Annotated in this window: 53 protein-coding genes (1 of these 53 running past the window's edge); 12 read left to right on the forward strand and 41 right to left on the reverse strand. The window is 43.5% G+C overall.

The features are described from left to right. Positions 1-116: 116 nt before the first annotated feature. Together ACED53_RS06215 and syd are read right to left on the reverse strand one after the other, a co-directional pair. Positions 117-893 (reverse strand): Zn-ribbon-containing protein, encoded by a 777-nt coding sequence (locus ACED53_RS06215; protein WP_017099508.1) that lies wholly within the window; start codon positions 891-893, stop codon positions 117-119. A 4-nt stretch (positions 894-897) separates the two neighbouring features. After that, a complete protein-coding gene (syd, locus tag ACED53_RS06220; RefSeq protein ID WP_009847453.1) occupies positions 898-1,443 on the reverse strand; it encodes a SecY-interacting protein in 546 nt (181 codons plus the stop codon). Between the two features lie 131 nt (positions 1,444-1,574). Here syd and queF point away from each other — a divergent pair, with 131 nt between their 5' ends. The 5 genes from queF to xni all read left to right on the forward strand — a co-directional run bounded on the left by queF (position 1,575) and on the right by xni (position 8,965). Then, positions 1,575-2,420, forward strand: a complete 846-nt coding sequence (gene queF / locus ACED53_RS06225) for an NADPH-dependent 7-cyano-7-deazaguanine reductase QueF (RefSeq protein WP_017099509.1) — start codon at positions 1,575-1,577, stop codon at positions 2,418-2,420. Positions 2,421-2,477: 57 nt separating this feature from the next. Further along, a complete protein-coding gene (locus ACED53_RS06230; RefSeq protein WP_017099510.1) occupies positions 2,478-4,736 on the forward strand; it encodes a lipopolysaccharide assembly protein LapB in 2,259 nt (752 codons plus the stop codon). Between the two features lie 118 nt (positions 4,737-4,854). Next, positions 4,855-6,420, forward strand: coding sequence for a GGDEF domain-containing protein (locus ACED53_RS06235; RefSeq protein ID WP_012604633.1), 1,566 nt, complete (start codon positions 4,855-4,857; stop codon positions 6,418-6,420). A 262-nt stretch (positions 6,421-6,682) separates the two neighbouring features. Continuing rightward, entirely contained in the window at positions 6,683-8,050 is a 1,368-nt protein-coding gene (gene ppnN / locus ACED53_RS06240; protein WP_017099511.1) for a nucleotide 5'-monophosphate nucleosidase PpnN, read from the forward strand. A 141-nt stretch (positions 8,051-8,191) separates the two neighbouring features. Then, positions 8,192-8,965 carry a flap endonuclease Xni gene (gene xni / locus ACED53_RS06245; RefSeq protein WP_017099512.1) on the forward strand — a complete coding sequence of 258 codons (774 nt, stop codon included), beginning with the start codon at positions 8,192-8,194 and terminating at the stop codon, positions 8,963-8,965. A 200-nt stretch (positions 8,966-9,165) separates the two neighbouring features. Here the strand turns inward: xni and ACED53_RS06250 are convergent, their stop codons facing one another. The 8 genes from ACED53_RS06250 to pomA all read right to left on the reverse strand — a co-directional run bounded on the left by ACED53_RS06250 (position 9,166) and on the right by pomA (position 18,829). Then, positions 9,166-11,196: a TonB-dependent receptor gene (locus ACED53_RS06250; protein WP_009847459.1), complete on the reverse strand. Its 2,031-nt coding sequence runs from the start codon at positions 11,194-11,196 to the stop codon at positions 9,166-9,168. 450 nt (positions 11,197-11,646) lie between these two features. Further along, positions 11,647-12,738, reverse strand: a complete 1,092-nt coding sequence (rlmM, locus tag ACED53_RS06255) for a 23S rRNA (cytidine(2498)-2'-O)-methyltransferase RlmM (RefSeq protein WP_029223102.1) — start codon at positions 12,736-12,738, stop codon at positions 11,647-11,649. After that, positions 12,735-13,133 (reverse strand): DUF423 domain-containing protein, encoded by a 399-nt coding sequence (locus ACED53_RS06260; protein ID WP_017069500.1) that lies wholly within the window; start codon positions 13,131-13,133, stop codon positions 12,735-12,737. The genes rlmM and ACED53_RS06260 overlap by 4 nt, the downstream gene beginning before the upstream one ends. Further along, complete coding sequence (locus ACED53_RS06265) at positions 13,123-13,746, reverse strand: alpha/beta fold hydrolase (RefSeq protein WP_029223795.1); 624 nt, start codon at positions 13,744-13,746, stop codon at positions 13,123-13,125. The genes ACED53_RS06260 and ACED53_RS06265 overlap by 11 nt, the downstream gene beginning before the upstream one ends. Next, positions 13,739-14,647, reverse strand: a complete 909-nt coding sequence (locus ACED53_RS06270; protein WP_017063339.1) for a transcriptional regulator GcvA — start codon at positions 14,645-14,647, stop codon at positions 13,739-13,741. Before ACED53_RS06270 ends, ACED53_RS06265 begins: the two co-directional genes overlap by 8 nt. Before the next feature lie 668 nt (positions 14,648-15,315). Next, positions 15,316-16,764 (reverse strand): tRNA uracil 4-sulfurtransferase ThiI, encoded by a 1,449-nt coding sequence (thiI, locus tag ACED53_RS06275; RefSeq protein ID WP_009847462.1) that lies wholly within the window; start codon positions 16,762-16,764, stop codon positions 15,316-15,318. Positions 16,765-17,105: 341 nt separating this feature from the next. Further along, the gene (locus ACED53_RS06280; RefSeq protein WP_009847463.1) at positions 17,106-18,053 is read right to left on the reverse strand and encodes a flagellar motor protein MotB; all 948 of its coding nucleotides are present in this window, start codon (positions 18,051-18,053) and stop codon (positions 17,106-17,108) included. A gap of 11 nt (positions 18,054-18,064) precedes the next feature. Further along, positions 18,065-18,829: a flagellar motor protein PomA gene (gene pomA, locus ACED53_RS06285; RefSeq protein WP_009847464.1), complete on the reverse strand. Its 765-nt coding sequence runs from the start codon at positions 18,827-18,829 to the stop codon at positions 18,065-18,067. 298 nt (positions 18,830-19,127) lie between these two features. Between pomA and xseB the strand changes: the two genes are divergently transcribed. From xseB to dxs, 3 genes are read left to right on the forward strand one after another with little or no spacing between them, the layout of a single operon-like run. Next, a complete protein-coding gene (gene xseB, locus ACED53_RS06290; RefSeq protein ID WP_004734405.1) occupies positions 19,128-19,370 on the forward strand; it encodes an exodeoxyribonuclease VII small subunit in 243 nt (80 codons plus the stop codon). A gap of 20 nt (positions 19,371-19,390) precedes the next feature. Then, positions 19,391-20,275 carry a (2E,6E)-farnesyl diphosphate synthase gene (ispA, locus tag ACED53_RS06295; RefSeq protein WP_017099514.1) on the forward strand — a complete coding sequence of 295 codons (885 nt, stop codon included), beginning with the start codon at positions 19,391-19,393 and terminating at the stop codon, positions 20,273-20,275. Between the two features lie 21 nt (positions 20,276-20,296). Beyond that, entirely contained in the window at positions 20,297-22,180 is a 1,884-nt protein-coding gene (gene dxs / locus ACED53_RS06300) for a 1-deoxy-D-xylulose-5-phosphate synthase (protein WP_017099515.1), read from the forward strand. Between the two features lie 126 nt (positions 22,181-22,306). Here dxs and pgpA read toward each other — a convergent pair whose 3' ends face one another. The 14 genes from pgpA to ACED53_RS06370 all read right to left on the reverse strand — a co-directional run bounded on the left by pgpA (position 22,307) and on the right by ACED53_RS06370 (position 35,084). Further along, positions 22,307-22,813, reverse strand: coding sequence for a phosphatidylglycerophosphatase A (gene pgpA, locus ACED53_RS06305; protein ID WP_009847467.1), 507 nt, complete (start codon positions 22,811-22,813; stop codon positions 22,307-22,309). Next, entirely contained in the window at positions 22,813-23,787 is a 975-nt protein-coding gene (thiL, locus tag ACED53_RS06310; protein WP_029223100.1) for a thiamine-phosphate kinase, read from the reverse strand. The genes pgpA and thiL overlap by 1 nt, the downstream gene beginning before the upstream one ends. Before the next feature lie 115 nt (positions 23,788-23,902). Beyond that, positions 23,903-24,370, reverse strand: a complete 468-nt coding sequence (gene nusB, locus ACED53_RS06315; RefSeq protein ID WP_004734399.1) for a transcription antitermination factor NusB — start codon at positions 24,368-24,370, stop codon at positions 23,903-23,905. Beyond that, positions 24,370-24,840, reverse strand: a complete 471-nt coding sequence (ribE, locus tag ACED53_RS06320; RefSeq protein ID WP_004734398.1) for a 6,7-dimethyl-8-ribityllumazine synthase — start codon at positions 24,838-24,840, stop codon at positions 24,370-24,372. The genes nusB and ribE overlap by 1 nt, the downstream gene beginning before the upstream one ends. A gap of 280 nt (positions 24,841-25,120) precedes the next feature. Continuing rightward, positions 25,121-26,230, reverse strand: coding sequence for a bifunctional 3,4-dihydroxy-2-butanone-4-phosphate synthase/GTP cyclohydrolase II (ribBA, locus tag ACED53_RS06325; RefSeq protein ID WP_017099517.1), 1,110 nt, complete (start codon positions 26,228-26,230; stop codon positions 25,121-25,123). Positions 26,231-26,338: 108 nt separating this feature from the next. After that, complete coding sequence (locus tag ACED53_RS06330; protein ID WP_004734396.1) at positions 26,339-26,995, reverse strand: riboflavin synthase; 657 nt, start codon at positions 26,993-26,995, stop codon at positions 26,339-26,341. A 55-nt stretch (positions 26,996-27,050) separates the two neighbouring features. After that, entirely contained in the window at positions 27,051-28,145 is a 1,095-nt protein-coding gene (gene ribD / locus ACED53_RS06335; RefSeq protein ID WP_029223099.1) for a bifunctional diaminohydroxyphosphoribosylaminopyrimidine deaminase/5-amino-6-(5-phosphoribosylamino)uracil reductase RibD, read from the reverse strand. Positions 28,146-28,185: 40 nt separating this feature from the next. Beyond that, entirely contained in the window at positions 28,186-28,635 is a 450-nt protein-coding gene (gene nrdR / locus ACED53_RS06340; protein WP_004734394.1) for a transcriptional regulator NrdR, read from the reverse strand. A 156-nt stretch (positions 28,636-28,791) separates the two neighbouring features. Beyond that, positions 28,792-30,042 carry a glutamate-5-semialdehyde dehydrogenase gene (locus tag ACED53_RS06345; RefSeq protein WP_017099519.1) on the reverse strand — a complete coding sequence of 417 codons (1,251 nt, stop codon included), beginning with the start codon at positions 30,040-30,042 and terminating at the stop codon, positions 28,792-28,794. 66 nt (positions 30,043-30,108) lie between these two features. After that, a complete protein-coding gene (gene proB, locus ACED53_RS06350; RefSeq protein ID WP_017099520.1) occupies positions 30,109-31,293 on the reverse strand; it encodes a glutamate 5-kinase in 1,185 nt (394 codons plus the stop codon). 76 nt (positions 31,294-31,369) lie between these two features. Further along, positions 31,370-31,759, reverse strand: a complete 390-nt coding sequence (gene crl, locus ACED53_RS06355) for a sigma factor-binding protein Crl (RefSeq protein WP_009847473.1) — start codon at positions 31,757-31,759, stop codon at positions 31,370-31,372. 143 nt (positions 31,760-31,902) lie between these two features. Continuing rightward, complete coding sequence (gene frsA, locus ACED53_RS06360) at positions 31,903-33,156, reverse strand: esterase FrsA (RefSeq protein ID WP_009847474.1); 1,254 nt, start codon at positions 33,154-33,156, stop codon at positions 31,903-31,905. 89 nt (positions 33,157-33,245) lie between these two features. Then, positions 33,246-33,710: an oxytetracycline resistance phosphoribosyltransferase domain-containing protein Tet(34) gene (tet(34), locus tag ACED53_RS06365; protein ID WP_009847475.1), complete on the reverse strand. Its 465-nt coding sequence runs from the start codon at positions 33,708-33,710 to the stop codon at positions 33,246-33,248. A gap of 84 nt (positions 33,711-33,794) precedes the next feature. Next, a complete protein-coding gene (locus ACED53_RS06370; protein ID WP_009847476.1) occupies positions 33,795-35,084 on the reverse strand; it encodes an NCS2 family permease in 1,290 nt (429 codons plus the stop codon). 1,064 nt (positions 35,085-36,148) lie between these two features. Here ACED53_RS06370 and ACED53_RS06375 point away from each other — a divergent pair. After that, the gene (locus ACED53_RS06375; RefSeq protein WP_017099522.1) at positions 36,149-37,621 is read left to right on the forward strand and encodes an aminoacyl-histidine dipeptidase; all 1,473 of its coding nucleotides are present in this window, start codon (positions 36,149-36,151) and stop codon (positions 37,619-37,621) included. 171 nt (positions 37,622-37,792) lie between these two features. On the opposite strand, the gene ACED53_RS06380 is transcribed toward ACED53_RS06375, so the two are convergent. After that, positions 37,793-38,332 (reverse strand): DUF3332 domain-containing protein, encoded by a 540-nt coding sequence (locus ACED53_RS06380; protein WP_029223097.1) that lies wholly within the window; start codon positions 38,330-38,332, stop codon positions 37,793-37,795. 260 nt (positions 38,333-38,592) lie between these two features. On the opposite strand from ACED53_RS06380, the gene ACED53_RS06385 reads away from it, so the two are divergent. Then, complete coding sequence (locus tag ACED53_RS06385; RefSeq protein WP_017099524.1) at positions 38,593-39,639, forward strand: succinylglutamate desuccinylase/aspartoacylase family protein; 1,047 nt, start codon at positions 38,593-38,595, stop codon at positions 39,637-39,639. Between the two features lie 170 nt (positions 39,640-39,809). Here the strand turns inward: ACED53_RS06385 and ACED53_RS06390 are convergent, their stop codons facing one another. Together ACED53_RS06390 and ACED53_RS06395 are read right to left on the reverse strand one after the other, a co-directional pair. Next, positions 39,810-40,127 carry a DUF3622 domain-containing protein gene (locus ACED53_RS06390; protein WP_009847480.1) on the reverse strand — a complete coding sequence of 106 codons (318 nt, stop codon included), beginning with the start codon at positions 40,125-40,127 and terminating at the stop codon, positions 39,810-39,812. Positions 40,128-40,475: 348 nt separating this feature from the next. After that, complete coding sequence (locus tag ACED53_RS06395; RefSeq protein WP_029223096.1) at positions 40,476-41,660, reverse strand: NnrS family protein; 1,185 nt, start codon at positions 41,658-41,660, stop codon at positions 40,476-40,478. A gap of 306 nt (positions 41,661-41,966) precedes the next feature. Here ACED53_RS06395 and ACED53_RS06400 point away from each other — a divergent pair, with 306 nt between their 5' ends. Continuing rightward, positions 41,967-42,521 carry a gamma-glutamylcyclotransferase family protein gene (locus ACED53_RS06400; protein ID WP_017099525.1) on the forward strand — a complete coding sequence of 185 codons (555 nt, stop codon included), beginning with the start codon at positions 41,967-41,969 and terminating at the stop codon, positions 42,519-42,521. 367 nt (positions 42,522-42,888) lie between these two features. Here the strand turns inward: ACED53_RS06400 and ACED53_RS06405 are convergent, their stop codons facing one another. Next, a complete protein-coding gene (locus ACED53_RS06405; protein WP_017099526.1) occupies positions 42,889-43,815 on the reverse strand; it encodes a LysR family transcriptional regulator in 927 nt (308 codons plus the stop codon). A gap of 100 nt (positions 43,816-43,915) precedes the next feature. Here ACED53_RS06405 and chrA point away from each other — a divergent pair, with 100 nt between their 5' ends. After that, positions 43,916-45,064, forward strand: a complete 1,149-nt coding sequence (gene chrA / locus ACED53_RS06410) for a chromate efflux transporter (RefSeq protein ID WP_017096778.1) — start codon at positions 43,916-43,918, stop codon at positions 45,062-45,064. Positions 45,065-45,164: 100 nt separating this feature from the next. On the opposite strand, the gene ACED53_RS06415 is transcribed toward chrA, so the two are convergent. The 13 genes in view from ACED53_RS06415 to ACED53_RS06475 are tightly spaced (at most 33 nt apart) and all read right to left on the reverse strand, a layout consistent with a single transcriptional unit that may run on beyond the window. Beyond that, positions 45,165-45,875, reverse strand: a complete 711-nt coding sequence (locus ACED53_RS06415) for a class I SAM-dependent methyltransferase (protein ID WP_017099527.1) — start codon at positions 45,873-45,875, stop codon at positions 45,165-45,167. Between the two features lie 9 nt (positions 45,876-45,884). Then, a complete protein-coding gene (locus ACED53_RS06420) occupies positions 45,885-46,814 on the reverse strand; it encodes a glycosyltransferase family 2 protein (RefSeq protein ID WP_017099528.1) in 930 nt (309 codons plus the stop codon). Continuing rightward, positions 46,811-48,583, reverse strand: a complete 1,773-nt coding sequence (locus ACED53_RS06425; RefSeq protein ID WP_102579749.1) for a hypothetical protein — start codon at positions 48,581-48,583, stop codon at positions 46,811-46,813. The genes ACED53_RS06420 and ACED53_RS06425 overlap by 4 nt, the downstream gene beginning before the upstream one ends. 26 nt (positions 48,584-48,609) lie before the next feature. Then, entirely contained in the window at positions 48,610-49,614 is a 1,005-nt protein-coding gene (locus ACED53_RS06430) for a lipopolysaccharide assembly protein LapB (RefSeq protein ID WP_017099530.1), read from the reverse strand. Then, positions 49,611-50,582, reverse strand: a complete 972-nt coding sequence (locus ACED53_RS06435; protein WP_012604666.1) for a type II secretion system F family protein — start codon at positions 50,580-50,582, stop codon at positions 49,611-49,613. The genes ACED53_RS06430 and ACED53_RS06435 overlap by 4 nt, the downstream gene beginning before the upstream one ends. Positions 50,583-50,585: 3 nt before the next feature. After that, positions 50,586-51,551 (reverse strand): type II secretion system F family protein, encoded by a 966-nt coding sequence (locus ACED53_RS06440; RefSeq protein ID WP_012604667.1) that lies wholly within the window; start codon positions 51,549-51,551, stop codon positions 50,586-50,588. 9 nt (positions 51,552-51,560) lie between these two features. Next, a complete protein-coding gene (locus ACED53_RS06445; protein ID WP_029223095.1) occupies positions 51,561-53,012 on the reverse strand; it encodes a CpaF family protein in 1,452 nt (483 codons plus the stop codon). Positions 53,013-53,045: 33 nt separating this feature from the next. Next, entirely contained in the window at positions 53,046-54,260 is a 1,215-nt protein-coding gene (locus ACED53_RS06450) for an AAA family ATPase (RefSeq protein ID WP_012604669.1), read from the reverse strand. 24 nt (positions 54,261-54,284) lie between these two features. Continuing rightward, a complete protein-coding gene (locus tag ACED53_RS06455; RefSeq protein ID WP_029223094.1) occupies positions 54,285-54,776 on the reverse strand; it encodes a TadE/TadG family type IV pilus assembly protein in 492 nt (163 codons plus the stop codon). Further along, complete coding sequence (locus ACED53_RS06460; RefSeq protein ID WP_029223093.1) at positions 54,776-55,204, reverse strand: TadE/TadG family type IV pilus assembly protein; 429 nt, start codon at positions 55,202-55,204, stop codon at positions 54,776-54,778. Before ACED53_RS06460 ends, ACED53_RS06455 begins: the two co-directional genes overlap by 1 nt. 2 nt (positions 55,205-55,206) lie before the next feature. Next, a complete protein-coding gene (locus tag ACED53_RS06465; protein WP_102579748.1) occupies positions 55,207-56,475 on the reverse strand; it encodes a TadE/TadG family type IV pilus assembly protein in 1,269 nt (422 codons plus the stop codon). 16 nt (positions 56,476-56,491) lie between these two features. Continuing rightward, a complete protein-coding gene (locus ACED53_RS06470) occupies positions 56,492-56,761 on the reverse strand; it encodes a hypothetical protein (protein ID WP_029223092.1) in 270 nt (89 codons plus the stop codon). Then, positions 56,751-57,671 carry the 3' portion of a type II and III secretion system protein family protein gene (locus ACED53_RS06475; protein WP_012604674.1) on the reverse strand. The gene runs 534 nt beyond the window's last position, so the window shows 921 of its 1,455 coding nt (coding positions 535-1,455); its start codon lies off the right edge, out of view; its stop codon occupies positions 56,751-56,753. The genes ACED53_RS06470 and ACED53_RS06475 overlap by 11 nt, the downstream gene beginning before the upstream one ends.

Raw genomic sequence — 57,671 nt, forward strand, 5'->3', positions numbered from 1 at the left:
CCATATCACTTACTACCGTTTTTGTTTTGAGTTCCCGCTAATCCGCGATGAACCTTTTTTAATGATGAAAGTTTGCTAGAAAGTAAAGCTTCTCAGGGTGAATCAAACGAAGTCGATTACTTGAGCTGATCCCAAGAAATGTTGGATACCAGACGGCAATCATCACACTTGAAATAGAAAATATCGTGGATTGGCGCATCTAACAGCCATTCACCACCACATTGTGGGCATTTGCGCTCTTTTTCATCTTTCAGGCTGATCCCACCGACACGATATAAGTAGTAGTAAGTTGGAATCTTAGTCAGAAATTCAATGCGCCCTCTTAGACCCCAACCGCGTTTAAACAACACACTCTTAGTATCACTGATCTCGGTTAGCGTTGCATGTTCAGCACGGCAACCACCACCCATTTGCACTTCATCACAGGCTTGCCATTCGGTCTGCCATTTCAGTACGGCTTTATGATCGCCATTAAATGTCGGCGGGTTACGATATAGTGGGATCGGCAACAAGCTATCGCCACTGCGCAGCGGCGAACAGGTATGTACGAATGTCGTGTATAACACCTGCCAACTTGGTGTTTCATCTTCGGCTACTTCTTCGGAGTTAAGATCTCGGCCAAGCAGACGCATCTTAGGCGCTAATAAACTCGCAGCAGATAAGCGCTCGAAACAGACTTTGACGAAGTCTGAATGATTACGTGGGTGTAAGCTATCTTGCTCCGGACACACAACGCGAACATAGAATTCACCGTCGCCCATCACGATTGGAAACTCACGACCTAACACTTGTCCGTTATAACGAAGTGCATCCATTAAGCCATTAACCGCCTTATCGACAGCGCTTACCGTTGTGTTATCAAAACACTCAAATTGAAGTTCTAGTACGTACATCTATTTATACCGCTGGTTGTAGCTTTTCTAAAAATTCTGCCAATGTCTCGGCTAGTACATCACGATTTTTGGTGCCTAAGCGCTCTAGGATCACGTTCCCCGTTAGGTTACAGATAGAGATAACATCCAGTTCAGCATCAGTCGCGGCAATGAAAACCGTTGGTTTTAGCTTCAAACGACGCTGAGTCACTAGGTGACCTAAGATGTTTTCTTGTAGGCATTCGAAATCTTCATCACTCCAAATCTGTAACAGAGTCAGTTCGTTACCATCAAAAGTCGCGTTCATATCCGCACTAAATTGTGCGCCGTAGAAAGTCTTAACATCTTCATGCAGAGTCAGCTCAATACCCGTTTCAACATTGGTGAAATCTGCGAATTGCTCACGTGGATAGTGTTTCCACAACACGGCATCACCACTCTTTTCTTCTACGCATGGCGATACGATGTCCACCAACTCCTCATTACGAGGTAAGCTTTGGTGTTGCTGCTGCCACGCGTCAACGTATCGCTGACTGAAAGAAAGTAGTGCGTCTTGAGCGCGTTGAGTCATGAAAATCTCCTAAACACAAAATAATAAATAGAATCCGAGCCCTTTCCGTGCCGATTAAGCGATGACTTAATGACAGGGTAATGGGGATTCAGTAAAATCGACCCCATTCTAATCGAATTTGAAACGAAAGTATGAGCAAATATTCTGACGCAAAAGAGCTAGCGGGTTTAACCCTAGGCCAAAAAACTGAGTACTCTAACCAATACGATGCAAGTTTATTGCAACCAGTACCTCGTAGCCTCAATCGTAATGATCTTGCGTTAAACGGCGAGCTGCCTTTTGTTGGTCATGATATTTGGACGATGTACGAGCTTTCGTGGCTAAACACCAATGGCTTACCACAAGTGGCTGTTGGTGAAGTGTTCATTCCGGCAACTAGCCAAAATTTGATTGAGTCAAAATCTTTCAAGCTGTACCTAAACAGCTACAACCAAACTCAGTTTGAAAACTGGGCTCAAGTCACTGAGCGTCTAACTCAAGATTTGTCAGCATGTGCAGGCGAATCTGTGATTGTGAATGTAAATTCAGTAACCGATTACACCAACCAACCTATCGTGACGATGGGAGGTGACTGTATCGACAATCAAGACATCCAAATCACCAGCTATGATTTTGAAGCGTCACTGCTTGAAGGGGCTGCTGGCGAGCAAGAAGTCGAAGAAACTCTACATAGCCACTTATTGAAGTCAAACTGCTTAATCACCAATCAACCGGATTGGGGCAGCGTAGAGATCGCATATTCCGGTAAGCAAATTGACCGTGAAGCTCTGCTACGCTATTTAGTTTCTTTCCGCGAGCATAACGAATTCCACGAACAATGTGTTGAGCGTATCTTCACTGACATCATGAAATACTGTGCACCATCGAAGCTAACCGTATTTGCACGTTACACGCGTCGTGGCGGTCTGGATATCAATCCATACCGTTCAACTGAGCAAGATAGACCAAGCCACAATAAGCGTATGGCTCGCCAATAATCGGCGTGAACCGCCCAAACTTATTTGAACCTACAAAATCTTTAAAGGGACATTGAAATGCGTTGGTTATACGTTGTTAGTCTATTCATTTTAAGCTTAAGCACATCGGTTAATGCGTCGGTCTATTCGTCGGCGCTCCTCAATGAAGCCAATAACTTGGTTGAGATAGAACCGAGTCAAGCAAAACGAATAGCCAACAGCTACCTAACGCTACGTATCCTTTCAGATCAACGCGAGAAGAGCCCGTCAGCTATTTCTCGTGAAGAGGCCGACTCTTCGATTAGAACCCCGAACAGCAGTATCGATGCGTATAAGATCTTAGCGAAAGCAGAGTTTAATCTAGGCAACATTCGTATTGCGATTCAGCACATCGACAAAGCCTCTGAGCTAGCAAAAACCTATAAGCTTGAGTATCTAAAGTTAGATCTGGAAATACTTAAAGTTAGGTTACTTTGGCTTACGGACAGAAAATCTGCCCAAGCAGAATCAGAGCTAAAAAAAATAGAAACAAGCTTAGAGTCGGTTAATAAGACCTTACGCCTGACGGAAGGGATTACCTATCGCTTAATCATGTTGAAAGCCGACATTTCCTCTTATAACAACAACGTAGGGGAAGCAGAAAAACTCTATCAAGAAGCAAAAACTTACCTAGAACAGCGTCACTCGGAAAAAGTCGTCATTGATTATCACATCACCGTCGGCGAGTTTTATCTTACCCATAAAGAGTACAACCATGCACTATCTGAGTTATTGTACGGCTACTGGAAATCAGTAGAAGGTAACCTGAGTTCGCGCTTGGCCAAAGTAAACCGCCTACTTGCACAGCTTTTCTTTGAACGCCAAGTATTAGATAAAGCTCTAGAGCACCTGTCTCAAGCTGCTGACTTTTACGATAATTTTGAAAGCTCCCCCATATTAGCGCAAGTACTAAAAAAGATGGGGGATGTGTACTTCAATCAAGGCAAATATAACCTTGCCCTCGTGCACTTTTTCAATGTCCTTGATCATGAGAGTACCGACCGAGACATCCACCAAGTCATTGACATTCGTCTAAGTTTATCTGCGACTTACTTACGACTTTATAACTACCCTCTAGCTGAGCAATACCTAGCACGGGCCCTTGAACTGCTGGAGTATTCCGACATTCCTAAATTGGAAGGCCGCGCAGCACTCTTATCCGCAGGTTTGGCATACCACCTGCAAGAGAGCGAAGATGTAATTAAGCATGCGACACGTGCGCTCGAGATTTCACGTCAGGTAGAAAATACGCGCCTGTCGCAACACTCCTACCACTTGCTCTCTTTAGGTTATGAGCAAGCAGGGCGTCCACAACAAGCGCTAGCAAATCTCAAGCAATACAATATCCTTGTCTCTTTGGAACAACAAAAACTCAACCGTGTTGGTGAAGACGCATTCCGCCAACAAAAAGAGTTTGCCGAGCAAACGCTCCACTATGCAGGTCAAGAACAAGAATTAGAGAAATACAAACTTGAGCACCATAAGTTCCAGAAAATATCGTTCGCCTTATTTTTGTTCAGCATTGTCTTGTTCTTCTTTGTGCTACGCCGAGGCTACATCATTCAAACCTTAGTCACGGAAATGGATTCACTGCGTACCGACCTATTCACACACTCACGCTCAAAGCTTCCAAATCTAAGAATGCTGAACGCAAAGCTATCAAATTCACTAGAACAAACCAGCCAAAACTTCGAACAATGGCAACTTGGTGAGCTGATTCATGAACCACTCAACGACCGTTTACGCTTTGTGATGATTGATTTGCCGTTCCTACGCAATATGTACACTCAGAACGGTTATAAAGCAGGTTTAGAACTCGAAGATGCTTTCGGCGAGTTCCTTAAATCTAAGCTCGAAGGTCCTGCGCGCGTCTACCACTTCTCGGATGCGAACTTGCTTTATATCGAACCAAATGCTGACCGCGATTCATCGCCTGAGGCTATGTTCAGAAAGATTCAATCTTGGATTAATCACTTCGAACCAGAGCGAAACATTAATCGAACCGTCCGCATGGGCATCGCTGACTACCCGTTCTTGCCACGCGCTTATACCGCGATTAACGACCAAGAACTCCTCGATGTACTATTAATGTCGACCAACCTGGCACGTGAAATCAGCCTCAAAGAACGCAGTAGCCAATGGGTTTACCTTAAAGCCATCGACAATGCCCCCGCAGCGAGCCTTGCAACGAGTAACATAAGAGAGGCTTGTAAACATGCGATTAATCAAGGGTTAATAAAGATACAATCCTCACACCAGAATGAGGACAATATCAAAAAAATGCTAAAAGATGACTGATTTGCGAGCGGTTAAACGTCGTAGGTCGTGACCTTATTTTTAGTTTTGTTATTATCAAGGTCACGGAATTTCATCTATACGATCGAGTACGATCTACGCGGCGCTAATTAATACATCTATGGGCATTCTTGAAAAAGACATTCAGGCGCAACTCCACCAGCTGAAATATCAGTTGGATCAAGTCCGCTTGACGCAAAGAGATACCTCGTTCAAATTTATTCGAGAACAAAAAGTTCTCAAGCGTATCGTTACGTCTTTAAGTGATGCATGTGTTGGCAGCAACACTCATTTAGATGAAAATCTCATTGCCCTTAGGGAAGAGCTCGAAAAGCAAAAAGACATTAGCTCAATGATCCCCAAGTTGGCAGTATTAGAAAGGATGCTCAAGCAAAAAACGTTGGCTATGGATAAACAGAACGGATATCTGGATGATAGTATTAAGCACAGTGGGGAAACGCTGCAGCGTATAACTGGCCTTCCGGCACAGCTAAAGCGCGATCTAAGAAACTTACTTAGCTTCTCCGAGTGTCATGGCAGTCAAAAAGTCGACCATGCGATGAAGCTTCTCAGTATTTATGAGCGTGCCATTAAGATTATGGCAAACAACTCACGCACTCATTTTGCCGACGTAGATCAATCAACTGAACAAGAACTCCTTTCCGAACTATCAAACGAATTACAACACCTGATCACTGAACTCGACTTCGAGGGTGAATCGGGGGATCTACTGACCGATATTCGAGCGAAGCTACTACTTGGTGTTTCAACACAAAACCTACTTGAGCTAGCACTTCAGATCCTCAAACTGGTGATTGATGGCACGAGCCTAGAGCGTAAGCAGTCTGAACAATTTATAGAACAACTCAATTCCTCGCTCGCTTCTAGTATCAAAACAGCAGATCAAAACTCCGACCAGAGCCAAAGCTATTTTGAACATCGCCAAGGTCTTAATTCTGAGTTGAATGAACTTGTTACTAAGAGCCAAAGCTCTGTTGATAAAGCAACGGATATTGATAACTTAAAACTTTCGATAAACCCGCTACTCAGTGAAATTGCCTCTCTTTCAGAAAGACTGAATCACGCAGAACAGAAAGAACAAGCTCTAATAGAAAGAATGAGCTACGGAAAAAACCAATTAGATTCGCTCTATGAAGTCACCCAAGATTACCGCAAGCGTCTAGAAGATCAGGCTCAGCGTATGCTGCTTGACCCTCTGACTAAGATCTACAACCGTACCGCCTTCACCGATCGTTTAGAGTTAGAATATCGTCGCTGGATTCGCGCACAACACTCACTAAGAGTCGTGCTGCTAGATATCGATAACTTCAAAGCAATTAACGATAGCTTTGGCTATACCGCTGGTGACAAAGCACTCAAGATCATCGCAAGAGCGATCACCAAAGAAATTGGTACTACCGATACTGTCGCTCGCTTTTCTGGTGAAGAGTTCATCTTGCTACTTCCCGAGCAAAGCGATGAATATTGCCATCAAGTGACTCAAAGCATCCAGAATCAAGTCAGCCGCTTACCTTTCAAATTCCGTGACCAACAAATCACAATTACCTTGTGCGCGGCAAGTACTCCGTTTAAAGAGTCAGACACACCTGAAGAAGTATTAGAGCGACTCAATAAAACACTAAACAAAGCCAAACAGCGCGGTAACAACCAACTTGTTTGGGACTAAGACAGCCCTAGATTTAATTTATTTCATTTTTTCAAATACTTATCACATACCATATCCCTCAATGTTTGCTAAGCTAATGATTAACATTCGCTTAACAAGCATTCTTGGCAAGCAATGCTGTATTTAAAAGAGCAACGCTGTCGTAATCGTTTCGTCTGGTTAATTCTCTCGCCTTTAACCAAACACTTTCAACGTTAGCTTCTCATCTCGAACTAAAGGGCTACTTCCAACGTCCCCTAGTTCCTTTCAACAAGGAGGCACTATGATCACTCATATCAGCCCTGCCGGTAGCATGGATTTACTCTCTCAACTTGAAGTTGAGCGTCTTAAAAAAACCGCATCTAGTGATCTGTACCAGCTTTATCGTAACTGTACGTTAGCGGTACTCAACTCGGGTAGCCACACCGACAACTCCAAAGAGCTGCTCGATAAATATCAATCGTTTGATGTTGAGGTCGTCCGTCGTGAGCGCGGGATCAAACTCGAACTGAGCAACCCTCCAGAACATGCCTTTGTCGATGGTGAAATCATCAAGGGTATCCAAGAACACTTATTCTCAGTGTTGCGCGACATTGTCTATGTCAACATGCACCTTGCAGATAACCAAAGACTCAACCTAACCAATGCCACTCATATTACCAACCTTGTATTTGGCATTTTGAGAAATGCAGGCGCACTTACGCCAGGTATCGAACCTAACCTGATCGTGTGTTGGGGTGGTCATTCAATTAATGCCACTGAATACCAGTACACTCGCGAAGTGGGCAATGAACTTGGCCTGCGTGAGCTGAATATCTGTACCGGTTGTGGACCGGGGGCAATGGAAGGGCCAATGAAAGGGGCTGCCATTGGTCACGCTAAACAGCGCTATACAGACCACCGCTACTTAGGGCTAACTGAACCATCAATCATTGCGGCTGAGCCACCAAACCCGATAGTGAACGAACTGGTGATCATGCCAGATATCGAGAAGCGTCTTGAGGCATTCGTTCGTATGGCGCATGGCATCATTATTTTCCCCGGTGGTCCAGGTACGGCTGAGGAGCTGCTGTATATCTTAGGGATCATGATGCACCCAAATAACGTCGACCAACCAATGCCGATTGTTTTAACAGGTTCAAAAGAGAGTGAAGCTTACTTCCATTCTATCGACAAGTTCATCGGCGAAACCTTAGGGCCTGATGCGCAAAAACACTATGAGATCGTGATTGATGACCCAGCACGCGCTGCGAAAATCATGAAACAGGCAATGCCAGATGTACGCTCTCACCGTAAAGAGACTGGCGATGCCTACAGCTACAACTGGTCACTGCATATTGAACCTGAGTTCCAACTGCCATTCGACCCTACACATGAATCTATGGCGGCGCTTGATCTGCATATGGATCAGAAAACAGAAAGCCTTGCGGCTAATCTACGTAAAGCCTTCTCAGGAATTGTAGCAGGTAACGTCAAAGCTGAAGGTATTTTGGAGATAGAGAAACATGGCCCCTTCCTGATTGATGGCGACAAAGAGCTGATGACAAAAATGGACCAGCTGCTAAATGACTTTGTTGAACAGCATCGAATGAAACTGCCGGGCGGCACTGACTATGTACCTTGCTATAAAATTATGCCTAGCAGCGAATAACGGCAAGTAACTGATAACAAGCCACAAGCATAAAGTTAAACAAGTCATGACGTTTACGTCACCAAAGTTTCAACTCACCAAGTGATACGTTACTATAAGGGGCCAGCAGCCCCTTATTTATTGCCTATTTAGTGGAAACTTATGTCTATCCATCTTGTTATTATCGATGCCTTGAACCTCATCCGACGCGTGCACTCTGTTCAGCCGGACCCAACCGATATTGCAAGAACCATCACCACGACTGCTCGTACTCTTAATCGCATCCTAAACGAATCAAAGCCCACTCATATCATTGCAGTATTTGATCATCATTTACAAGATCGAGGTTGGCGCGCGGAAGTCCTTCCCGCTTATAAGCAAAACCGTAAGCCGATGCCAGAACCATTGATGAAAGGTCTCGATGCGATTCAACAAGCTTGGTGGGAATTAGGTATTGATTCACTGCTCTCTGACGGCGATGAAGCGGATGATCTAGTTGCAACATTGGCAAAGAAAGTCGCTGACCACGGAGAAACTGTCACTATCATTTCCACGGATAAGGGCTACTGCCAACTGTTGTCTCCAACGCTACAAATCCGTGATTATTTCCAACACCGTTGGCTAGATAAGCCCTTTATCGAAGCGGAATTTGGCGTAAAGCCAGAGCAACTGGCAGATTACTGGGGATTAACGGGCGTCAGCTCAAGCCAAGTCCCCGGTATTCCAGGTATAGGACCAAAAGCAGCCAAAGAGATATTAACGACATACCCTGATATCGAAACAGCATTCCAAGCTGAAGACTTACCGAAAAAGTATCGTAAGAAATTCGATGAGCATATCGAGTCGGCTCGCGTATGTAAGCTCGTTTCTGCACTCAAAACAGACATCGATTTAGGTTTTAATCTGCAAGATATTCGCTACGAAGCTGTGTCTTAATCCGACGTTACAAATTCAGTCATTAAAAGCTAACCGTTAGAAACAGATCGCTTATAAATCAACAAATTAGAAACTAAATCATTAGAAAGCAGAAAGCCTTAGTCTGAACTAAGGCTTTTTTGTTGTTTCATTTTAAGACGAAACATTACACTTATACTGATAACTCTCTATTTCTAGAATAACTTTCAGCTAAGAGCAGATTAGAAGCTATAAGCGATAGAAGCTTTAAAGTTACGACCCGCTTCATAGCTGGTGTACTTTTCTGAACCCCAAGAGATACCAAAACCAGTATGCTCAGCGTACTTCTTATCAAGCAGGTTATCGATACCAAGGTTCATCTCTAGGTCTTTAGCAAACGTCGGTGTGTAAGCCGCCCAAATGTTGTGCGTTGCGAAGCCTGAGCGTTTGATCTCTTTGCCTTTTTCGTTCTCGTAATCGTTCCCCGGAACAAAGCGTGAATCCCAACCAAACACAAATTCATTGTTTAGGCTGTAGTTAAAACCGGCCTTAAAGTTATGAATACCGGTTTTATTCATGTGGCTTGTCTTGCCGTTTTTCAGGCTTTTTTGCTCACCATCTGAGTAAGAGTGGTTAGCGTATACACTTAACGCGTCTAACTGATAGCTCAATACAGTCTCTACACCCCAAACTTCAACATCATACTTATTAGATAATGTTGCGTTGTTCTTTGTTGGGTGCATTTGGTTATCAAGGTCGTAGGTATAAGCCGTGAAACCTAGAATCGCGTAATCAGCCGCAAGCAAACGTGTTAGCTCGTAATCAAAGCCCGCTTCATAGTTATTACCCGTCATCGCCTTCGTATCAGACTGCTTAACTTTGCTTGGTGCTTTCATCGTTAGCGTTTCTGGCAGTGACGCGCCTTTAAACAGACGACCGTAACCCACACGAAGTTTTAGGTTTTCCGTTGTTTGGTATTCACCTTTGAACTTTGGAGATAGTTGGTCAAACTCGCCCTTATACACACCACCCAGTTTATGAACGTCGTAACGAAGACCTGTTGTCAGACGGAAATCGCTGAATTCGTACATATCTTGCAGATACAGACCGTAAGCCGTCACCGTACCACCATCCATGCTGTACTTCTCAGTTTGGCCTTGCTTAGTACCGCTTAGATATACGCCTTCACCAGCATCAATCCATTGCTTGGCTTTGTAGCCCTCAAGACCATAAGTAAGCTCATGCTCACCAACCCAAGAAACGTTACGAATGTCACCACCAATGGTTGTTACATTGTATTCACGCTTAGGGTAAGACATTTTGCCATCTTTGAACCATTTACCTGCCGGTGTTTTGCCCCAAGCGGTACCTTCAAGAGCATCACGATCCATGTATTGACGGTTGTAGTAAACATTACTTTTCAGATGAACTAGATCACTACCCGCATCGTATTCGTGCTGTAGCGTCACTGTATCGCGATTAAGCGAATGATAGTCGTGTTTATCGTCAGCATACAGAGCACCCGCCTTTTCGCCAGAAAGCTGACGCGTACCACCATCACTGTATCGGTTGAAAGTCAGTTTAAATTCATTGGCATCATTAGGAATGAAAACAACTTTAGCCAAACCCGACTTAAGCTCACCCTGCTTAGAGGTTACCGCTTCTTGATCAGGAATGTGCAGATCGCCATCTTCTGAATAGTTCGCAATACCCATGAACTGTAGCTTGTCGTTCACTTTTGCATACACAGCAACGTTGGTTGCAAAACGCTCATAAGCTGTTTGATAGCTTGTTTTTACTCGAGCACCAACGCTTTCACCCGGCTTAAGAAGATCGCTTGGGTCTTTCGTTTCGTAGCTAAATGAACCATTGATAGCACCAGAACCTGACAGTGCAGAGTTACCACCTAATTCAATTTCAGCTCTTTTTAGCATTGCAGGATCAATCGCTTGGTCACCAGAGTGGTGGAAAAGCTGACCTTCTTGTCGCGCACCATCAATAGTCACTACGGCAAATTTGTCTTCCATACCACGTACAAATACTTTGCGAGAGTAACGTGCGTTCCCGTCAACCGTAACGCTAGGCATAGTATTCAAAACATCTTTGATGTCTGATGCTTGCTTCTTTTCCAGTGTGTCAGAGTTGATTTCAGTCTGAATCAATTGGTCAAGGGCAGAACCGATAACGACTACGGTTTCTGGTTCGTCGGCAGCAAATGCTGTAAATGAGGTTAAGGCAACCGTAACGGCTACTGATAGTGCTTTAAGTTTCATAATGCGACTTATATTTTATAGATTTAAGTGAAAGTGCACGAATGGTACACGACACTAATTACAATGTTAATAGTAATAGTTATCATTTACATTCTTTACTTACATTTACTTACTTATAATAAAATACAATTTGATTAGGATGTTCTTGCTGTAATTTACTGCTGAATTTTAAATAAACCCTTCTTCGTTTCATCGCTGAACTAGGTAGCCGTAAGTATCGATAGCTTACGGCTTTTTTGTCTCATATCGACACTAATAGTCGACAATTCGACGACTATCAACCAAGTTGAATTAGTCATATTTACACTTAAATATGACTAAAAAACGCACATAGACCAACCTTTCTAAACTATCAGTACGAAGCGATAATCAAGCTCATAAACAAACTTAAGATATAAAAAATGCCCCTAAAGGAGCATTTTATTTATCACTGACACACTAACGTAAATATTAGTACGGTGAGATATTCGAAAGCGACTGAATATGAACCGTGATCTCTTCGCGATCGTGGTAAAGGTGCTTCGCCTGCATCTTGAACTTCACTTTGTTATCAATCAGGAACTGTTTTAGGTTTTCGATATCCTGCAGAACTTCATCGTAACGGCCTTTCATTGGCAGTTTAAGGTTGAACAGTGCTTCTTTCGCCCAGCCTTTGATGATCCACTCCCCCATTAAATGAGCAACACGAGCCGGCTTCTCAACCATGTCACAGATAATCCAAGTGACGTTCTTACGGTCAGGTTCGAATTTAAAACCATCCACCATGTGGTGCTTAATTTGACCCGTTTCCATTAGGCTGTCTGCCATCATGCCGTTATCAACACAGTGAACAAACATAGAGCGCTTAACCAATTGGTAAGTCCAACCACCTGGACACGCGCCTAAATCTACGCCCCACATACCCGGAGCCAGACGTTCGTCCCACTCATCACGAGGGATGAATACGTGGAATGCTTCTTCTAGCTTCAATGTAGAACGGCTTGGCGCATCTGATGGGAATTTCAAACGAGGAATGCCCATGAAGAACTGTGAATTGTTGGTTGGGTAAGAGTAACCAACAAAGCAGTGACCCGGCGCGATAAAGCATAAATGAAGCACAGGCTTCTTAACGTTATCTTTCGCTGTCATCAGACCTTTACCACGCATAGCTTGACGCATTGGCACAGTAAACTTACGGCAGAACTTCAAAAGCTCTTTCGCTTCATTGGTGTCTGGTGTTTCAATACGGATATCGCCACAACGTGGGAAACCTTCTTTCTCAGAAAGCGCCTCAAGAATTGGAGAAATACGATCATCAGTCGGCAGATCTTTGATTTCAACCGCTACCGCGATCATTTGACGAGCAAAGATCAACGATTGGAAGTCGATCTCTTTTACCAGTTTATCGGCTTCGCCTGCTTGATAACATTCAAACAATACAAAGCCTGTATTGTTCTTTAAGCGAGGAAAACCAAACACTTCCAGTTGTGTTGCCTTGTCTTGAATTTCGCCAGCACATTCTTTTTCAAAACCAGAGCGACAATAAAGTAGTACGTGTTTCACTGAGTTACCTCTTTTATATTCAAAGCAGCGAAGGAGAAGACTCCCCAACCAATGATAAATAGTAGACCACCAAACGGTGTTATAGGGCCAAACCATTTTATTCCTGTCAGTGCTAAGCCATAAAGGCTGCCACTAAAACAAAGGATGCCGATGATAAAGCAAATTGCCGCAATGAAAAAATATTTTTGTGATTTAGCGCCAAGTTTCATCTGCAGCAGTGCACCACACGCCAATATTGCTAGTGTATGGATAAACTGGTACTGAACACCTGTCTCAAACACGCCTAGCAGATACTCTGGCAAGACAGCTTTTAACCCGTGAGCGGCGAAGGCACCTAGCATTACGGCTATTGCGCCAGAGATACCTGCAAAAGTGAGTAAATACTTACTTCTCATTAAGCACCTCTTTGATAAACGCCGATAGTTTCTCAACGGTTAACGCTATGTTCTGCTGTTCGGTGTAGCCAGAGCTCTTACGAGGCTTAAAGCTGTGATCGCCATCAGGAATAAACTCAACACGAATCGAATCCGACAGGTCGAAATCAGCAAACTCTTCTCGCTTACCAAAGGTATCACGTTCACCTTGTAGAATAAGACACGGCTTTGCTAACTCAGCCAAGTGCTCACCTTTGTATTTCTCTGGTTTGCCTGGTGGATGGAAAGGAAAGCCTAAACAGGCCATTGCAGCCACCTTATCCACTTCAGACAAATGACTCGCCATACGTCCTCCCATCGACTTACCGCCAATAACAAGCTTATCGGCATCTACCTGTCCGATAATCTCTTGGTAAGCTTCGAGCAGTTTAGGGGCTCGATCAGGTGGACGACGCTTACCATCTTCAGCACGCTTGATCATGTAAGGGAAATTAAAACGAATCACTCGTATCCCTTTAAACGCCAGCCCTTTTGCTACCGACTGCATGAATTCATGATCCATGCCTGCGCCAGCACCATGTGCAAAGATAAAAGTTATTGGGTTGTCTTCACCATCAATGATGAGGTTATTCATCAAGTAAGTCCTCTTGTTCACTTTGCGCTTTCGCCAACATCCAATCACGGAAAGTCGCAATACGCCCCATGTCAGCTTGTTTCTCATGACACACCACATAGAAGGCGTTCTTACTTACCAACACTTCATCAAAAGGTGCAATCAAACGACCTGCTTCGATTTCAGGTTGCGCCAACACATTATTACCCAAAGCAATACCTTGCCCGTGAGCGGCCGCCTGCAACACCATGGTTGAGTGACTGAAGATAGGACCATGGTTAACGTTAACCCCATCGATGCCATTTTGCTTGGCAAACTGTTTCCAATCCTTTCGAGATGTATCATGTAATAGCGTATGGCATGCCAAATCACTGAGAGATTCTAAAGGTTTAGCTCCTAGCAGCACGGAAGGTGAGCAAAGAGGGATCAAATATTCTTGGTAAAGCTTATCGGCTCTGAGCCCCGACCAGTTCCCTCGGCCATAGTAAATAGCCACGTCTACATCATCGGTCAGCGAGCCTTCATCCATATCAACGGCTTTGATTCTTACATCAATATCAGGTTCTTGCTGATTAAAGTCAGCGAGTCTTGGTACCAACCATTGAATAGCAAAACTCGGCGGCAAACTGATGGTCAATGCGCCCTTCTCACTTCGCTCAAGAACTTTGTCTGTCGCTTCTGCCAGTGATGTAAAAATATCTTTGATATCCAAGAAGTAGCTTTGGCCTTCTTCCGTCAGCAACAAAGAGCGGTTTCTTCGACGAAACAGCTTCAAAGATAAGAATTCTTCAAGCGCTTTAATCTGATGACTGACCGCGGCTTGAGTAACAAACAACTCTTCTGCGGCACGCGTAAAACTCAAGTGTCGAGCAGCAGCTTCAAACACTCTTAGCGAGTTTAATGGGGGTAATCGACGAGACATAGTTACTCTCTAAATAAGCATTAGTTTTTTTTATCTGAAACATTATAATTTGTCCATTGCCTAGCGGCCAGAGAAATTCTATATTTCATCCCGCAGCAGCTAGCCTGAACGGCTTGATTCTCTCTAGAATCAATTGGTTTAGCTCCTGCGATGTTGTGTTTGCAAACTCGTTCTTTTCGAGTTGGGTAGAGTTCTACCAAATGTTTTGTTGCAGTTCTACACTGAAACGAGGCATGTACTTCCTGTATTTATTTTGACCTGTCTGTCAAATTTGTTTACACCGCCTTATGGGCGGTGTTTTTTTATGTCCAAAGAAAAGTAACAATAAGTTTATCAATAGCTGTGCTAATTAATCTTTATTATTTTTCATCGCTAATCACAGAATCAGACACCCACTCAAATAAACAACTGAACACATACAAATAGCACCATTGAGTTGCACTAAAAAGTAACAGAATACTTCAAGATACTCACACTTCTTCAGTACTTATAGACCCGTTTAGATCTCACCAGTTCTATCAATCCAAAATTTCAAAGCTGAGCATGACGATAGCACGTCCAAACGCATGCCTCTGTCTACTGTCAATCCTTCATCATAGACAATAAAAAAGCCGCTTACTTTTCAGTATGCGGCTTTGCAAAATTATTAACGGTTGGTCAACACACCACTATGGGCGGTAAACCTTAACGTTGTGGAAGCCTTGTTCTTGCAAGTAAAGCGCTTGCAGACGGCTCATGACACCACGGTCACAGTACAACAAGTACTCTTTCGATTGGTCTAGGTCACCAAACTGAGTTGAAAGCTTGAAGAACGGGATGTGTTTGATTTCAACACCATCGATCTCTAGCGGGCTTTCATCTTCTTCGTCTGGGCTACGGATATCAAGAACGACAGCGTGCTCAGCAACGGCTTGAACTTGCTCCACTTCTGGTGCCTGTTCTTGGCTCTCTTTCTCGATATCACGGATATCCATAATACGAGCGTTCTCGATCACTTGCTCCAGCACTTCGAAGTTAAACTTAGCTTCTTCCGCTTCTAGTTTGCCTTTCTTCGCTTTCACGGTTGGCTTCTTAGAGATAACACCACAATACTCAGGCATTACTTTAGCGAAGTCTTCAGTACCAATCTTACGAGACAGGTCGATGATGTCTTCTTTGTCCCAGTTGATAAGTGGACGAAGGATCAAAGTGTCCGTCACGTTGTCGATATGACGCAGGTTAGTTAGCGTTTGGCTAGAAACCTGACCAAGAGCTTCACCCGTTACTAGTGCTTCGATACCAAAACGCTCTGCAACCATACCACCAGCACGCATGAACATACGCTTAAGAACAACGCCCATTTGACCGTCTTCAACGTTCTCAAGGATCTCTGCAACTACAGGTTCAAAATCAATAGAGATGAACTTCACCTTTGCAGATGAACCGTATTTATCCCATAGATAATGAGAAACCTGCTTAACACCAATCTCGTGAGCAGGGCCACCAAGATTGAAGAAGCAGTAATGCACTTTAGAACCACGTTTGATGTGTAAGTAGCTTGAAACACCAGAATCAAAGCCACCAGAGATCAAGCTAAGCAGATCTTCTTGAGTACCAAGAGGGAAACCACCTAGGCCTTTATGACGTTCAATAACTTGGTTTAGCTTATCGTTCTCGACTTCAACTTTAACGGTAATATCTGGATTTTTCAGTTTTACTTTTGCTGATTCAACCGCTTGATTTAGACCGCCGCCTACGTAGCGTTCTAGCTCGATAGAAGTAAAATCATGCTTACCACGACGCTTAGCACGTACAGAGAAAGTCTTACCTTCAATAAGAGCACCGCTACGCTCGAGAACTTGCTCGTAAATGTTGTGCAGGTCTTTAAATTCTGATTGCTGAACTTCAAGGGAGTGATGAATACCCGGAGTTTGCGTCAATACTTCAAGTGTTTCTTTAAAGTATTTGTCGCTCTCAGACGTCACTTCGATATGGTCACGGCGGTTGAAGACAGCCACAGACTCAGTACGACGCTGAAGAATAGTACGAATATTACGTTCTAGAATCTTTGTGAAGCGCTTACGCACCGATTCACTTTTTACAAAAATTTCCGGGTGGGGCTTAACAATAAATTTCATAGTACTTTCACGCCAATAAGGTTCACAATTTTAATAGGTTCATCACCACGTAAAAGGTCATTTCACATAGTTATTGAAGCAATAATAGATCAATATTAAATCTAAGGGCGCGAATTATACATGAGAAAATCAAACAAGGAAAAGAGTGCGTGCTTTGGTGCCATTAATAAACTCACCTTAGTGACAAACTATCGTCTCGATTTCATCCAAGCTCATTTATCCATATCTTCTCTTCTCTTCTCTTCTCTTACTAGCTTGGTACAAACACTTTTGTGTATCACACAAAGAAAAAGCCCAATCTACGACAGATTGAGCTTTGGGATGCATATTCTTGATAAATACTATTCAGTGATTACTGGGACTTCTTCACTGTAAAGCGGTTCGCCCTGCATAATGCTGATTTCAACACGACGGTTTAAGCTACGTTGCCATTCAGTATCGTTCGGCTCTACTGGCTCTGTATCGGCCATACCGCGAACTCTTAAACGTTGATGAGAGAAACCACGGACCTTTTCCATCTCTTGAGCCACAGACACCGCACGCTGCGATGATAAGTCCCAATTAGAACGGTAAAGCTCAGAATCAAGACGTTGATTATCAGTATGCCCAGAGATTCGGACAATGCCCGGAACATCTTTCACTAACTCGGCAACCTGTCTCACCAAAGGTCGGAACTTAGGTTGTAGGAAAGCAGAACCCGATGGGAATGCGCCTTTTTCACGAATTCGAATCACAATTTGCTGGCCAAGGTTTTCCACCTCAATCGCGCCTTGGTCGATCTCTCGCTCCAACGCCTTCTTGATGCTCTCCATCAAGGTTTCCATCTCTTGAGACTGTTCTTGAGCTTGCTGTTGCTGCTGATCTGATTCTGAGTTTTGGTTGTTGTGCGCAGAAACTTCTGCTGATTTACCACCCGTCATCTTGCCCTGATCACGCATTGTACCGCCAGCACGCTCAGATTCCCCTTCATGAAACTCGAGAGTTTGCTGCGTAATATCAATGGTTTGCTGCATGATTACATCAATAGGCGTCGGTTCTGGGCGACCAGGACGAAACTCCTGCGCAATAATGCTGGTACCTTTAGGAATGTCTTTTACTTCCAAGCGGTTTTGTACACCAAACGCGAATTTCATTGAGCCTGCGATCTGTTTAAATTTCAGTACGTCCATCTCAGAGAATGAGAGGAGCAGTACAAAGAAACACATCAACAATGACATCAAGTCAGCAAATGTTCCCATCCATTGTGGCAAACCCGGAGGGGGACATTTACATGGATTTTCTTCATCCATTTTTATTCCCCTTAAGCCATTTCACCATCAATCGTACGTTTACCTTCGTTAAGGTAACTCTTCAGGTAACCGTCAATAACTCGTGGGTTTTGACCATCTTGAATCGCGAGTACGCCATCCATCACCAAACGACGATTCAGTGTCTCTTGGTCACGACGTAGAGCAAGTTTGTCCGCGATAGGGAAGAACACCATGTTCGAAAGAATTGCACCATATAGAGTGGTTAAAAGTGCAACCGCCATCGCCGGCCCGATCGCTTTTGGATCATCCATGTTCGAAAGCATGGCAACCAAACCAACCAATGTACCAATCATACCCATTGCGGGTGCAACATCACCAAAAGCTGTAAATACTTTAGCGCCCTGTTCGTGACGTTCTGTGGTTAACGCGATGTCTTTTTGCAGTGCTGCACGCACCACATCACCATCATGGCCATCAACCAATAGGTCGATACCCTTTTGCATGAAACTGTTGCTGATTTCCATCTCTTCAAGTGCTAAGAAACCGCCTTTACGCGCGGCATCCGCCATCTCTACGACTTTAGCAATAAGATCTTCTGGTTCATCGGCTTTAAACATAAATGCTTTACCGGCAATTTTTGCCGCACCAAAGAACTGTCCCATGGTGAATTTCATTAGAACAACAAACGTTGAACCACCAATCACGATCAAAACGGATGTCGTGTCATAGAACATCCCGAGGCTTCCACCTAGGATCATTGCCATAATTACGAAGGCAAATCCACCAATCAAACCTATTAGGGTTGCTAAATCCACTGAGCACTCCTCATGCTTTTTTACAGTTCTACGTCGACGATAATATTCTTATCGGCAAGACTATAAGATCTTTTAGTTAATTCTTCGTCTAAGTATCACACTTTTCGTTTTTGAATCACAACTATTGGCTTACTTTGGACTTATCCAAAGCGTATAAACTCGATAAAGCCACGGTTATTCAATCAAAGTAAATTCAAGCGCCTTAAAAACGAACTTTCTAGCAAAAATTCTTGGTTACATTTGACCATCTTAGCGGCCTAGGGTAACGTTCGTTCATCTTTCCAAACGCAGATTTATTATGGCTACTAAGAAACCTGAAAATATGAGCTTTGAAGCGGCTATCGAAGAGCTTGATGGCTTGGTTGATCAACTAGAAAATGGTGATCTAGCTTTAGATGATGCGCTGAAAAAGTTCGAACGAGGCATCTCCCTCGCTCGTGCTGGTCAAAGTAAACTAAACGACGCTGAACAGCGTGTTAGCATCCTGCTGCAAAATGATGAAAATGCAGAACTGAGTGACTTTAACCCACAACCTGAATAACAAATTGTATGAGATCCCCTATGATCGAGACGTTATTGTCTTATCAAGCACGTAATAACGAGCAACTTAACCTTTGGCTTGATCGCCTGCCACACCAAAATCAGAATCTCATTAACGCGATGCGTTATGGGTTACTTTTAGGCGGCAAACGCGCACGTCCGTTTCTTGTCTACATTACAGGGGAAATGCTCGGTTGCACTGCGGAAGAACTTGACACTCCAGCTTCAGCAATCGAATGTATTCATGCCTATTCTCTGATTCACGACGACCTTCCAGCAATGGACGACGACGAATTGCGTCGTGGCCATCAGACTTGTCACATTAAATACGATGAAGCAACGGCAATTTTAACTGGCGATGCACTACAAACTCTCGCGTTTACTATACTTGCGGAAGGTACATTAAGTGCTGACGGTGAAAGCAATCGCGTTCGAATGATTCAACGCCTAGCTGAAGCCTCTGGTGCACAAGGTATGTGTATTGGACAAGCTCTTGATATTGAAGCTGAAAACCGCTCTGTCACGCTAGAAGAGTTAGAAGAAGTTCACCGCAATAAAACGGGCGCGCTAATGAAGAGTGCGATTCGTTTAGGTGCTCTCGCTGCTGGTGAAAAAGCGTTTGAAGTGATGCCTCAATTAGACAAGTTCGCCGATGCCATTGGATTAGCATTCCAGGTTCAAGATGATATTTTAGATATCACTGGCGATACTGAAACTTTGGGTAAGCCACAGGGTTCTGACCAAGATTTGAACAAAAGCACCTACCCTTCTTTGTTAGGTTTAGAGGGCGCTCAAGAAAAAGCGCAAACTCTGCTACAGGAAGCGCTTCAAGCTTTGGCTGCAATCCCATACAATACCCAGTTACTCGAAGAGTTCGCCCGATACGTCATCGAGCGCAAGAACTAAGACAATAAGCGCGCATTACCTATGACTCTTGATATATCCAAGTACCCAACTCTTGCTTTGGCTGATAAGCCAGAGGACTTGCGTCTACTTCCAAAAGAGACGCTTACACAGCTTTGTGATGAATTACGCACCTATCTTCTAAACTCAGTGAGCCAGTCAAGTGGCCACTTAGCATCGGGCTTAGGTACGGTAGAGCTAACCGTTGCTCTGCACTACGTGTACAACACGCCTTTTGACCAGTTGGTTTGGGATGTTGGTCACCAAGCCTACCCGCACAAGATCCTTACAGGTCGTCGTGACCGCTTATCGACTATCCGTCAAAAAGATGGACTGCACCCATTCCCATGGCGTCAAGAGAGCGAATACGACACGCTTTCTGTTGGTCACTCTTCAACATCGATCAGCGCCGGACTTGGTATGGCGATCAGTGCGAAGAAAGAGGGCAAGAACCGTAAAGTCGTGAGTGTGATTGGTGATGGCGCGATTACCGCAGGTATGGCCTTCGAAGCGATGAACCACGCGGGTGATATTCACAATGACATGCTGGTTATCCTGAACGATAACGAGATGTCGATCTCTGAAAACGTCGGTGCGCTAAACAATCACCTAGCTCAAGTTCTTTCTGGCAGTCTTTACACGTCAATTCGTGAGGGCGGCAAGAAAGTGCTATCGGGCGTTCCGCCGATTAAAGAGCTCGTTCGTCGTACAGAAGAACATCTAAAAGGCATGGTTGTCCCTGGCACCATGTTTGAAGAGTTAGGCTTTAACTACATTGGTCCGGTTGACGGTCACGATGTGAATGAGCTGATTAAAACGCTGAAGAACATGAGAGACCTTAAAGGCCCTCAGTTCCTGCATATCATGACCAAGAAAGGCAAAGGCTACGAGCCTGCTGAGAAAGATCCAATTGGTTATCACGGCGTACCTAAATTCGATCCTGCACACTCAAGTCTGCCTAAGAGCACCAGCTCTAAACCAACTTTCTCTAAGATTTTTGGCGACTTCCTGTGTGATATGGCTGCGCAAGATCCTAAGCTGATGGCAATTACGCCAGCAATGCGTGAAGGTTCTGGCATGGTACGTTTCTCGAAAGAGTACCCAGAGCAATACTTCGATGTAGCGATTGCTGAGCAGCACGCAGTGACACTAGCAACGGGTATGGCGATTGCGGGTGATAAGCCGATTGTGGCTATCTACTCGACGTTCTTACAACGTGGCTACGATCAACTGATCCACGATGTCGCTATCATGGATCTACCGGTTATGTTCGCTATTGACCGTGCAGGTCTTGTTGGCGCCGATGGTCAAACACACCAAGGTGCGTTCGACTTAAGCTTTATGCGTTGTATTCCAAACATGGTGATCATGGCACCAAGCGACGAAAACGAATGTCGCCAAATGCTATACACTGGCCACCAGCACACAGGTCCAAGTGCCGTTCGTTACCCTCGTGGTAATGGTATGGGTACAGAGATTCAAAGTGAGTTTACTGCGCTAGAGATTGGTAAAGGTCGTATCGTTCGTGAAAGCAAAAAAGCAAAAGATGGCTCGAAAGTCGCTATCCTAAGCTTCGGTACTTTCCTTGAGAGTGCACTTCAAACCGCAGACGCTATCGATGCGACAGTGGCTGATATGCGCTTTGTGAAGCCACTCGATGAAGCTTTGATCAAACAACTTGCTGCAGACTACGATGTACTTGTTACTATCGAAGAAAACGCAATAGCAGGTGGTGCGGGCGCGAGTGTGATTGAATTCTTGATGCAAGAGAAACTACTGATGCCAGTATTGAATCTTGGCCTCCCAGACAAGTTTATTGCTCAAGGAACACAGGATGAGCTGCATGAAGAGCTTGGCTTAGATGCGAAAGGCATTGAGAAGTCGATCTCTGACTATCTTGCTAAATAGCCTTAACACGTAAGCTCTAAAGTCGTAAGCAATAAAAGCAAAAAAGGTTGGCCCTAGGGTCAACCTTTTTAGTATCCGAGACTTAGCTTAATGTGCTTGCAACTAAGCCTTAATCCTTTAGCTAACTTAAACTAACCAGCCCGCGAAATGTGCCACTGCGTACAAGGCAACAGCCGCCATAATACCTGCCACAATATCATCAATCATAATACCTAAGCCGCCGTGTACTCGTTTATCTAGCCAGCCAATAGGCCAAGGCTTCACCATATCGAAAAAGCGAAATAGGACAAAACCAGTGAATAACCATTTCCAGTCATCCGTAGGGATATTCAATAAAGGCACTAGACCCATGGTGATCCAAAAGCCCGCAAACTCATCCCATACGATAGAGCCATGGTCGTGTACACCCATATCATCAGATGTCACCTGGCAGATCTTGATACCGATAATACAACTAACAACCACTACTGCGACATAAGCAGGGAAAGGTAACTGAACCAGCAATAGATAAAAGGGGATCGACGCAAGCGTGCCCATTGTGCCTGGAATAATCGGCGATAAGCCACTGCCAAAACCCGTAGCCAATAAGTGCCAAGGATTTTTAAGAGAAATAAGAGAAAGTGGATTTGTCATCAATTAACCTTAAAGTGATCGTAACCAGTTAAGTTCCAGCTTAGTGGTTCACCATTATTGTGTAATTCAAAATATTCTACAGGTCTTATCTGGCCAATGCAGGTGACTTTTGTACCTGTGTGCGACAAAGCACTTTCCAATGAACCTTTATTTTCTTCCGGCACGGTAAAGCAGAGTTCGTACTCTTCACCACTGGTCAACGCATACTGCTGTGCAGAAGCGGTATCAGAAGAGAATTGAAGTAATTCAGCAGAGATTGGTAACGCACTCACATCAATGCTTGCACCGACCTGAGAACGCTTAAGGATGTGTTTTAAGTCGGCAATAACGCCATCAGAGATATCAATAGCCGATGAAGCTAGGTTCACGAGCGCCTGACCCGCCAATACTCGTGGAGAGCTGATGTAGTGCCTCTCTTCTAGCTCAAGTGCATAAGGCTTAGCTTTGTTCTGTTCTGGGTCTAATATCACCTCTAGCCCAGCTTTGCTGTCACCTAAGTTACCCGTTACGTAAATCCAGTCCCCCACTTTCGCGCCATCTCTGCGTAGTGCTCGACCTTCTGGCACAAAGCCCTGTACAGTCAGCGTTAAACTCAGCGGCCCTTTGGTCGTGTCACCACCAATAAGTTGAATACCAAAATAGTCTGCAAGTTTGAAGAAGGAATCACAGAAGGGAGCAAGCCATTCTTCATCAACTTCTGGCATGGTTAACGCAAATGAAACCCAGGCAGGCGTCGCACCCATCGCCGCAAGGTCGCTAATGTTCGAAGCCAACGCCTTGTGTGCTACCCATGCCGGATTCGCCTCTGTTAAGAAGTGAGTGCCCGCCACTAAGGTATCCGTGCTGATCGCTATCTCAACATTGCCCGGCGCTTTGACCAAAGCACAGTCATCGCCCGCTGCCAGATGTACATCTTTACGTTGTGGTTGTCGATTTACAAAATATTTTTCAATCAGGTTAAATTCGCCAGACATCACATGCCCTATCTTTAGTCTTCATACAAATCACCGTAATTATTGGTATTACGATAATTTAGTTACAAAAAAGGCCAGCATAAAAGCTGACCTTTAGATTCAATATACGAACGTCTTATTTCTTACGAACGTGCGGTGCAGCTTTATCAAGCACACCGTTAACAAACTTATGGCTGTCTTCTGCTGCGAATACTTTCGCAAGCTCGATAGCTTCGTTGATAACCACTTTGTATGGTACATCTTCGCGACGAGTCATCTCGTACATAGCTAAACGTAGAAGCGCTAGTTCCATCAAATCCAGATCTTGCATAGGGCGAGATACGAATGGACGAAGCTTGCTATCAAGTTCCATGTGGCTAAGAGCAACACCAGTTAGTAAGTCGCGGAAGTATGCAACGTCTGTTTCTGGCATAGCTAGAGCAGGTTCAGCGGCATGATGCTCTTCTTCATCATACTTACCACCAGATAAGAACTGTTCTTCAACGGTAGCAATATTTTCTTTAGTAATTTGCCAAGAATAAATTGCTTGTAGAGCAAATTGACGTGCGTTACGACGTGCGGCTGGTTTCACACTGGCCCCCATTAGGAATCGATTTCAGAAAGAACGTTGATCATCTCAAGTGCGCTAAGTGCGGCTTCTGCACCCTTATTACCAGCCTTGGTTCCTGCGCGTTCAATAGCTTGATCGATCGTATCAACAGTAAGAACACCAAACGCTACTGGAAGAGAAAATTCCAGAGACACTTGTGCCAAACCTTTATTACATTCACTACAAACATAGTCAAAGTGAGGTGTACCGCCACGGATTACTGTACCAAGAGATACAATCGCATCGAACTTACCTGTTTTTGCAACGCGTTGCGCTACAAGTGGAAGTTCTACTGCACCAGGGCAACGAACAACAGTGATGTTGTCTTCGCTTACTTGTCCATGACGCTTTAAAGTATCGATTGCACCAGAAAGTAAACTTTCGTTAATAAAACTGTTGAAACGAGCAATAACGATAGCAATTTTTGCATTTGGCGCTGGGAAGCCACCCTCGATCACTTTCATAAGCCTTCCTTTAACTATTTTCATCAAGTGAGAATCGCCGGATTCTAGCACAAAACTGTGAGCAATATCTAATGCTAATTTAGAAGAACAGACACCGGAGATGTAAAGATGATAACGCAGCACGGCTCTCAACCATATAGGAGCAACCAGTAGTCAAGCTCGTGTATTTAACACGTTTTGAATCGGGCTTAACTACTTTGCTCTTTTGGCAAAACGAATCACCAAAAGAGCCACTGGAATCATCGGTAAATTATGTTGCTATAAACAGAGATATATCGACTTACTCGCAAACATACTCAACAACGTTAAGACCAAAGCCACCTAATGCGTGGTAACGCTTGGTGCTTGAAGAAAGCAGACGCATATCATGAACACCAAGGTCTTGTAGAATCTGAGAACCCACACCAACACGACGCGAGGTACCTTGCTTTTTAGCCATGGTTGGCTGCTCGTTCTTATCTTGAGCTTCGAATGTCTTCACTTTGTGAATCAAAGAATCAGACGACTCTTCGTTACCCAGAATAACCAACACACCGCCTTCATCGCCAATGCGCTTCATCGCTTTATCTAGTGACCAGCTACGCTCTGTACCACGGTCTGAGTGAAGTAGATCGGTAAACGTGTCATGCAGGTGAACACGCACTAAAGGAGCGCCCACAGACAGGTCACCTTTTTGCATCGCGTAGTGGATCTGGTTATCAATCGTGTCACGGTAAGTCACAAGCTCAAAGTCACCAAACTCTGTTGGCAAATGACATTGTGCTACACGTTCAATCGTCGTTTCTGTGTTGTTGCGGTATTCAATCAAGTCAGCAATGGTGCCTAATTTGATATCGTGTTTTTCAGCGAAGACTTCAAGATCAGGGCGACGTGCCATGGTGCCGTCGTCATTTAGGATTTCAACGATAACCGAAGCTGGCTCACAGCCTGCTAGACGTGCTAAATCACAGCCTGCTTCTGTGTGGCCTGCGCGCGTTAGAACACCACCTTCTTGCGCTGTCAGTGGGAAAATATGACCAGGTTGAACAAGATCAGCCGCTTTTGCGTCTTTTGCCACAGCAGCTTGAACGGTAACAGCGCGGTCTGATGCAGAAATACCAGTTGTTACGCCCTCTGCCGCTTCAATCGAAACCGTAAAGTTAGTAGTGTATTGAGCGTTGTTGTCTTGAACCATAGGGGCTAGACCCATACGGCTTGAACGCTCTTTGGTTAGCGTCAGACAGATTAAGCCACGGCCATACATCGCCATGAAGTTAATCGCTTCTGGCGTCACATGTTCAGCTGCCATGATCAGATCGCCTTCATTTTCGCGATCTTCATCATCCATCAGGATAACCATTTTTCCTAGGCGAATGTCTTCAATAATTTCTTGAGGAGTACTAATTGGCATTGTTCTATATCCTTTGAAATGGTTCTGCTTCCTAGAACCGACACTATTTAAACCTGATGATATTGCTTCGCTTTACAAAGTCTCGCTTAACGCACTTTGTATCAACGGTTAGGCAAAACCATTCTGCTGTAAGAATTCCATCGTTAATCGAGATTCAGGCTCAGACTCTTGCTGCTGACCTTGCAGTAAACGCTCCATGTAACGCGCTAATACATCAACTTCTAGATTCACTTTACGACCGACATTGAATTGGTCGATGGTGGTTTCTGAAGAAGTGTGAGGAACGATAGTCAGCTTGAATGCGTTCTTGCGTAAATCGTTCACAGTCAGGCTGATACCATCGACCGTTACTGAACCTTTTTGAGCCACGTATTTTGAGATTTCTGCTGGCATTTCTACCCAGAACTCAATCGCACGACCAACTTGATTACGTTCAACAATCTCACCCACGCCATCAACGTGACCAGACACGATGTGTCCACCGAAACGCGTGGTTGGTAACATTGCTTTCTCAAGGTTTACCTTGTCGCCAGCTTGGTAATCGACAAAACCCGTTTTTTTCAGGGTCTCAAGCGAAAGGTCTGCACTGTAGCTGTGATCGTTATACTCAACAACCGTCAAACAAACACCATTGGTCGCGATACTGTCGCCTAACTTAACGTCAGCCATATCAAGATTACCAACATTAACCGTTACGGTGATGTCTTCTCCGCGGGGAGTGATTGCACTCAATGTACCTACGGCTTCTACAATTCCTGTAAACATTTTAAAACTCTTTTTGTTGTCAACGACATGTATTTGGTTAGCAGAACTATTTCCACTATGGTTTCGTTATTATTTGTTTCGCGATAATAGGTTTCGCGACGATGCGAATATCCACACCAACCTGTCGAACATCTTTAATTTCTAGGTCAATCACATCAGACATTGAAGTGAGTCCTAATGCGCCCATCAAACCTCGTCCGTCACTGCCCATTAGTTTAGGTGCTAAATAAAGGATTAGCTCATCCACTAGCTGCGCTTCAATCAAGCTTTTTGCCAAGGTAGCGCCCGCTTCGACCCAAATATGATCAATATGGTTCGCTGGCAATTGACGCATTAGATCGTGTAAATCGAGCTGACCTGCATCTGTGGTTTCGACTTCAATATCAGCAGAGGTTTCAGCGACTCTCAATACCGATGTTGGAGTTTGGAATAACTTGAGCTCAGGATACAGTTGATTTTGGCGATCAAGAATTACGCGAATTGGCTGACGCAACTCGTCTTCAACGTAATTTGTTTTGGTACTGCTTGGCAACTCTGCCCAACGAACATTCAGCGACGCGTTGTCTTCAATCACCGTTTGGCTGGTTGATAGCACCGCGCCTGATTTTGCTCGAAAGTTCTGAACATCACGACGCGCTTCTGGCGATGTGATCCATTGGCTTTGACCATTTTCCAATGCCGTTTGTCCATCAAGGCTAGCGGCCATCTTTAACTGAACAAATGGCATGCCCGTTTGCATACGCTTAATAAATGCAGGATTTAAATCGAGAGCATCTTGCTCTAACAAGCCGATTTCAACCTCAATACCTGCGTCGCGTAGCATCTTGATACCACGGCCTGCGACTTTAGGGTTTGGGTCCTGCATGGCACAAATCACTTTTGAAACTTGAGCCTTAATCAAACCTTCAGCACAAGGCGGCGTTCTACCGTAATGAGAACAAGGTTCAAGTGTGACATAAGCGATCGCACCTTTTGCCTTATCACCCGCCATTCTCATAGCGTGTACTTCGGCATGAGCTTCGCCAGCTTTGGCATGGAAACCTTCGCCAACGATCTGGCCATCGGTTTGCACGATGACACAACCCACATTCGGGTTTGGTGCAGTAGTGTAAATGCCGCGTTTGGCTAACTGAATAGCACGCGACATCATTTGAAAATCTAGGGAAGTAAAGTTTGACATGATTGAGGAGTTAATCCTCTAATTTAGCGATTTCTTCGCCAAACTCTCGGATGTCTTCAAAGCTGCGGTAAACAGAGGCAAAACGAATGTACGCCACTTTGTCCAATTCTTTCAATTGGCCCATCACAAGGTTACCAATCATCTCGCTTGGTACTTCACGCTCACCAGTCGCACGGAGTTGTGACTTAATCGTGCTGATCGCAAGTTCAATCGCATCAGCACTCACTGGGCGTTTTTCTAGGGCGCGCTGCACACCACCGACCATTTTATCTTCATTAAATGGTTCGCGGTTTCCATTCGACTTTATGACTTTAGGCATCACAAGTTCTGCCGATTCGAAAGTCGTAAAACGTTCACTACATGCAAGGCATTGACGGCGACGACGAACCTGATGGCCATCGGCTACCAGTCTTGAATCGATTACTTTAGTGTCGTTCTCTGAACAAAAAGGACAATGCATATCACCTCCAAATAATTGAATATCAGTGTAACGGAATTGCCAAACGTTAGGAAAGAAAAAGGGCCAATTAAGGCCCTTTTGTGTGGTAATTCATTGATTATTGCTACTCGAGCGCCATTTCAAAAATGAGCTGAGGAGTAAAATTAACGACCAGCGTTAACCGCGAACTAAATAGTTCGCTTTACCTACCCACTTGTAGCTTGTCAGCTCTTCTAAGCCCATTGGGCCGCGAGCATGCAGCTTTTGAGTAGACACAGCAACTTCAGCGCCTAAACCAAACTGTGCGCCATCTGTAAAACGTGTTGATGCATTCACATAGACTGCAGCTGAACCGACTGAATTAATAAAGCGCTCTGAGCTCTCTAGACTGTTAGTCATAATCGCATCTGAGTGACTCGCGTTGTGTACGCGCATGTGGTCAATCGCTTCTGCCACATCCGCAACTACTTTTACGCCTAGCGTGTAGCTTAACCATTCAGTGTCAAAGTCACCTTCAACTGCATCACGTTGGTCTTCGAAACTAGTAAGCAATGATTTTGCACTAGCGTCAGCAACCAAGGTTACTTTGCCTGCTAAACGCTGTGTTAGCTTAGCAAGGAAAGCCTCAGCAACCGCTTCATGCACTAATAATGTATCCAATGAGTTACATGCAGATGGACGTTGAACTTTCGAGTTTTCAACCACATCAACAGACTTCTCAAGATCAGCGCTCTCATCAACAAAGATATGGCTGATACCGAAACCACCGATGATCACTGGAATGGTGCTGTTTTCTTTACACATTTTGTGCAGACCAGCGCCACCACGAGGAATGATCATATCCACGTAGTCATCCAGTTTAAGCAGTTGAGAGACAAGTTCACGATCGGGTTTCTCGATGTACTGCACAGAAGCCGCAGGAAGTTCCGCTTTCTCTAATGCAGACTGGATTACTTTAACCAGCTCCATGTTTGAGAAGAATGTCTCTTTGCCGCCACGTAGGATGCTTGCGTTACCAGTTTTGAGACACAGTGCTGCAATATCGATGGTTACGTTTGGACGCGCTTCATAAATAACACCAACCACGCCAAGTGGTACACGACGGCGAGACAGTGACATACCGTTTTCAAGTACCTTACTGTCAATCTCGCTGCCGACTGGATCATTCAGGCTAATCACGTTACGTACATCGTTAGCGATACCGGTTAAGCGTTCTTCGTTCAGCAATAGACGATCAAGCAGTGCATCAGTCAGACCCGCTTCACGGCCAAGTTCGATATCTTTCGCGTTTGCTTCTAAAATCGTTGTTGCGCTTGCTTCTAGCTCATCAGCGATAATCGCCAATGCTTTATTCTTTTGCGCCGTAGATGCGGTCGCTAGGTGGAAAGCAGCGTCTTTTGCTGCGATACCCATGTTAGTTAAATCCACGTTTAACTCTCCCTAAATTCTGTCTGTCTTTGGATGCAAAAAGGTGATTCGCCTTCTCATCACGAGCTATTCTTGGATTACAACAAGGTCGTCACGGTGAATGACTTCTGACCCGTAATCGTAGCCAAGGATGTCGCCAATATCTTTACTGTGCTTGCCTGCAATTTTTGCTAGGTCTTGGCTTGAATAACTGGCGATACCACGCGCAATTACTTTGCCTTTACTGTCTGTGACTTGGGTGACTTCACCACGAGAGAATTCGCCTTTAACTCGAACAACCCCTTTCGCCAACAAGCTGCTGCCTTTAGTGTTGACTGCGTTTACTGCGCCGTCGTCGACCACAATGTCACCAGCTGAAGCAGGGCCCGCTAGAATCCAGCGTTTACGGTTTTCAAGCGCTTCCGCTAAAGGCAAGAAACGTGTGCCTTGTGGGTTGTCACTCAGTGAGTCAAACACCACATTTTCAGCACTGCCCGCAGCAATAATTACTTCAATGCCAGCGCGACGAGCAATATCAGCCGCCTGCAGTTTTGTCGCCATGCCGCCAGTACCTAACGTAGTACCACTGCCGCCTGCGATCTTACGCAGCGTGTCATCAATGGTTTTTACTTCTTTGATGAGCTCAGCATTTGGGTCTTTACGAGGGTCAGCCGTAAACAGGCCTTTTTGGTCCGTTAATAGCAAAAGCTTATCAGCACCGCACAAAATACCCACTAAGGCCGACAAGTTATCATTGTCGCCCACTTTAATTTCGTTGGTGGCTACTGCGTCGTTTTCGTTTACTACCGGAATAATGTCGTGCTCAACAAGCGCATTGATCGTGTCACGTGCATTAAGAAAACGCTCGCGATCATCGAGGTCAGCACGAGTCAGTAGCATCTGGCCAATCTTAAGGCCATAGATAGCAAACAAAGACTCCCAAACTTGAATCAACTGACTTTGCCCAACTGCCGCAAGCAACTGTTTGCTTGCCATCGAGTTGGGAAGTGCGGGGTAACCAAGGTGCTCACGTCCGGCTGCAATTGCGCCAGACGAAACCATAACCACAGAGTGGCCTTGTTTTTTTAATTCAGCACATTGACGAACCAGCTCAACCATATGAGCGCGGTCTAATGCCAATGTTCCACCAGTTAAGACACTGGTACCCAGTTTAACAACGACAGTTTTACTCTGTGTTGTTGTCCCGCTTTGATGATTTGTTGTCATGAAGTCTTTTATGAATAAAACAAATAAGAGGTGATGTTTTAGCAATCAAAAGGGGAATTCACAAGCAGAAAAGGTGCGAAATCGCACCTTTTTGCTTTATATAGAAGAGTAACCTTTAAAATCAGACGAATTCGACAGACTCTTCGTCTAACTGAACGCCGATTTCAAATTTCTTTTGAAGTTCATCAACCAGCTTTTGGTGAAAGGCTTCTTGAGTTCGAGATACCTCAGCGATCGCCTTTTTAGGTAATGGTAAAGGATCCCAGTTACCATCGATGTTGTATTTACCCGTGTTGTACTTCGCCGAAAATCCTTCTTCCGACTTATCCAACTCCAACCACCAGCCCCAAAACTCACGTTCTTCTGGCGATTTTTTATCGTTCACACACACAGACAAGCAATCAAAAATATAGTGGCCTTCTTCTGATTGAGGCTCCCTTAAGTAAGGGCCTATAGCCTTTAAAACATTTAACAAGCGATAATGCGTAGGTTGTTGTGTCACTTCTGACATATTGAATCTCCATTTCAATGTTAAGAATGACGTTACTCAGACTGTTATACGTAGAAACTACGCAATTGGATTTTATAAATTATTTCTGAGTATCAGGTACTTACTTTGTACACTTTTCATGCTTAACTAATTTAGGGGAAATGTCATCTAAATAATTCATCCTCAAGCCACTTTATCGCCAATTCGAGGGATTGCTCATAACCTTGTGTAATTGACTTAGCTTTGATTTTCTTCGCTTTACCGTAATCACTGTAAATAGCAACCAGTTGGTTATCCATTGGAGGTGATACTGGGTCGCCCTCTAACGCTAATGCCAAGATAGGCACACTGGTTTTACTGTTTGACAGCAAACCTTGTACCTTGAGTGACCACGCCATCAATTGCCCAGAAAGACTATTGATATCAACGGCCCCTTTACCAAGACGTGAAGCCAAAACATCTAAATGCATTTTAGGCATCTGTTTCAGTTTGTCGGCATGAACAAAGATATCGTGAATTGGCGCGCCTAAAGAGATACACGCTTTAAGCTTATGCTGCTCAAGGAAAGATAATCTCACCATCGCATTGCCACCAAAGCGGAAGCCAAACAAGCCAACCTTGTGGTGATCGACCCACGGGATATTAGGCAGTTCATTCAAGACAGCTTGGTGAAGACAAGATGAGTCTTCTGTTAACGGCCAATGTGCACTGTGCCCTATCGATGGCATGTCTACCGTTAGCATTGCAATGTTCTTTGGTGCTAAGTAATCCCTAAACAAACGCCACATATCGGTTTGCAAGCTATCTAGACCAGCGCTGACAATCACAACCGGTTGTGGTTTGTCTGTTTTGGTTAGATGCAAGTTCGCTTTGATCTTCTTGTTTTGGTATGGAATATCAATCTGTTTGACGATCAACTTCGTATGCTTAATTGCTTCAGAATAAGCTGCGTTGGCCAACACTTGAGCCTGAGCCGCCAAATTGTCGTTCTTGAGATGTGGGTAGCCAGCAATGCTGAAGCACAACGATGCTGAAAACAGCTCTTCAGCCATTTCTTCACCCTTCTTCTCGTTCGAGCGATTTTGATGCTGCATACCCAGTTTGGTCCATTCGTATGCCCAGTTACCACTTCGGTAACCCATGACCGTATCAAGCCACTCATCGGTTGTACGAGAGTTATCTGATGACGCGATGCGAGCCAATACCGCTTCTTGCTCAATGGGGTTAACGCCTTGCCATACCCACTGAAGACGTCTTAGGTTTCGGTACCATGATGAGTTTTGCTGTTCACGCTTCTCATCCAATAACGCTTCAGAGCTTGGCATGTATTGTGTCAGCATTGAGGTCTCTTTAGCCTGCTTGTGCTTTACAAACAAGGTTTCCGAAAGGTTTGAGCTCGTTTCTTCTGATTCAGACATTGGGATACTTAATAAGAAATGGTTGTTACTAATCATATAAAAAAAAATGACCCTATAAAGGGTCATTTCTCAAAAAACTAAGTTTACGCTTATTTTGACTTGCGATTTACCGGCTCAACGTAGCTTAGGCTAGTATCCCAAGGTTGCTCAATCCATGTGTCTTGAGCGATATCAACGATGTACTCGTCTAGCAAGTCAGCACCAGATGGCTTTGCACACACAGCGATCAGTTTCGCTTTCGGGTACATTTCGCGAAGCTTGCGTGCAGTGTCACCACTATCAACAAGATCTTCAACGATTAGGAAGCCTTCGCCGTCACCTTCAGGTGCTTTAACGACGGTCATATCACGTTGGTGATCGTGGTCGTAGCTAGAAATACAAATCGTATCTACGTGACGAATACCTAGCTCACGAGCCAAGATTGCACCAGGAACCAAACCACCACGGCTCACTGCCCAGATGCCTTTCCACTGCTCTGCTGGCATTTGCTTTTCAGCAAGTTGACGGCAGTAAGTCTGCATGTTGTCCCAAGTGATAACGAATTTGTTGCTCATAGTATAAAACCTAATAATTTTGTCATGTTATTAGAGGCTATTTCAAACATAGCCTCTTCAGCGATTAAGCAGAAATCTAGACGATTAAGCGAAAGTATATTTAAGAATAAAGATAGCCGACATTACCCACACAGCAGGTGAAACATCGCGACCTTTACCACTTAGCAGCTTAATTGCAGCGTAAGCGATGAAGCCTAATGAGATACCCTCAGCGATAGAGTATGTCAACGGCATAAGCAGACATGTTACCACGACTGGGGCTGCTTCCGTAAGATCACGCCAATCAATACCAACTAGGCCAGACATCATCAAAATTGCTACATAGAACAACGCACCTGATGTTGCGTAGGCTGGAATCATACCTGCAAGCGGTGAGAAGAAAAGAGCCAGTAGGAATAAGATACCAACAACAACAGCCGTTAGACCGGTACGGCCGCCTTCAGCGACACCCGCAACACTCTCAACATAAGACGTTGTGTTTGATGTACCTAGCAGTGCACCAATTGATGTTGCTGTTGAGTCAGCAAGCAGTGCCTTGTTCAGACGAGGCAGTTTACCGTCTTCTTTGATTAGGTTTGCTTTCGTTGCAACACCAACCAGAGTGCCCGCTGTATCGAATAAATCGACGAACAAGAAAGCGAATACTACTGAAATCATACCGATTTCAAATACAGCAGAGAAATCAAGCTGCATGAATGTAGGTGCAAGACTTGGTGGTGTCGACATGATGCCGCCGTATTGAACGTCACCAATAACAATACCAACAGCTGTGATAGCTAGAATCGCAATCATTACTGCGCCTTTCACGCCACGGTGAACAAGAGCAATCGTAAGGAAGAAACCAAGCGCACCTAGGATAGGAGCAATCGCGGTAATGTCACCCAGTGAAACTTTCGTTGCAGGGTTAGAAACAACGATGCCAGCATTGCTAAGAGCAATAAACGCTAGGAAAAGACCGATACCTGCAGAGATACCAACACGCAGAGACATTGGGATCGAGTTGATAATCCATTCACGGATCTTAAAGATGCTTAAGAAGATGAAGATCACGCCTGATACGAAAACCGCTGCCAGAGCAACTTGCCACGTATAACCCATCCCCATTACAACAGCGTAGGTAAAGAATGCATTCAAACCCATGCCTGGAGCTTGAGCAATTGGGTAGTTAGCAACAAAGCCCATGATGAAACAGCCAATAGCAGCTGCTAAACAGGTTGCTACAAATACAGCGCCATGGTCCATACCAGCATCAGCTAGAATCATTGGGTTTACAAAAATGATGTAAGCCATTGTTAGGAAGGTTGTTAGACCTGCGATGATTTCAGTGCGCACATTGGTGCCATTTTCACTGAGTTTGAATAGCTTTTCGAACATTATCGAATCCTATAAGGGTAAAAAGTAAACGGTTGCGTAATCGATTGGCTGTGGATTATAAAGTTATCAAATAACAAATTCCAGATAGAATTAAGGCTCTAATCGATCTTTATCAGAATGCAGTATGAAACAGAGCGATTAAAAATGAAGACTGAAAGATAAAGTAACCATTAAAAACAATAAGATAAGTAAGATAAATACGATGAAAGTACTTGGCCATTTTTTAAACCATCAGTTATTTTCATTGAGAATCTAGCTAATAAATTCCGAATTCAAACCCACAATAGTTATGTATTTTTCAACAGGATCAGTAATAAGGCGCAAATTGATATTTCGGCGTTTAAAAAACAACCACGCAGAACAGCAGGAAAAGTGATAAGCGAAAGCGGTTTGGAAAAGTAGCAGGCAAAAAAAACGCCACTCAAAACTGAGTGGCGGTAGAATCTGTCAACCAAAAGGGCTGTAAAATAATTCCAATATATAGGGGTGAACAAAACTGTTCGAGTTACATGCTTGTGGTATTAGTAACCAAAGCTTGTAGGGTATGCAAAGTTGCTAGTGTAAACAGAGCTGTTAATCCAGAACATTGCAGATGGTAAACCTTTCATAACTATCACCTTAATAAATCAATAAAAAACGAATTTGATTTCTCGGTTCCTTGGAGGCGATAAAACGGACTCATCCTTTGAGCATTTACTCTTCACTTCAGAAGTTGGTTATTAATATACCCTAAAGAAAAAAGATTACAAGTATTTTTTGCTATACGTCACACTTTTGGCTATTTACGGTTATTTTGCAAACTCATTTTTGTAATTAAATTACAAAATAGAATCAAACAAACGTTTGCCTGTACCGTTTATAAGCATCAACGCGCTTATTTATGATCAGATAGACAAGATCGCTTTCAAAATTTGAGCTATTTGAGGTTTAGAACCGCTACTCGTCAAAACGCTCAAGTGGTATGCTGTTGCCATCAAAACAGACCCATATTTTAGATTTTTGTTCTAGTTTTTTGCCATTACAAAACCTAAATATATGGTTATCAAATAAAAAAGGAGTCATCCGTGTCTGAATTCCATTCTGAGATCAGTAAATTGTCCCCTGCCCCTATTTGGCAGTTTTTCGATAAAATTTGTTCAATCCCGCACCCTTCGAAACATGAAGAAGAACTTGCTCAATACATTATTGCTTGGGCAACAGAGCAAGGCCTAGATGTACGTCGTGACCCAACGGGTAACGTATTCATCAAAAAGCCTGCAACGGCGGGTATGGAAAACAAAAAAGGTGTCGTGCTGCAAGCTCACATCGATATGGTTCCACAAAAGAACGAAGACACAGTTCATGACTTCGCTAAAGATCCAATCCAACCATACATTGATGGTGAGTGGGTTACAGCGAAAGGCACAACGCTTGGCGCTGATAACGGCATGGGCATGGCTTCGTGCCTAGCGGTTCTTGCTTCAAACGAAATCCAACACGGCCCTATCGAAGTTCTACTAACAGTAGATGAAGAAGCAGGTATGACTGGTGCTTTCGGTCTTGAAGCGGGTTGGTTAGAAGGCGATATCCTTCTTAACACCGATTCAGAGCAAGAAGGCGAAGTGTACATGGGTTGTGCTGGCGGTATCGACGGCGCAATGACATTTGAAATTGCTCGTAACGCGATTCCAGCTGACTTCGTAACACGTAAGCTAACGCTAAAAGGCCTAAAAGGCGGTCACTCTGGTTGTGACATCCACACAGGTCGTGCAAACGCAAACAAACTGCTTGCTCGCTTCCTAGCGGGTCACGCAAAAGAGCTAGACCTTCGCATCGTCGAATTCAAAGGTGGTAGCCTTCGTAACGCGATCCCTCGTGAAGGTTTCGTAACGGTTGCTGTTCCTGCGGCAAACCAAGAAAAACTGGCTTCACTATACAACTACTACACTGAGCTGCTTTCAACAGAGCTAGGTAAAGTAGAAGACAGCATCGTGACTTTCAATGAAGAAGCTTCTGTAGAAATGGGCGCACTTGCGTCAGCAGACCAAGCTCGCTTTATCGCGGCACTTAACGCATGTCCAAACGGCGTGATTCGTATGAGTGACGAGATTGAAGGTGTTGTTGAAACGTCTCTAAACGTAGGTGTTATCACAACAGAAGAGAACTCAATCACAGTGCTTTGCCTGATCCGTTCTCTTATCGATTCAGGTCGTAGCCAAGTAGAAAACATGCTTCACTCTGTTGCTGAACTAGCAGGCGCTAACATCGCATTCTCTGGTGCTTACCCAGGTTGGAAGCCAGATGCAGATTCAGAAATCATGCACATCTTCCGCGACATGTACGAAGGTATCTACGGTCACAAACCAAACATCATGGTTATCCACGCTGGTCTTGAGTGTGGTCTATTCAAAGAACCTTACCCGAACATGGATATGGTTTCTTTCGGCCCAACCATCAAGTTCCCTCACTCTCCTGATGAGAAAGTGAAGATCGATACGGTTGAGCTATTCTGGAATCAAATGGTTGCACTGCTTGCAGCTATCCCAGAAAAAGCATAATTCGATAAACTATGTATGTTCAATAAATGGTGTTTCCAATAAATAGGGCTCTTCACTAAATAGCACTTTTCAGTAAACACCGTTTATAGACACAAAATAAAACAGGTACTCAATGAGTACCTGTTTTTGTATCCAATCTTTGTAGCTATGTACTTGTGACTAAATAAACAATTAAGCGCGTGAAGCCGCGTAGCTTTCTAACTCATCAATTGAAGTTTGTGCTACTACTTCGCCGTCGATGAAATATGTCACCATCTCACCATCACGAACTCCGATCAATGTCGCACGCTCACCAGACTGGTAAGTGATGTCCATTTGGATCGTGTTTTCGTCGATCTGCTGCATTTGACCTTTCTCAATCATATCAGCACTCGTAATCGGACCCACTGGTGCTTCAGTCAGTGACTTATCAAGCTGATTGTTGATATCAAGGTAAGTATCAATCTTAGTATCAAATATATGCGGTGCACCTGTTAGTGGGTTGCTGCCCGTCCAGAACTCTAGTGAGTTGAATACCAAGTAATCAGCTGCAACTGTTAGACCGTAAGCCGGTGCAAGCAATATGTTCAAACCACCACGAGCGTAACGGTTATCAACGGCTTTAAGGTTGAACTTCATTAGGTAACCCGTTACTGCATTGCTACCAACACAGCCAGATAAAGCAACAGATACCACCGCTAGTGCTACAACTTTTGAAATTGTTTTTTTCATTTTCATCTCGATATTTGAATTTGGCCGCCAAAAAATGGCGGTGGATAATAGCAACCAACCAAATGACAAATATCAGTGTACTGTCAGAAAAACCACAATTTGAAACACCCTATAATGAGTCAAATTAAAACTGGAAGCTTATTTATAGACAGCTCCATAGAAAACTTTTGTCGTCACCGTAAACCGATTGATTCGTACTAAAAATCAACGATTGGTACATTCCGTGTTAACGAATTATCACCATGTTGAGAACAATCTAAATGGCAAGACTAAAACCTAATCAACCATTCGAATTACTTGGTTATACTGTTCAGCCAGGACAACGAATGGAGATTGAACTGCAAGCGGCTCAGCTTTACACGCACTCTCCACTTTCGATCCCGATTGAAATTATTCACGGTCGCCAAGCAGGCCCAACACTGATGGTAAATGCGGCTATCCACGGCGATGAGCTAAACGGTGTTGAGATTGCACGACAACTGACCAATGCGATTGATCCAAAGAAACTGAAAGGTACCTTGATTGTTGTGCCTATCGTTAACGTGTTTGGCTTTATCCATAAATCTCGTTACCTACCAGACCGTCGTGACCTAAACCGTTGCTTCCCTGGCAGTGAGAAAGGATCGCTAACATCACGCATCGCTTACACTTTCTTTGAGAATGTGGCGAAGCACTGTGATTTTATTTTGGATCTACACACAGGTGCGATTCACCGTACTAACTTGCCACAGATCCGTGCAAACCTGTCGAACCCAGAAACATTGCGCATCGCAAAAGCGTTCGCAACACCAGTGATCATTGACTCACCACTGCGTGACGGATCACTTCGTAGCGAAGCGGAAAAATTGGGTATCCCTGTATTAACTTACGAAGGTGGTGAAGCGTTGCGTTTTGATCACCTAGCGATTCGTGCGGGTTACCTTGGCGTGCATCAAGTGATGAAAGAAATCGGCATGCTGCGCCCAAACCGTAAAAAGTTGCCAGAGCCAGTGTTGAGCAAATCCACCAGCTGGATCCGCGCTGAGTCAGACGGTATTTTGCGTAACATGGTGAGACTTGGCGAACAAGTTGAAGCAGGACAAACCCTAGCTTACATAAGCTCTCCGTTAGGTCACCAAGAAGGCCAAGTGATCACAACCAAAGGCGGTATCGTGATTGGCCAACAAACTCTACCGTTGGTGAACGAAGGTGACGCAGTATTTCACATTGCTTACTTCAAACAAGATGACGATGAAGTGGGACAATCAGTTGATAGCTATATTGAAGAAGTAGCGGAAGATGATTGGCTAACGGCGCTTAACAACTAATCAATGACATGTAGTCACTAGCAAGAAGTGGCTACATTTTCGAAAATAAACTCCACAAACTAAAAAGCCCCAATACACTTTTGACTAGAAAGAAAAAAGTTATATTGGGGCTTTTTTTACTTGTCCCTTATCTTAAAATTAAGGAACCTGTAAATTAATTAAGAGCTGGATTACTCAGCGTCTTCTTGCTCTTCTTCACGAGCTTTTGCGCGTGCTTCACGTGCTTGCTCAGCTTTAAGCTCTTTAGTATGACGTAGTTCGTCACGCTCTTTACGCTGCTCTGATTTACGCTCGTTACGTTCAGCTTGGTTTGCGATGAAAGATGCTAGCTCTTTCTCTGCCCACTCTTGTGCTAGAGCTTCAGTTTCAAAACCAGACTCACGCTTAGATACTGTTGTGCTGCGAGACGTTACTTGACGAGTAATCTCTGCACACCAACCGTTGCGTTTTTCTGTAAGGCGGATATCAAATTTTTTGTTCTTAGACATGTTCTATTTTTTCCTAAGGGAGATCATTAAGGGATCGGTCAACTTTGATAACTCCATCTAAGTGAGCATCTTTTAACACCATCCCTTGGTAAGCGCGGTATTAGAGCACAAATCAATGAATATTGCTGCAAATATTTGCAGCGGATCACACTCCAGTGCTGTAAATCGTGTGTGCCGGATTTCAATGGGTTCGTAACTCTCCGATTCACCATCAACTTCTATGCTATTTTATCGACAACAATGAAATGAACGGTTCTCAAACAGAGACAAATTAAAGCGATAACTAGCTGCGATCAAAAAGGGAAGCTCAGTGCTTCCCTTTAAAAATGTGTTAGAAAATCAATACGCTTACCCCGGATGACCATCCACTCTTGGTGTTAACAGCATCATGCCAAACTTCCAGATAAACAGACCAAACGCCAACGTCCATAAACCCGCGCTGATGTTGACCATCTCAAATAAGTAAGCAGGGAAGAAAGTGACACCTAAACTACGAACTAATGCCGCGATAAAGATAGCCGAGAACGCCAGCGCCATACTTGGCCCTTTATAGATAGCACGGCCTGTGTGTCCCATGGTGACACGTGTGATCATCGCAAGAATGAGCCCGCTCAAACCGCCAATCGCAAACAGGTGCAGCATGTTATGGCTTGCAAATGGGTTATCTAACAAGCCTCTTAGCAACAAGCTCAAAGGAATACACAAATAAGCCGCATGCAGTGACCACACCAAAGGCTCAGACAACGTTGTCCAAGGCTTCCAACGAACAAAACGCACCAACTGAATCACACCTGCAAACACCATCAACTCATTGCCCACTTGAGCAAAGGTCAACGGGAAGAAGCTCAGCACAAACAATCCAACCAAAGGCAGGTTCGCTAGCCATTCCAACCAAACCAGTGGTTGTGCTTTTTCAAAGTCAAAACGACGGGCCGTGAAGAACGGGATAACTCGTCCACCCATTACGGATAATAGCAAGGTAAACCACCATAACATTGCGTGCCATACTGCAGACGATGGGAATGGAGGCATGCCTTTAATCGTCGCGTAACTAGCAAAGTTGGCGACGATAGCCAATATAAACAGCGGCACAAAAAACAAGTTCTTCCAGCCTTTCGATTTCACGACACGGAAACCAATCTCGTAAGCGGCAAAGATCAAGAACAACGCTTCAACCGATGAGATTAACCACAATGGCGCCGGTGTCCAAAATAGAATACGAGGTGCGAGCCACAAACCAACGAGCGCTGCTAATCGATAATGTTTAGTTCCGTTGACTCCCGTCCACGTTTGCACCGCAGTCAGAACAAAACCAACCACAATCGCCATAGAAAAACCAAACAGCATTTCATGTACATGCCACCAAAGCGCGGGGACTTTTAACACTTCAGGCTGACCATTTTGGAACATGACAACCCAAGCGACGATAGCAATCACGGCATAGAGACTGCCAAGAAAGAAGAAAGGTCTAAAACCTAAACGAAGATAAGCTGGAATCGCATCTTCTACGCTTTTATCTGTGATATTTAACAAACTCATTCCTCATTTCAGATAACAAGCCAAGTGTGGCTTATATTGAATTGCTACCAATAGCCAAATTCAAGGTGCAGTAATCATCACCGCAATATTGCCTAACACAAAGCATGAAACGCGCCAAAGATATAAAACCAATAAAAACAAGCAACAAGGTGTATTTAGAGAACAAAAAAGTGTCAATTAAACACACCACAAAAAGTCATTTAGACTCGAATATGTGTAAAATAAAAACTACTGACATTTGATGAAGCCAAACATATAGTAAGACTAGTCTCAAATACAAAAGAACAGACAGGGAACGCGATGTATATTTTTGGTTATGGTAGCTTGATCAACTCCTCTTCTCGTCAACTCACAGGTCAAACAGGACAAGCTATTCCTGCGATAGTGCACGGCCTAGTGCGTCACTGGAGTAAAATCGACGACAGCTATGTTTTGTCACCGTTGATCGTCAATCTTGGTGAGGGACAAGTGAATGGTGTTTTGCTTGAGGTCGATGATGTTGCGTTGGCTGAATTTGATCGTCGTGAACGCGGTTATCACCGAATCGAATTGAAAGCCGATCAGATAGAGAGCCAAACTGACTTTATAACGGATCAATCGATCTGGGTATACATCAAAGACGAGATTGAAGCGCCTTGTGAAAACAGCCCTATCGTTCAAACCTATGTTGATACTGTCATGGCAGGATGTTTAGAGGTGTCTGAAAGCTTTGCTGCGCACTTTGTGGAACATACACAAGGTTGGCACCATCCATTAGAAAATGATCGCCACCAGCCGAAATACGGCAACCTTGCTGGGGTTTCTGATCACCACCACAGTGTGATTGATGGCTTGATACTGACCGTTCGTAGCTAGTTGATACTCATAATTTGTCGGTCTACATAGCTCGTTGCTCTTAGTCAGTTAACTCGACCGTTAACTGTTCTAAATCGGGGTTAAACAACTCAAACCTGTAAACACCTAAGAGATTAGAGCTAACTTAGAACAAAAGAAAAAGCGCTAAGGGGAGCTAGCGCTTTTAAGACCAACTAAGTCCGTTTAGCCTGGTAGTTTTTTCAGCTATATCATTAGGATATAATCAATTTTTTTACTTAGGTAAATCAAAAAGCCTATTCTTTACGACTGCTTTTAGTCGTAAATTAAGTATAGTCGGGTTCTTATAATAATCCGGATTTTTCTAAAAATAATTCGCATAAAATTGATGACCGAACAACTGCTGCAACTATGCAGCAACCACAGATGAAACGGCTTGTGTAAAAAGCTTTCTAAGTAGCTTATTTTTATCATCTAAATGCTTAGCCTTGCGATAGATGAGCTGTATATCAAAATCAGGCACATCGATAGGTGGCTCCACTGCTACCACGGTATCTTGGTCTTGAGTATCATTGCGTGCCACCAGTTTGGGGACGATACACAATAACTCCCTACCTCTTATCAAACGTTTTACTGTTAAAAAATTACTTGAAGATATAGCGACTTTTCGACTGAAACCTAGCTCAGCCAATCGAATATCAACACCTGTTTTTAGAGCCCCCGCAGGAGAAACCAATGCATGTTCTACAGACACAAACTGATCTAAAGACATTGGTTGTTCAATAGATAAAACCGACTGATCGAACAAACACACATGTTGCTCTGTATACAAATGCTTGGTTCGATAAGGCTTTGGTACCTCACCAAAACTGCCGATCGCCATATCAAGCTTGGCGTCTTCAAATACTTGCTGATAGTTACTCCGGTTTACATTGAACAGCACGACTTGCGAATTAGGAGAGGATTGCTTGATGAGGTCAAACAATGCTGGCGCGAACATCTGCTCAGCATAATCGGTAAGACCAATCTTCCAAGTCCCTTTATAAGTCGCGGCATCAAACGATTTAGACAGTAACACCTCTGACTGGATGGTATTGAGCAGAGCTTCTACCGTACTGGACAGTTCAATGGCTCGATCGGTCGCCTCCATCTTGCTACCGACACGCTCAAACAGAGGGTCATCAAACAACTTTCGTAGCCTTTGTAAACTATGACTCATCGCAGACTGGCTGACATAACAACGTTCAGCCGCTTTGCTCACACTGTTCGTTTTATACAGTGCCTGTAGTGCAATCAATAAGTTAAGGTCAATTCCTTTCCAGTTAAAATCAGCCACAAATCAATCCCATATCATTCATAGTTATAATTAAAACAATTAATTTGAATCATAGTTCAACTCCACCTAAATTACGCTAAACATTTATCTGGAATCGATCATGCTTTCAATTTTTAAAACCTTTTTCTGGCTTGGCTGGATTAGCTTCGGTGGACCAGCGGCACACATTGGCTACTTCCGTAAAACCTTTGTTGAGAAACTGAATTGGTTATCCGACGAAGAGTACGGGCAAATTGTCGCCCTCAGTCAATTTCTTCCGGGTCCAGGCTCAAGTCAGGTTGGCTTCGCGGTTGGTTACAAAAAAGGTGGCTTAACCGGTGCGATTGCCGCATTTGTCGGTTTCACCTCCCCTTCTGTCATCCTAATGTTGATATTGGCCTTAGTGAGCAACCAGTTGTTGGAAGCACCGCTTTTCATTTCAATCATCCACGGACTTAAGCTACTCGCGGTCGTGGTTGTAGCTGACGCCACTTTCGGCATGTACAAAAACTTTTGCCAATCAAAGATGGCAACAGCACTGTGTGTGATCACCGCGATTGTTCTACTTTTGATTCCAGGGATCTGGCCTCAAGTCTTAGTACTCCTATTTGCAGCGATGGTTGGCAGTAAGTTCTTAACCTCGCAAGACTTAAAAACAACGCCTTCGACACATAAGATATCCATAACACCGCTAGTGATTTTTGTAGCACTACTGATTGGTTTACCTCTATTCAGTGCTTACTCTCAAGGCATTGAAGTATTTGGCTTGTTCTACCAAGCAGGCAGCTTGGTATTCGGTGGCGGGCACGTGGTTCTTCCTCTGCTACAAAATGGTATTGGTGATCAACTGTCCCAAGATACCTTCCTAACAGGCTATGCCGCTGCGCAAGCTGTACCTGGCCCAATGTTTACATTAGCCACTTATCTAGGCTATGTGTTGATGCCATCGGCACCGATTACAGGTGCACTGCTCGCAACAGTTGCGGTGTTCTTACCGGGTTTCTTATTGCTACTGGCTGTACTGAAGAATTGGCAGGCGATTGCAAGCAAGCCTTTGGTGGCAGGTGCGCTTACCGGTGTGAATGCAGCAGTTGTTGGTCTATTGCTTGCGGCCCTGTATCAACCCATCTTCACAAGCGCAGTGAGCAGCGGCATAGACTTCGCTCTGATCATTGTTGGTGTGTGGTTATTAAAAACCGTAAAGGTCCCGATTGTAGGGTTAGTGGGTGTGTTTATGTTGTTTGGCGCAATTACAGGTTTGGCGATCTAAGCTATCAATTAATAGACAGACAAATAAGAAGTGAGAGGTTTGATCGCTTACTTCTTGTTTTCCCGCTCTTCTTTCAAAAACTAAAAGCATCTTTTACTTCCTATAGTGGTTTAACCCCGTGGAAGTTAAAGAACAAATTGCAATCAATAAGCGGTACAAAGCTCAGCGGCCAAAATGATTTTTGGTGTTCAGGAAGGTAATACCTTAAGAAAGCGATTAAGTTATTACATGGATTGACATGCTCTCTCGCCATAATGTAATCGTAATGCCACCCCTTCTGTAAGGCGTGTTTTCTTGTCGTCATATAACGGCCTATTTTCCAAGCGACCCCAGGATCGGTAGGAATCAAAATAGACAGAGTGCCTCCAGGCTTTAACACTCGTAACCACTCTTTGATCACCAAATGAGGCTCGTATAGGTGCTCCAATATATGAGTTGCGATCACGCGCTCGAAGCTATTGCTTTCAAAATCTAACTCACAAGCATTAGTTACGTTAAAAGTGAGTTTGTCATAAGAATTGATACGACTGAGTTGCTCTTTTGCCACCTCAAGAGCCGCAGCATCGCCATCACTCACGATATACTCGTCAAAGGTGTGTTTGACGTGCAGCAAGTGTTCACCTGTACCGGAGCCCACTTCTAACACTCTCGAAAAGTGTTCACTTTCACCAAATGGCTTTTCACATGCTATGTGGCCAGCTCTCATCACATAACCCGTTGTATTGCCGTTATAAACTCGCTCATCATATTCGTCACTGAAACGGGACAAATAATCGATCCACTCTTTGTCTTCATCCTTGCTTGTTCTCATGCTTGATTCCTATTCAGATAGCGTTTTATCACTCGTTCTTAATATAGAAAGAATCCTCATCTCTCGCCTACCTCGTGATACGTTGTCGAGTATCAACCCACAGAAAAAAGACATCACCGCTATCAACGCAATTGAGCTAGACAAAATCGCAGTAGGCACCCTTTCGACGAGCCCAGTATCGATGAAGTCGATGATAACGGGGATTCCTAAAACCAATGAAATGAAGCAAAGCAACATAGACAACACGCCAAAGAAAAACATTGGCTTTACATCTCTCAATAAGAACAAAATGAAATTGAGAATTTTGAGCCCATCACTAAAGGTATTCAATTTACTGGCTGTGCCTTCAGGCCTTGATTGATATTGCGTCGAAACTTCTTTGATTGGCATATTATGATGTAGCGCATGAACGGTAAGCTCTGTTTCTATTTGGAAGCCATCACTGAAAATGGGTACGGTTTTGACAAATCGATGGCTCATAATTCGATAACCAGAAAACACATCACTCAATTGAGCATTGAATGCTAAATTAATCAGCGATGAAAACAGCTTATTTCCTAGGATATGCCCTTTGGGATAAGCCATTGAAGCTCGCTCTCGACTTCCAATAATCATATCGAGTTTTTCATTATCCAATTGTTCGATCAGCGCAGGGCATATTGACGCATCGTAAGTGTCATCACCATCAGCCATCACATAGATATCAGCATCAATATCAGAGAACATTCTCCTGACAACCTCCCCTTTACCTTGGCGAGGCTCATGTCGAACAATAGCCCCAGCTTTCAAGGCCTCGTTTACCGTGTTGTCGGTTGAGTTGTTGTCATACACATAAATAGACGCATCAGGTAAAGCCTGCTTAAAAGACATAACTGTCTTTCCGATAGCACCCGCTTCATTAAAACATGGGAGTAATACTGCAACTTTTATACTATTCATAAACTCTCCCTAACCCTAAATATTCGGTAGCCATCAGGAACATCGTCATATATGGTCTCCAACCAGCTGGGAACATTTGAGCTGTATAATTTGTTTATAAGAGCCTCTTCACTTGCTGATTTTTTCAAAACCATTAAATGGGCGTCATTTCCTATAACAATATAATCAATGTTCTTAGCTTGGATTTCGTCCTTGGCTAAACTCATATCCCCCTCTAACATAACCTCTATAAGAAATTGATTACCAACGATATTTCTATGATAAGGAGCTGCAATTATGCGGTTATTAGTGCGGGCCAACACAGGTGCTCCCGTCTCAATTCCTGTTAGAATAACCTTTGATTCGATGCCCTTTTCTTCCAATACTCTAAATAGAGTTTTCTTGTCATTTTCAATTGTATTTCGTTCAAAATCATCATTACCAACCGCTATCACTAGAAATGCCATTACTAATGGAGCTCCTAATAATATAATCAACACTTTAAATATTGAATATTTTACAAACTCAGACAACCTTATAACTACATAAGCCTGAAAAGGGCTTGATAAAATAAAACATAATCTTATCACCCTAACCTGCCAGAATATGGCAAGGAATAAATTCAATACGAAAATAATATACAAGATTGTACAATGATGATTATTAACTCTAAAAAAAGGATACAATAAAGCAGGGATGACCAGTAACACATAATTATCAATAGATAATAATCCATTCTCACTTATATACTGAAAAATTGATTTAGCTTCAGAAACATGGTCAAGCCAATAAGTCTGAAGTATAGGTGGATAATCGACAAACAAAGCACTGGTAATATTTGGATATAACAAAGCTACTGGAGTCACATATCCAACACCCAATATAGCAAACACAAATGAACGCAACCCAAAAGGCCAACTATCAAATTTAAACCAATTGTAATTATTAACAAAAGCCCAACCAACAAAAAACAAAACCACAATAACAAATGACACTTCATCGTACTTAAAATCAAAGAACTCATTATAAGGTCTGTTTAATAAAACGGAGATAACAACTGAAACACAGCAGAACAGATATAGCCTTGATACATAAACAAACCAACTCTTGCTAACAAAAAAACAATACACAGTGTAGACGATAAAAAAAATCGCAAACAAAAGGATATTGTCTAACCCAGTCCATAACGACAATGCCAATAGAATAGATTGAGCATACACTCGCCATAATTGATTAATTTGACTTACAGTTATAGGTGTTAGAGATAGGAACAAGATAGCCAAAATAAGCTGAATATTATGATGATCTATGGAGCCAGGAATAAAATGCATAACCGATGGGGAAAACAGAGCAAACATCATGCTCAAAAACCGATAGCGCTCTCCGAAGTAGTGGTTACATAAATAGAAGCATGACAGTGAATAGAGGAGTAGATAAAGCAAAGGTACAATAGAAATAGACAGTGAATAAGCGGTACTTTCATCCACAACAAACAATAAAGGATACGCAATAACAGAAAGTATCAGATCGGGGAATCGGGACCAATGGATAACAATACCATCAGCGGCATTGAAATTATCCATTGGTTTTAGATACCAACGCCCACTATTCATCCAATCTTGAAATTGAACAAAGCGCATGTAATCGTCATTATCATTTAAAACCAGTGTTGAGATACTCTCCCATTTATAGAAAAATATCGCAGTCGCACACAGCAGCCAAACAACAGAAATAATGATGATATCTTTATTAAAACTTTCACTCTTAGGCAAGATGAATATCCTTTTCATTAACCCAAAGATAATAATTTAAGTCGTTACTGCTCCATCTCTCTTACCTCAGATAACGCTCTATTTAAGTTGTCATTCGCCACTTTATAATAAGATGCTTTTTTATCGATAGCTTGTTGTAGATAGGGAATGGCTTCGTCAGGATTACCCTGCAAAATTAAAAAATAACCGACATTATTCAAAGCTTCAGGAGCTTCCATGTGTCTCATAAAAACGTTGGTTGCCTTTTTGATATCCCCGGCAGCCAAGTAAATAAGCGCAAGGTTGTTTTGAGCCTTTTCATTATTAGGTTCTATCTCTAAAGCCGAACGAGTGTATTGATACGCTTCCTTGTAATTGCCATACATGTAGTGGGAGTACCCCATATTCAACAAAGCTTTAACTGAACTTTTGTCTATTGTCAGTGATTTTTTAAAGTACTCTTGCGCTATCTGGTGTTTTCCATCGACATCTTCCAGCACACCTATCCCCATGAAAGCTAATTCGGGAGACATGCTATCAACCTTCAAACCAGCCACTTCACTTTGACTTAAGGCTTGGTAATTTTTAATTGTTTCACTACTTTTTAAACGAACTTGATCTGCATTAATCGCTTTAAAGAAATAACTCCGCCCTTCCTCTTTGCGACGCTGCTTTGTATACAAAACACCTAATTGCTCTAGGACTTCGGTATGTGCAGGGTTAAAATCTAATGCTGCTAAATAAGCTTTCTCGGATAGTGCATAGTTACCACGAGATGAATGAATTTGGCCTATCGTAAAAAGCGTTTTATCGTGAAACTCTTTCTCAGGAAAGGATAGAGAGCGAATATATTCATAAAGGGCCAAATCGATATTGTTATCCCTCAATGCTACATCACCACGCATAATGGCTTCTTTCTCACTCAGTGGAGGGTCATCACTGCTTAAGGTATCGATTGGTTTACCTGAATACAACTCTGCATCAAATTGGTTTGTCGGCTCATCCGAGGATGCACAACCAAGAATAACGAACACTAATAAAGCTAGAAAATATCTACTCACTCGTATCATAAACTTACTCCTGGTGCACCAAGTGCATCAATAACAATAATGATCCCAGGCCCTAACGCGACAATAAAAAAGCAAGGCCAAATAAACAACAACATAGGGAACAACATTTTAGTCGGTATCTTGGCCGCGATTTCTTCAGCAGCTTGCTGACGCTTATCTCGAAAATCTACCGTATAATCACGAAGAGTCTGCGCTAAGCTTCCCCCCATTCTAGACGCATGAGAAAGCAAAGAAACCAACCCCTCTAATTCGACTAGCCCCGTCCGGTCAATGAACTGCCTTAGCGCATCTGGCATGGTGACACCTGCTTGTATCTTGGCAAAAACAGTCTCCAATTCATCGGCTAACTCTGGCTGAGAAACATAAAGCTCAGAAGCAACTCGTCCAAGTGCTGCATTAAAGCCTAGACCAGATTCCGTACAAACTACAAGAAGATCAAGAGCATCTGGTACACCATTTCTAATTTTCTTCTGTCGCTCTTTTTGCAACTTGCTCAAGATAATATTGGGAGTGAAAGTCCCAAGAAAGACGCAGGTCATGATCAATAAATTATTGTAGCTACCACCGAATGAGATGTAATAAACCATAAAGCCCGCGATGATACCGACCAAACTCGATAACACTTTCAATGCATAAAAAACCGATAACGCATTTTTTTCATGAAAGCCTGCATGCATCAACTTTTGTGAGTAGGTTTCATTATCCTTTTTATTACCTTTACTAATAAAAGGACTTAGTGATTCCAACGTATTAGAGAAATCATAAGGCTTTCTATTATTGGGTGAACCCGTTTCTGATATCTGTTTGAGCTTTTTATCTAAAGGGGATCGGGTTCCCAAAATAAACAACCCTAGAGTCAATGTTAACAAAATGGTGGTAAGCAAAATCATTACGTAGATAACCATCTGAGAGCTGACTCCAAAGTCCGCTAACATTTGCTTCCAAACTTCAATGTTTAATAATTCCATAGGTTAAATCTCTATGCTGATGATTCGCTTAATCCATAGGGCTCCAATCGCTAAAAGTACGATACCAACACTGACCATTGAAACGCCGCGAGGGTCATTATAAAGCGGCTCAATATAATCTGGATTCGCCACTTTCAAAGCAAAAAACAAACCAAATGGGGATAAGGTTAATATCCATGCTGATAGCCGACTTTCAGCAGAAAGCGTTTTTATTTTCCTTTCTAACTTAAAGCGAGATCTGAGAACTTCGGATACTTTTTGAAGATTTTCGGAGAGGTTACCCCCTGTTTCTTTTTGCAACATTACCGCACTAGAAAAAGCTAACATTGATACGGTGGGGACACGCTCAGCCATCTGTAAAATAGCCAAACGTAAATCGTAACCATAGTTAAGTAGGTTATAGGTATTTTTAAACTCGGCACCGATAGGGTCAGGGAGTTCTTCACCAACCTCATTGAATGATTGAATTAGCGGCTGCCCAGCTTGTAATGCTCGTCGAATAATATCCAACGCTTCAGGGAGCTGCTCTTCAAATCGAGCCATTCGATAACTCACTCGATTTTGCACATACAGGTAAGCAACAACCCAGACAGCAATGAATGCAGTTAGGCTAATGAACCACTCTTGTTGAGTCATTATTGATATCAGAGTGAGCGACACACCGCATAGAGCAACAATGAGTAAAAAGCGACTTAGCGAAACTCTAATACCGGCTAACTCCAACATCCGTTTTAAGCCAGCAAAATAAGGGATAACGATGAGCTTGCGATCTAATGGGGATAAGTCTTTATTATAATGCTCTTTGAGTAGCGATAAGCTCTCTTCATCGATATTACGTTGGGTCTCTTTCAAACGTCGAGAAAGCTCTTTATGCTTAGCTTTTTTCCCCGCAGCAGGCAATAACAAAGCTTGGGAGATAAAAAGCACCGCGATGAATAATAGGCCGAGTGAAACACTTACATTATCCATAATCTCTCCTTAACCATGAGTCTCAGTGAAGAGCTCGAAAGGCAGATCGAGTCCACGTTTAACTAACTGGTCATGATATTGAGGTACGACCCCCGTCGCAGTGAAATAGCCGATAATATTGCCATCTTCATCAATACCTTTACGTTGAAAACGGAAAATTTCCGACATGGTAATCACCTCCCCCTCCATGCCGTTGATCTCTTGAATGCTCACCATACGGCGCTTACCATCTTCTTGTCGCTCCATTTGAACAACAAGGTGGATAGCCGAAGCAATTTGGGCTCTTAAGTTTTTGGTTGAAATGTTCCAACCAGCCATAGAGAACATGTTTTCAACACGGCTTAAGGCATCTCGGGGGGTATTGGCGTGAATAGTTGCAAGAGACCCATCGTGACCAGTATTCATTGCCGCCAACATATCAACGGCTTCGCTACCACGCACCTCACCAACCACAATTCGGTCTGGTCGCATACGTAAGGTGTTTTTGACCAACTCTCTCTGACTAATCTCCCCTTTCCCTTCTAAGTTAGCAGGGCGGGTTTCTAGGCGAATAACATGGGGCTGTTGAAGTTGTAACTCTGCAGAGTCTTCTATAGTAATGATTCGTTGGTCTCGAGGGATGAAACCAGAAAAGATATTCAGTGTGGTTGTTTTCCCTGACCCCGTCCCTCCTGAAATCAAGATATTAAGTTCTCCTTTCACGGCAGCTTCGACAAACTTAGCCATTTGAGGCGAGACGGAGTCGTAGCTAATCAAGTTATCCATCGTCAAACGATCAACGGCAAAACGACGGATTGAAACGGAAGGACCATCAAGAGCCAAAGGAGGAATAATGGCGTTAACACGTGACCCATCAACTAAGCGCGCATCTACCATAGGTGATGCTTCATCTATCCGACGCCCTACCTGACTTACTATGCGATCAATAATGTTTCTCAGGTGACGGTCATCCAGAAAAGTGTATGGCGTTTTTTCGAGTTTACCCCTTCGCTCAACGTAAACACTTTTAGGGCCGTTGACTAATATATCGGAGACCGTTTGATCGGCTAATAGAGGCTCAAGCGGCCCAAGGCCAAAAACCTCATCTTCTATCTGCTTGATCACCCGCTTACGCCCTTCGGCACTGAGTGCATGGCTCCCATCGTCAGCCATCAATTGTACGATGGCTTCATGTAGGTCTAGCTTAGCTCGCTCTTTTTCCAAGCTTGAAAGCAACCCTAAGTCTAACGTTTCAAGGAGCTGCTTATGGAAAAAGTGTTTAATTGATAGCTCTTGCTCGAGAACTTTCCGAGCCTCATCAATCGCCTTTTCTTTTTCTACATGAGCTTCTGCACTGCGAGAGTGGCTAGACACCTCAACGCTTGATAAACGTTCAACAGGATTGGCATCTTCTGAATCATGCGAAATCTGTTCTACTCTTTTTTCAAACTCTGGATTTACATTTTTTCGTTTAAAGAACATCACAATCCCTCGCGTTTACTTTTTATCAACCCATTATGAAAACAGCTTTTTCAGCCACCCTTTCTCTTCCTGCTCTGGTGGTGAAAGAATGTGTGACAAATCGATAATAGAGCGAGTAATAGAACTTTTCTTTCTCGACTGAACTAGCGGTTGCCCCAAGTTGGCACTCTCTAATGCAACTTTGAAATCATTAGGCATAAGGTGTATGTCATGCTTACCTACCGCCTGTTCAATATCTTTTAATTTAATTGAGTGTCGCTTTTCATAACGGTTCAGAATGACCTCAATAGAATCACTTTGTAAGCCATACTCAAATTTCAGAGACTTAATGAGTCGACTTGTGTTTTTGACTGACACTAGGCTCTGTTGCAAAACAAGAAGCACCTTTGTTGCTGGTGATATTGCGGATGCAAACACATGGTCTAATCCTCTAGAGAGGTCAATGATCACATATGGGTAAAAACGGCGTAATATAGGAAGCAATCGGCCTATTTTCTGTGCCTGTTCAAAGTCATCAGCATTGTTCTCATGCTTAAAGCTTAGAACATGTAAGCCAGATTCGTGCTTATTTACCAAAGTTCCCAACGATATTTCATCTAGGTCATTCGAACTATTGATCGCATCCGAAACACTATAAGTAGGAACAATATTTAAATAATCAGGAATCACACCAAATTGAAGGTCGATATCAAGTAACAAAACCTCACCGGGGTGCTGACTGGCCATCTCAATAGCGGTATTCAACGCCAAGGTGGTCGCCCCCATTCCCCCCTTGGTGTTTAAAAACAGAATAAACTCACCGTAGCTTGAGTTCTCAAGCTTTTCGGCCGCCGTTTTCTTGAGCAGTGGGAGCAAATCAGAAAGCGTCACGTTGTGAGATAAGAAATCAGAAGCCCCTAGACGCAGCGCGATTTTTAATGAGCCATTGTCACTTTCATCACCGAGTACAACTAAAGATAAATCTTGTTCTTCTAGCGATAGATCATAACCCTGTAGCTCAACCATTTTTTGAGCCCAGTTGCCATGTGCTTCAACAAAAATAAGTTCTGGAACATCGGCACTTTTTAAGTACTCCTCACTCATTGCTCCGAGAGAAAATGATGTCACATGCACATTTCGACATTTCTTCAGCTCTTGGCTCATGTGTGAGAGAAAACCCTCAGTACTGTAGATCAACCAGACTTTTAGGTTTGTTCTCAAACGCGTAATATCGTTCTCATTAGGCGTGATTTTGATCGCTTCCCCCATACCGCTACTCCTGTATAAAATAACTTATGGACACCGATTCCGAGTTTCGGAGTCCGCCCTTACCACACCTAAACTTTCTGCAGGTAAGATGGTTTCAAATGAGGGAGCAGCCAAGTAACCACTCGTACCTAAAAAACTCAAATTATCAATTAATTGAATTCCGTACCCTGTCGCTCGTGCCCTTACAAATTTAATGCTACTAAAGACAGGATCCGTATCATAACCAGATGTAATTTCATTCCCACTCACATCTAAATATGCAACTTCCAAATTCGCCGCGGTAAAACCAACAAGAGGGAGATCAGCAACAACCATTCCCGCGATATTGTCCCTATCAGCAACGTAGCAAACCGTGGCTAACCTTGCTGCCTTTCTGGTCGCTTCACTGACCATTTGAAGCGAAAATATGTAAGCACCCAGCGCTAAAATAAGGAAGACCAAGAGAAAGACTAGCCAAGACACTATGGTAAATTCGATAATAGCGATGCCTTTAATACGCCCTTTGTACCGTTTCATCACAACACCCTCATTATCGAAGAGACACTAATCGGAATAGAAAAGCTCGCCGAAGAAAACGGGATCGACACAAAGTGAGGAATATAATTGTAGGTCACACTCACACGTACATAGCTATCTGTATTCGGTGGGCTAATTGTCACGTCAGAAACAACTAAATTCGACAATATCGCCGTTCCAGCTGTGTTTTGACCATAAACCACCACATTCTGTATTTCTGACGACGGAGCCAGCGTTCCACCTTTGGTTCCATAGACTTCACTAACCGCATAGCGGGCGCCATTTTGAACGGATTTAGATATCACATTGTAGTGAATCATCATATTGCCCAGTTCAAGCACTAATATAAGGAAGAACAGCAATACAGGAGTCGCGATTACCATCTCGATAGCAGCAAAGCCACGATTAGATTTAATTAAAGGTTTCATAATCAAGACTCCCCACTATCAGGATCCTTATACAAAACAATCTTATAAGTTCCTTCCGTTGTTGATTCTGTACTACCTGAACCACCAACCACACTACAGGAGTGAATGAACTCACCAAAGACGGCTGGTGTACCTGAGTTATTAGTTGGTGCTTTTTGCAACAAGAAAAAACAACCAATTTTATTCACAGTAAAGTCAGTGGCACCACCACTTTTACCTGTGCAATCCACCATAGGTATCGGTAAAATACGACGCCAAGCGACACCATTTGCTGCGCACCCTGAACCATTACTTGCTATACATGCGTTGGTATCAGCTTCATATTGCGCGTAGGTATAAGTGCCATCAAAATCGATATCCCCTGTACTTGCATCAATCGTAATCTCATCGCTAGGCTCTGTAGTTATGTAGTCAGAAGGGTAATCTGATGCCGTTAAGCCACCACCATAATCGCCAAAACGAGTATTCAAGCCATCGCCTGTTGGGCCAACCGTGCCGCCAGGTTTGGTCGTGATATCTTCACCAATTTTAACGGGTTGGTCATAACTACCACCTAACCCCTCTTTTATAGCCTTACCACCAGACCCAAAGTCTAATAAATGATAATTACCGTTACCCATTTCAGATAAGCTACTGTCACCCACCTTCAATGCATGGACAGTCCCGACTTCATAACCAAACACGCTCGTTATTGCATCGCCAGTAACGTCATGATATCCATCTTCAGGATCGACGTCGTTGTCCGAAGTTCCGTCACCAATGCAAACCCCAATAGGCACAACGTTATTGACAACCTCTTGCCCGGAGCTTGGCCCAGCGACGGCACTTGCTGAAACCTCTTTTACTAGTCCAAACATTTGAATAAAGAACTCATCCATATCCAACGAATCTACTCGAACGCGTACATATACATCATCGTCATCACCGAAGGTGGCTGTTCCAGTAAAATCCTGAGGATCGTTAGAGTAATCAATGTTTATGGAAGCGGTGGTAAAATCAATCTCATGATTCCCTGTTGACGCTGCCATTGCATTTAACGCAGTGCCTATTTCAGCATCCACCGCATCTTTGTCTTTACTATTGTCCAGTATGGTTGCTGCAGCTAACGCCGCTGAATCTACGGCATTTTGTAAGCGTGTTTTATTAACCAGCATATGGTTAACATCTACAGCCAACGCTGACACAGCTAAGAAAACAAGCAGAGCAGCGGTAACTAATACGACAACTAAGCCTTGCTGTTTTCTGGGACTTTTTGATACTCGATACAACATATGAGTACCTCCAGATTTAGTTAAATTCTTCTAAGATCTGGCTACTACTTCCAGACAGTTCGTTTTCACCTCTGCCTACATATCTATCGTAACCAGTCTGCATCCGCTCCCCTGTACCATCCGGTACCACGAGTAAATTCTCTTGGGTCGCATTAGGGTTATACGTTTGTTCTGTTTTTACGAGTGCTACCGAATGCCCTAAACGAGCATCATTAGCACAGCCAACTAACACCATTACGAGAAAGACCATCATTATTCTAATCATATCTATCTCCTTATAAATCATGTCCAAATGAGCCTTCGCTACCACCATCTGTTGGTGATATTCCCTGTGAAGCTTGAGATTGCTCTGAATCCGATTCAGACGGTTCAGCGATATAAGCGCTTCGACCTAATAAGTAATATTCCAGATCATTCGGATCAACAAAGGCGTCTGTTGGTAACGTTACTTTACTTCGGTCAATAGGACTCGCAAGTCGAGGGGTGACAAGAATGACAAGTTCTGTTTCACCAGATACATACTCTTGACTATTAAAGAGTTGCCCTAAGATAGGGACATCACCAATACCCGGCATTTTGTTACTCACATCCCTAACATTCTCGCTGAGCAACCCAGCAATACCAATAGTTTGTCCGTCGGCTAGCTCAAGCGTCGATGACGCGCTTCGACGAGTAATTGGTGGGATAAAGTAGGTCGCATTGGTTGTTCCTGGGTCAATCGTTAACGAGCTGCTATTGGCAATTTCACTCACATCAACAGCCAAGTTTAGATTGATCTTTTTATCACTCAGAACCGTTGGGATAAATTTCAATCCAACTCCATACTCTTTATATTCAATCGTAATGCCATCTTCATCTGGCACAGGGATAGGGAATTCACCACCCGCTAAAAACTCAGCTTTGGAGCCACTTAATGCCGTTAAGTTAGGCTCAGCTAATACTTTCGCCACACCATTCTGTTTGGCTACATCCAGGGCGAATGTAAACAGGGTATTACTATCAATAAACGAGCCTAAAATGCCGTAATCAGTAGAGGTTGGAATATCAAAGATTGGCGTAGCCCCTAGAACACCAGCAGGAACTGACGACGCCCCCCAAGAAATATTCGATCCGCTCGTTTGGAAGAAGTGAAAGTTTGCATCAAATTTTCTCACCAAGCTTCTTTGAACCTCGGCAACCGTCACTTCCAACATAAC

The organism is Vibrio sp. 1F169, assembly GCF_041439605.1.
In the GTDB taxonomy this organism is placed as follows: domain Bacteria; phylum Pseudomonadota; class Gammaproteobacteria; order Enterobacterales; family Vibrionaceae; genus Vibrio; species Vibrio tasmaniensis_A.

Bases quoted from the DNA above. Each gene is read 5' to 3' on its own strand.
- ACED53_RS06465 (WP_102579748.1), bottom strand. From the start codon at position 56,475: ATGTTGTATCGAGTATCAAAAAGTCCCAGAAAACAGCAAGGCTTAGTT.
- ACED53_RS06260 (WP_017069500.1), bottom strand. From the start codon at position 13,133: ATGAGAAGTAAGTATTTACTCACTTTTGCAGGTATCTCTGGCGCAATA.
- ribD (WP_029223099.1), bottom strand. From the start codon at position 28,145: ATGATGTCGCGTGCTATTCAGTTAGCCAAACGCGGCATTTACACTACT.
- ribBA (WP_017099517.1), bottom strand. From the start codon at position 26,230: ATGCCAATTAGTACTCCTCAAGAAATTATTGAAGACATTCGCCTAGGA.
- frsA (WP_009847474.1), bottom strand. From the start codon at position 33,156: ATGTCTGAATCAGAAGAAACGAGCTCAAACCTTTCGGAAACCTTGTTT.
- ACED53_RS06455 (WP_029223094.1), bottom strand. From the start codon at position 54,776: ATGAAACGGTACAAAGGGCGTATTAAAGGCATCGCTATTATCGAATTT.
- dxs (WP_017099515.1), top strand. From the start codon at position 20,297: ATGACTCTTGATATATCCAAGTACCCAACTCTTGCTTTGGCTGATAAG.
- ACED53_RS06390 (WP_009847480.1), bottom strand. From the start codon at position 40,127: ATGTCTAAGAACAAAAAATTTGATATCCGCCTTACAGAAAAACGCAAC.
- ACED53_RS06385 (WP_017099524.1), top strand. From the start codon at position 38,593: ATGGCAAGACTAAAACCTAATCAACCATTCGAATTACTTGGTTATACT.
- ACED53_RS06280 (WP_009847463.1), bottom strand. From the start codon at position 18,053: ATGGATGAAGAAAATCCATGTAAATGTCCCCCTCCGGGTTTGCCACAA.
- ACED53_RS06440 (WP_012604667.1), bottom strand. From the start codon at position 51,551: ATGGATAATGTAAGTGTTTCACTCGGCCTATTATTCATCGCGGTGCTT.
- ribE (WP_004734398.1), bottom strand. From the start codon at position 24,840: ATGAAAGTGATCGAGGGTGGCTTCCCAGCGCCAAATGCAAAAATTGCT.
- ACED53_RS06460 (WP_029223093.1), bottom strand. From the start codon at position 55,204: ATGAAACCTTTAATTAAATCTAATCGTGGCTTTGCTGCTATCGAGATG.
- nusB (WP_004734399.1), bottom strand. From the start codon at position 24,370: ATGGGGGCCAGTGTGAAACCAGCCGCACGTCGTAACGCACGTCAATTT.
- ACED53_RS06435 (WP_012604666.1), bottom strand. From the start codon at position 50,582: ATGGAATTATTAAACATTGAAGTTTGGAAGCAAATGTTAGCGGACTTT.
- thiI (WP_009847462.1), bottom strand. From the start codon at position 16,764: ATGAAATTTATTGTTAAGCCCCACCCGGAAATTTTTGTAAAAAGTGAA.
- ACED53_RS06445 (WP_029223095.1), bottom strand. From the start codon at position 53,012: ATGTTCTTTAAACGAAAAAATGTAAATCCAGAGTTTGAAAAAAGAGTA.
- ACED53_RS06450 (WP_012604669.1), bottom strand. From the start codon at position 54,260: ATGGGGGAAGCGATCAAAATCACGCCTAATGAGAACGATATTACGCGT.
- chrA (WP_017096778.1), top strand. From the start codon at position 43,916: ATGCTTTCAATTTTTAAAACCTTTTTCTGGCTTGGCTGGATTAGCTTC.
- ppnN (WP_017099511.1), top strand. From the start codon at position 6,683: ATGATCACTCATATCAGCCCTGCCGGTAGCATGGATTTACTCTCTCAA.
- xni (WP_017099512.1), top strand. From the start codon at position 8,192: ATGTCTATCCATCTTGTTATTATCGATGCCTTGAACCTCATCCGACGC.
- ACED53_RS06420 (WP_017099528.1), bottom strand. From the start codon at position 46,814: ATGAATAGTATAAAAGTTGCAGTATTACTCCCATGTTTTAATGAAGCG.
- thiL (WP_029223100.1), bottom strand. From the start codon at position 23,787: ATGTCTGGCGAATTTAACCTGATTGAAAAATATTTTGTAAATCGACAA.
- ACED53_RS06265 (WP_029223795.1), bottom strand. From the start codon at position 13,746: ATGAATAACCTCATCATTGATGGTGAAGACAACCCAATAACTTTTATC.
- ACED53_RS06430 (WP_017099530.1), bottom strand. From the start codon at position 49,614: ATGATACGAGTGAGTAGATATTTTCTAGCTTTATTAGTGTTCGTTATT.
- ACED53_RS06230 (WP_017099510.1), top strand. From the start codon at position 2,478: ATGCGTTGGTTATACGTTGTTAGTCTATTCATTTTAAGCTTAAGCACA.
- ACED53_RS06370 (WP_009847476.1), bottom strand. From the start codon at position 35,084: ATGTTCGAAAAGCTATTCAAACTCAGTGAAAATGGCACCAATGTGCGC.
- ACED53_RS06330 (WP_004734396.1), bottom strand. From the start codon at position 26,995: ATGTTTACAGGAATTGTAGAAGCCGTAGGTACATTGAGTGCAATCACT.
- ispA (WP_017099514.1), top strand. From the start codon at position 19,391: ATGATCGAGACGTTATTGTCTTATCAAGCACGTAATAACGAGCAACTT.
- ACED53_RS06425 (WP_102579749.1), bottom strand. From the start codon at position 48,583: ATGAAAAGGATATTCATCTTGCCTAAGAGTGAAAGTTTTAATAAAGAT.
- ACED53_RS06400 (WP_017099525.1), top strand. From the start codon at position 41,967: ATGTATATTTTTGGTTATGGTAGCTTGATCAACTCCTCTTCTCGTCAA.
- ACED53_RS06270 (WP_017063339.1), bottom strand. From the start codon at position 14,647: ATGTCTCGTCGATTACCCCCATTAAACTCGCTAAGAGTGTTTGAAGCT.
- pgpA (WP_009847467.1), bottom strand. From the start codon at position 22,813: ATGACAAATCCACTTTCTCTTATTTCTCTTAAAAATCCTTGGCACTTA.
- ACED53_RS06380 (WP_029223097.1), bottom strand. From the start codon at position 38,332: ATGAAAAAAACAATTTCAAAAGTTGTAGCACTAGCGGTGGTATCTGTT.
- nrdR (WP_004734394.1), bottom strand. From the start codon at position 28,635: ATGCATTGTCCTTTTTGTTCAGAGAACGACACTAAAGTAATCGATTCA.
- ACED53_RS06470 (WP_029223092.1), bottom strand. From the start codon at position 56,761: ATGATTTATAAGGAGATAGATATGATTAGAATAATGATGGTCTTTCTC.
- queF (WP_017099509.1), top strand. From the start codon at position 1,575: ATGAGCAAATATTCTGACGCAAAAGAGCTAGCGGGTTTAACCCTAGGC.
- ACED53_RS06415 (WP_017099527.1), bottom strand. From the start codon at position 45,875: ATGAGAACAAGCAAGGATGAAGACAAAGAGTGGATCGATTATTTGTCC.
- ACED53_RS06235 (WP_012604633.1), top strand. From the start codon at position 4,855: ATGGGCATTCTTGAAAAAGACATTCAGGCGCAACTCCACCAGCTGAAA.
- ACED53_RS06215 (WP_017099508.1), bottom strand. From the start codon at position 893: ATGTACGTACTAGAACTTCAATTTGAGTGTTTTGATAACACAACGGTA.
- syd (WP_009847453.1), bottom strand. From the start codon at position 1,443: ATGACTCAACGCGCTCAAGACGCACTACTTTCTTTCAGTCAGCGATAC.
- crl (WP_009847473.1), bottom strand. From the start codon at position 31,759: ATGTCAGAAGTGACACAACAACCTACGCATTATCGCTTGTTAAATGTT.
- ACED53_RS06250 (WP_009847459.1), bottom strand. From the start codon at position 11,196: ATGAAACTTAAAGCACTATCAGTAGCCGTTACGGTTGCCTTAACCTCA.
- xseB (WP_004734405.1), top strand. From the start codon at position 19,128: ATGGCTACTAAGAAACCTGAAAATATGAGCTTTGAAGCGGCTATCGAA.